At 60.1% G+C, this 57093-nt stretch carries 50 protein-coding genes, 2 tRNA genes and 1 riboswitch (2 of these 53 cut by a window edge); of the genes, 28 read left to right on the top strand and 24 right to left on the bottom strand.

Features of this window, described 5'->3' with window-relative positions:
- The 3 genes from DUT91_RS04360 to DUT91_RS04350 all read right to left on the bottom strand — a co-directional run.
- Positions 1-589, bottom strand: partial view of a hypothetical protein gene (locus tag DUT91_RS04360; protein ID WP_114439626.1) — the 5' portion only. Its footprint begins 383 nt before the window's first position; only the first 589 of its 972 coding nucleotides appear in the window; the start codon lies at positions 587-589; its stop codon lies off the left edge, out of view.
- Positions 590-732: 143 nt separating this feature from the next.
- Positions 733-2682: a long-chain fatty acid--CoA ligase gene (locus tag DUT91_RS04355; RefSeq protein ID WP_114439162.1), complete on the bottom strand. Its 1950-nt coding sequence runs from the start codon at positions 2680-2682 to the stop codon at positions 733-735.
- Positions 2683-2879: 197 nt separating this feature from the next.
- Entirely contained in the window at positions 2880-3482 is a 603-nt protein-coding gene (locus DUT91_RS04350) for a DUF924 family protein (RefSeq protein WP_114439161.1), read from the bottom strand.
- A 272-nt stretch (positions 3483-3754) separates the two neighbouring features.
- On the opposite strand from DUT91_RS04350, the gene DUT91_RS04345 reads away from it, so the two are divergent.
- On the top strand, positions 3755-5023 hold the full coding sequence (locus tag DUT91_RS04345; protein ID WP_114439160.1) for an NAD(P)/FAD-dependent oxidoreductase: 1269 nt from the start codon (positions 3755-3757) through the stop codon (positions 5021-5023).
- Here DUT91_RS04345 and DUT91_RS26505 read toward each other — a convergent pair.
- The 3 genes from DUT91_RS26505 to DUT91_RS04330 all read right to left on the bottom strand — a co-directional run bounded on the left by DUT91_RS26505 (position 5020) and on the right by DUT91_RS04330 (position 6858).
- The gene (locus tag DUT91_RS26505) at positions 5020-5181 is read right to left on the bottom strand and encodes a VOC family protein (RefSeq protein WP_245419547.1); all 162 of its coding nucleotides are present in this window, start codon (positions 5179-5181) and stop codon (positions 5020-5022) included. The genes DUT91_RS04345 and DUT91_RS26505 overlap by 4 nt on opposite strands.
- Positions 5182-5524: 343 nt before the next feature.
- A complete protein-coding gene (locus tag DUT91_RS04335) occupies positions 5525-6085 on the bottom strand; it encodes a DUF1579 domain-containing protein (protein WP_114439625.1) in 561 nt (186 codons plus the stop codon).
- A 29-nt stretch (positions 6086-6114) separates the two neighbouring features.
- Positions 6115-6858, bottom strand: a complete 744-nt coding sequence (locus tag DUT91_RS04330; RefSeq protein ID WP_114439159.1) for a DUF899 domain-containing protein — start codon at positions 6856-6858, stop codon at positions 6115-6117.
- Positions 6859-6950: 92 nt separating this feature from the next.
- Between DUT91_RS04330 and DUT91_RS04325 the strand changes: the two genes are divergently transcribed.
- Positions 6951-7397: a MarR family winged helix-turn-helix transcriptional regulator gene (locus tag DUT91_RS04325; protein ID WP_114439158.1), complete on the top strand. Its 447-nt coding sequence runs from the start codon at positions 6951-6953 to the stop codon at positions 7395-7397.
- 504 nt (positions 7398-7901) lie between these two features.
- Complete coding sequence (locus DUT91_RS04315) at positions 7902-8543, top strand: DUF1345 domain-containing protein (protein WP_114439624.1); 642 nt, start codon at positions 7902-7904, stop codon at positions 8541-8543.
- 103 nt (positions 8544-8646) lie between these two features.
- On the opposite strand, the gene DUT91_RS04310 is transcribed toward DUT91_RS04315, so the two are convergent.
- The 7 genes from DUT91_RS04310 to DUT91_RS04280 all read right to left on the bottom strand — a co-directional run bounded on the left by DUT91_RS04310 (position 8647) and on the right by DUT91_RS04280 (position 13546).
- A complete protein-coding gene (locus DUT91_RS04310; protein WP_114439156.1) occupies positions 8647-9240 on the bottom strand; it encodes an acyloxyacyl hydrolase in 594 nt (197 codons plus the stop codon).
- A 185-nt stretch (positions 9241-9425) separates the two neighbouring features.
- A complete protein-coding gene (locus DUT91_RS04305) occupies positions 9426-10595 on the bottom strand; it encodes an acetyl-CoA acetyltransferase (protein WP_114439155.1) in 1170 nt (389 codons plus the stop codon).
- Between the two features lie 158 nt (positions 10596-10753).
- A complete protein-coding gene (locus tag DUT91_RS04300) occupies positions 10754-11053 on the bottom strand; it encodes a hypothetical protein (protein ID WP_114439154.1) in 300 nt (99 codons plus the stop codon).
- Positions 11054-11699: 646 nt separating this feature from the next.
- On the bottom strand, positions 11700-11936 hold the full coding sequence (locus DUT91_RS04295; protein WP_114439153.1) for a hypothetical protein: 237 nt from the start codon (positions 11934-11936) through the stop codon (positions 11700-11702).
- On the bottom strand, positions 11933-12157 hold the full coding sequence (locus DUT91_RS04290; RefSeq protein ID WP_114439152.1) for an alkylphosphonate utilization protein: 225 nt from the start codon (positions 12155-12157) through the stop codon (positions 11933-11935). The genes DUT91_RS04295 and DUT91_RS04290 overlap by 4 nt, the downstream gene beginning before the upstream one ends.
- A 177-nt stretch (positions 12158-12334) precedes the next feature.
- Positions 12335-12410 (bottom strand) — tRNA-Thr (locus DUT91_RS04285).
- Positions 12411-12583: 173 nt separating this feature from the next.
- The gene (locus tag DUT91_RS04280; RefSeq protein ID WP_114439151.1) at positions 12584-13546 is read right to left on the bottom strand and encodes an NAD(P)H-dependent flavin oxidoreductase; all 963 of its coding nucleotides are present in this window, start codon (positions 13544-13546) and stop codon (positions 12584-12586) included.
- A gap of 334 nt (positions 13547-13880) precedes the next feature.
- Here DUT91_RS04280 and DUT91_RS04275 point away from each other — a divergent pair, with 334 nt between their 5' ends.
- On the top strand, positions 13881-14924 hold the full coding sequence (locus DUT91_RS04275) for a hypothetical protein (RefSeq protein WP_114439150.1): 1044 nt from the start codon (positions 13881-13883) through the stop codon (positions 14922-14924).
- Positions 14925-14943: 19 nt separating this feature from the next.
- Here the strand turns inward: DUT91_RS04275 and DUT91_RS04270 are convergent, their stop codons facing one another.
- Complete coding sequence (locus tag DUT91_RS04270; RefSeq protein ID WP_114439149.1) at positions 14944-16584, bottom strand: cisplatin damage response ATP-dependent DNA ligase; 1641 nt, start codon at positions 16582-16584, stop codon at positions 14944-14946.
- 62 nt (positions 16585-16646) lie between these two features.
- Positions 16647-17657, bottom strand: coding sequence for a ligase-associated DNA damage response exonuclease (locus DUT91_RS04265; RefSeq protein ID WP_114439623.1), 1011 nt, complete (start codon positions 17655-17657; stop codon positions 16647-16649).
- Positions 17658-17780: 123 nt separating this feature from the next.
- Here DUT91_RS04265 and DUT91_RS04260 point away from each other — a divergent pair, with 123 nt between their 5' ends.
- From DUT91_RS04260 to pdeM, 3 genes are all read left to right on the top strand, one after another.
- Positions 17781-18707 (top strand): class I SAM-dependent DNA methyltransferase, encoded by a 927-nt coding sequence (locus DUT91_RS04260; protein WP_114439148.1) that lies wholly within the window; start codon positions 17781-17783, stop codon positions 18705-18707.
- 103 nt (positions 18708-18810) lie between these two features.
- On the top strand, positions 18811-21339 hold the full coding sequence (locus DUT91_RS04255) for a ligase-associated DNA damage response DEXH box helicase (protein WP_114439147.1): 2529 nt from the start codon (positions 18811-18813) through the stop codon (positions 21337-21339).
- A gap of 8 nt (positions 21340-21347) precedes the next feature.
- Positions 21348-22064 carry a ligase-associated DNA damage response endonuclease PdeM gene (gene pdeM / locus DUT91_RS04250; RefSeq protein ID WP_114439622.1) on the top strand — a complete coding sequence of 239 codons (717 nt, stop codon included), beginning with the start codon at positions 21348-21350 and terminating at the stop codon, positions 22062-22064.
- On the opposite strand, the gene DUT91_RS04245 is transcribed toward pdeM, so the two are convergent.
- From DUT91_RS04245 to DUT91_RS04235, 3 genes are all read right to left on the bottom strand, one after another.
- On the bottom strand, positions 22061-22909 hold the full coding sequence (locus DUT91_RS04245) for a TIGR02186 family protein (RefSeq protein WP_114439146.1): 849 nt from the start codon (positions 22907-22909) through the stop codon (positions 22061-22063). The two genes, pdeM and DUT91_RS04245, sit on opposite strands and share 4 nt — an antisense overlap.
- A 5-nt stretch (positions 22910-22914) precedes the next feature.
- On the bottom strand, positions 22915-23796 hold the full coding sequence (locus tag DUT91_RS04240) for a sulfite exporter TauE/SafE family protein (RefSeq protein WP_200834912.1): 882 nt from the start codon (positions 23794-23796) through the stop codon (positions 22915-22917).
- A gap of 228 nt (positions 23797-24024) precedes the next feature.
- Entirely contained in the window at positions 24025-27465 is a 3441-nt protein-coding gene (locus DUT91_RS04235; protein ID WP_114439145.1) for a peptidoglycan-binding protein, read from the bottom strand.
- A 473-nt stretch (positions 27466-27938) separates the two neighbouring features.
- On the opposite strand from DUT91_RS04235, the gene DUT91_RS04230 reads away from it, so the two are divergent.
- From DUT91_RS04230 to DUT91_RS04200, 7 genes are all read left to right on the top strand, one after another.
- A complete protein-coding gene (locus tag DUT91_RS04230) occupies positions 27939-28400 on the top strand; it encodes a MerR family transcriptional regulator (protein ID WP_425373745.1) in 462 nt (153 codons plus the stop codon).
- 395 nt (positions 28401-28795) lie between these two features.
- The gene (locus DUT91_RS04225) at positions 28796-30592 is read left to right on the top strand and encodes an acyl-CoA dehydrogenase C-terminal domain-containing protein (RefSeq protein ID WP_114439144.1); all 1797 of its coding nucleotides are present in this window, start codon (positions 28796-28798) and stop codon (positions 30590-30592) included.
- Between the two features lie 65 nt (positions 30593-30657).
- Positions 30658-31833, top strand: a complete 1176-nt coding sequence (locus DUT91_RS04220) for an acyl-CoA dehydrogenase family protein (protein ID WP_114439143.1) — start codon at positions 30658-30660, stop codon at positions 31831-31833.
- A gap of 24 nt (positions 31834-31857) precedes the next feature.
- Positions 31858-33066, top strand: a complete 1209-nt coding sequence (locus DUT91_RS04215) for an acetyl-CoA C-acetyltransferase (RefSeq protein ID WP_114439142.1) — start codon at positions 31858-31860, stop codon at positions 33064-33066.
- A 14-nt stretch (positions 33067-33080) separates the two neighbouring features.
- A complete protein-coding gene (locus DUT91_RS04210) occupies positions 33081-35300 on the top strand; it encodes an FAD-dependent oxidoreductase (protein ID WP_114439141.1) in 2220 nt (739 codons plus the stop codon).
- Positions 35301-35452: 152 nt separating this feature from the next.
- The gene (locus DUT91_RS04205) at positions 35453-36109 is read left to right on the top strand and encodes a LexA family transcriptional regulator (protein ID WP_114439140.1); all 657 of its coding nucleotides are present in this window, start codon (positions 35453-35455) and stop codon (positions 36107-36109) included.
- A gap of 2 nt (positions 36110-36111) precedes the next feature.
- On the top strand, positions 36112-36918 hold the full coding sequence (locus DUT91_RS04200; RefSeq protein ID WP_114439139.1) for a thermonuclease family protein: 807 nt from the start codon (positions 36112-36114) through the stop codon (positions 36916-36918).
- Positions 36919-36922: 4 nt separating this feature from the next.
- Here DUT91_RS04200 and DUT91_RS04195 read toward each other — a convergent pair whose 3' ends face one another.
- Entirely contained in the window at positions 36923-38578 is a 1656-nt protein-coding gene (locus DUT91_RS04195; RefSeq protein WP_114439138.1) for a lysine--tRNA ligase, read from the bottom strand.
- Between the two features lie 185 nt (positions 38579-38763).
- Between DUT91_RS04195 and DUT91_RS04190 the strand changes: the two genes are divergently transcribed.
- A complete protein-coding gene (locus tag DUT91_RS04190) occupies positions 38764-39180 on the top strand; it encodes a tellurite resistance TerB family protein (protein WP_114439137.1) in 417 nt (138 codons plus the stop codon).
- A 2-nt stretch (positions 39181-39182) separates the two neighbouring features.
- On the opposite strand, the gene DUT91_RS04185 is transcribed toward DUT91_RS04190, so the two are convergent.
- Positions 39183-40037: a transporter substrate-binding domain-containing protein gene (locus tag DUT91_RS04185; RefSeq protein WP_114439136.1), complete on the bottom strand. Its 855-nt coding sequence runs from the start codon at positions 40035-40037 to the stop codon at positions 39183-39185.
- 378 nt (positions 40038-40415) lie between these two features.
- Here DUT91_RS04185 and DUT91_RS04180 point away from each other — a divergent pair, with 378 nt between their 5' ends.
- Entirely contained in the window at positions 40416-42440 is a 2025-nt protein-coding gene (locus DUT91_RS04180; RefSeq protein ID WP_114439135.1) for a glycosyltransferase family 2 protein, read from the top strand.
- On the opposite strand, the gene ppk2 is transcribed toward DUT91_RS04180, so the two are convergent.
- The gene (gene ppk2 / locus DUT91_RS04175; RefSeq protein ID WP_114439134.1) at positions 42348-43283 is read right to left on the bottom strand and encodes a polyphosphate kinase 2; all 936 of its coding nucleotides are present in this window, start codon (positions 43281-43283) and stop codon (positions 42348-42350) included. The two genes, DUT91_RS04180 and ppk2, sit on opposite strands and share 93 nt — an antisense overlap.
- Positions 43284-43408: 125 nt before the next feature.
- Here ppk2 and DUT91_RS04170 point away from each other — a divergent pair, with 125 nt between their 5' ends.
- The gene (locus tag DUT91_RS04170; RefSeq protein ID WP_114439133.1) at positions 43409-44704 is read left to right on the top strand and encodes an ATP-binding protein; all 1296 of its coding nucleotides are present in this window, start codon (positions 43409-43411) and stop codon (positions 44702-44704) included.
- A 165-nt stretch (positions 44705-44869) separates the two neighbouring features.
- Here DUT91_RS04170 and DUT91_RS04165 read toward each other — a convergent pair whose 3' ends face one another.
- Positions 44870-45406, bottom strand: coding sequence for a GcrA family cell cycle regulator (locus DUT91_RS04165; RefSeq protein ID WP_114439132.1), 537 nt, complete (start codon positions 45404-45406; stop codon positions 44870-44872).
- Between the two features lie 445 nt (positions 45407-45851).
- Between DUT91_RS04165 and DUT91_RS04160 the strand changes: the two genes are divergently transcribed.
- From DUT91_RS04160 to DUT91_RS04140, 5 genes are all read left to right on the top strand, one after another.
- A complete protein-coding gene (locus DUT91_RS04160) occupies positions 45852-47057 on the top strand; it encodes an aspartate aminotransferase family protein (RefSeq protein ID WP_114439619.1) in 1206 nt (401 codons plus the stop codon).
- Between the two features lie 5 nt (positions 47058-47062).
- Positions 47063-48001, top strand: a complete 939-nt coding sequence (gene argF, locus DUT91_RS04155; RefSeq protein ID WP_114439131.1) for an ornithine carbamoyltransferase — start codon at positions 47063-47065, stop codon at positions 47999-48001.
- Complete coding sequence (locus DUT91_RS04150) at positions 47994-49031, top strand: Hsp33 family molecular chaperone (RefSeq protein WP_425373744.1); 1038 nt, start codon at positions 47994-47996, stop codon at positions 49029-49031. Before argF ends, DUT91_RS04150 begins: the two co-directional genes overlap by 8 nt.
- Positions 49032-49071: 40 nt before the next feature.
- Positions 49072-49860: a PhzF family phenazine biosynthesis protein gene (locus DUT91_RS04145; protein WP_245419542.1), complete on the top strand. Its 789-nt coding sequence runs from the start codon at positions 49072-49074 to the stop codon at positions 49858-49860.
- A 137-nt stretch (positions 49861-49997) separates the two neighbouring features.
- Positions 49998-50936 carry a DMT family transporter gene (locus DUT91_RS04140; RefSeq protein ID WP_245419540.1) on the top strand — a complete coding sequence of 313 codons (939 nt, stop codon included), beginning with the start codon at positions 49998-50000 and terminating at the stop codon, positions 50934-50936.
- 45 nt (positions 50937-50981) lie between these two features.
- Here DUT91_RS04140 and apaG read toward each other — a convergent pair whose 3' ends face one another.
- Complete coding sequence (gene apaG, locus DUT91_RS04135) at positions 50982-51374, bottom strand: Co2+/Mg2+ efflux protein ApaG (RefSeq protein ID WP_114439129.1); 393 nt, start codon at positions 51372-51374, stop codon at positions 50982-50984.
- A 107-nt stretch (positions 51375-51481) separates the two neighbouring features.
- Positions 51482-52675: an O-succinylhomoserine sulfhydrylase gene (locus DUT91_RS04130; RefSeq protein WP_114439128.1), complete on the bottom strand. Its 1194-nt coding sequence runs from the start codon at positions 52673-52675 to the stop codon at positions 51482-51484.
- 81 nt (positions 52676-52756) lie between these two features.
- Positions 52757-52836, bottom strand: a riboswitch (SAM riboswitch).
- Positions 52837-52966: 130 nt separating this feature from the next.
- Between DUT91_RS04130 and DUT91_RS04125 the strand changes: the two genes are divergently transcribed.
- The 6 genes from DUT91_RS04125 to DUT91_RS04100 all read left to right on the top strand — a co-directional run.
- Positions 52967-54058, top strand: coding sequence for a 2'-deoxycytidine 5'-triphosphate deaminase (locus DUT91_RS04125; RefSeq protein WP_114439127.1), 1092 nt, complete (start codon positions 52967-52969; stop codon positions 54056-54058).
- A 79-nt stretch (positions 54059-54137) separates the two neighbouring features.
- A tRNA-Gly gene (locus tag DUT91_RS04120) sits at positions 54138-54211 on the top strand.
- 23 nt (positions 54212-54234) lie between these two features.
- Positions 54235-55233 carry a GlxA family transcriptional regulator gene (locus tag DUT91_RS04115; RefSeq protein WP_114439126.1) on the top strand — a complete coding sequence of 333 codons (999 nt, stop codon included), beginning with the start codon at positions 54235-54237 and terminating at the stop codon, positions 55231-55233.
- 67 nt (positions 55234-55300) lie between these two features.
- Positions 55301-55567 carry a DUF6460 domain-containing protein gene (locus DUT91_RS04110; protein WP_114439125.1) on the top strand — a complete coding sequence of 89 codons (267 nt, stop codon included), beginning with the start codon at positions 55301-55303 and terminating at the stop codon, positions 55565-55567.
- Between the two features lie 34 nt (positions 55568-55601).
- Entirely contained in the window at positions 55602-56093 is a 492-nt protein-coding gene (locus DUT91_RS04105; protein ID WP_200834898.1) for a CAP domain-containing protein, read from the top strand.
- A gap of 104 nt (positions 56094-56197) precedes the next feature.
- Positions 56198-57093, top strand: partial view of an MATE family efflux transporter gene (locus tag DUT91_RS04100; protein ID WP_114439124.1) — the 5' portion only. The gene runs 451 nt beyond the window's last position; 896 of the gene's 1347 nt are visible here — the first part of the coding sequence; the start codon lies at positions 56198-56200; the stop codon falls past the right edge of the window.

Genomic DNA, 57093 nt, shown 5'->3' with positions numbered 1-57093 from the left:
ACAGCCAGCGAATGGCGGCGGGGAGCGATGCGCGGATCGTTTCTTCCTCTGACACCGCCCGCAGCCGCCGGAACCCGGTGCGCATGGTGTAAGCCTCGCCATAATCGAGGGTTTCGGCCCGCCAGGCGGTTATGAAGTCGGCAAGCGGCAGCAAGGCGAAGGGATAGCCTTGCGGGTCGTGCATCCGCACATATGCGTCATCGACGCCAAGCACGACGACATAATGATCCGCGCCTATAGCGCCTTTCATGCCGGGTTGGTGCCGCAGGTGCCCCATTTCCACCGGCCCGATCCAGACGGGGCCATCGGCGAGGGCGAATTTGAGCCGCGCCAGCGCGTCCTCCTCGCTCCCGCCCTTGCTGACGGTAGAGGTCCAGCCCATGGCATCGAGCGCTGCATCGAACCCGGCCTCGGGCGTCCATCCGTAGGGATCGAAGAAAGGCAGCGTCCCGCCCACGATCTGCATCCCGAACGGGCTGCTTGTTGCAAACTCGATGACTTGGGGCGAGGGGGCATCCGCCCCGCACATCATCGCGAACGAATTAGCGTAGCAGTAGGGACCTGAGCCGATATAGGGAAAATGCCGCATGGCTGCCTCCAGAAGCGAGTTGAGAGGCATGAATAGAAGGGCATTTTCCGAAAAATTGTCAACGGGTTCGTTGGCAGGACAGAAGGGGGCGCTGTCCCGCCAGCGTTGCTATTCCAGCGGCAAAGACGTGAGAGATCGCCTTCCTAACCCCGCAACTCTCGCCTTAAAATCTTTCCCACATTCGTCTTCGGCAATTCATCGCGGAACTCCACGATGCGTGGGCGCTTGTAGTTCGTCAGCCGTTCGGCGCAAAAAGCCTTGACCGCGTCCTCGGTCAGATCGGGATCGCGGCGGACGACGAACAGCTTAACCACTTCGCCCGAATGCTCGTTCGCTACGCCGATGGCCGCCGCCTCGACGATCCCCGGATGTTCCGCCGCCACTTCCTCGATCTCGTTGGGATAGACGTTGAAGCCGGAGACGAGGATCATGTCCTTCTTGCGATCGACGATCTTGGTAAGCCCGCGTTCGTCCGTGAAACCCATGTCGCCGGTGCGGAAAAAACCGTCGCTGTAGATGGCCGATTTCGTCTCGTCCGGACGGTTCCAGTAGCCGTGCATCACCTGCGGCCCGCGAATGCAGATTTCACCGACTTCGCCGAGCGGAAGATCGCGGCCGTCATCGTCGCGAATGGCGATATCGGTCGATGGAAGCGGCAGGCCGATCGTCCCGCTATATTCGGTCGCATCCAGACTGTTGGCCGTCGCCACCGGCGATGTCTCGGAAAGCCCGTAGCCTTCCGTGATATGGCAGCCGGTCAACGCCTGCCAGCGTTCGGCAACGGGGCGCTGCACCGCCATCCCCCCGCCGAGCGTCAGGATCATTGGCTTGAAATCGAGCTTGCGGAAATCCTCATTGTTCAGAAGTGCGTTGAACAGAGTGTTGAGGCCGGGCAGGATGTGGATCGGATATTTCCGCAATTCCTTTACAAAAGCCGGAATGTCTCGCGGGTTGGGGATCAGGACATTGCGCGCGCCTTGCTCGATACCCATCATCGCGTTCACCGTCAGCGCAAAGATGTGATAGAGCGGCAGCGCGCAAATGAAGTTCACTTCTTTCGGTTTGCCCTTGATCCGGTAGGCGACGTCGACCCACACGCGCATCTGCTCGACATTCGCGAGGATGTTGCTGTGAAGCAGCGTCGCGCCTTTCGAAATGCCCGTCGTGCCGCCGGTATATTGCAGGAAGGCGACATCGGACGGGGCCACCTCAACAGGTGAAAAGCCCTTCGCGGCCCCTTGGGCGAGCGCCCTCTTGAACGGGACATGGTCCGGCAGGCTCCAGGCCGGAACCATCTTCTTGACCTTGCGCACGACGAAATTGACCACATGGCCCTTGAGGCCCAACATGTCGCCCATGGACGTGACGACGATGTGCTTCACCGCAGTTCTGGGCAGGACCTTTTCCAGCGTGGTGACGAAATTCTCCAGGATGATGATGGCCTTCGCGCCTGCATCATTCAATTGATGCTCGAGTTCGCGCGGCGTATAAAGCGGGTTGACGTTGACGACGATCAGTCCCGCCCGCAAAACGGCTGCGATAGCCACCGGATATTGCAGGACGTTCGGCATCATCACCGCCACACGGTCGCCCTTGACGAGCCCGCGTGACTGCAGCCAGCCGGCGAGCGCTGCCGACTGCTTCTCCAGTTCCGCATAGGTCAGCGTCTTGCCCATGCTGGTGAAGGATGGCCTGTCGGAATATTTGCGGCAGGACGAGACGATGAGATCGCCGATCGAAGAATAGGACGACGTCGCGATCTCGGCTGGAACGCCGGGGGCATAGGATTTAATCCAGACGCGCTCAGGCCCTGCAGGGGAGGGCTTGGAAGCTGCTTTCGCTGCCGGTGTCTTCGTGGCAGCCTTCTTGACGGTGGGGGCAGGGGCTTTCGCCGTCGCCGGCTTTGCCGCCTTTGCCTTTGTTGAACTGGCCTTTGCTGGGGCGGCCTTTGCCGGACTTGCCTTGGCCGGACTTGCCTTTGCCGGACTTGTCTTTGCCGGACTGGCCTTGGTTGCCGGTCTGGTCTTTTGCTTTGTCGGACTCTCGGCGGCTTGCGTCGCGGGCTTGTCTGCGGATGTTGTTTTCTTGGCCAATTCTGCCTCCCATATCTCGTTCCCGCTGCACCGTTCGGTGCGCGGACGCCCCGGTTGTCAGCGCTGTTTCAAGACCGATAACGCGATCAGCCTTGCTCCTCCATCTTTATCTATGGCGAGTTCGCTCCCTCACGCAAGAGTTACATTGACGTAAGCGTAAAAATCCACGGCTGATAGTCGATGAAGGCTGAATGATTTCAGCTTCCAGTTACAGTCTCCGTCGGTAATGACTGCCCAAAACCTTTATGGGTAAGGAGGAAGGCTTCTTCCTCTGCCGTATTCATGCGGTTCAAAATGTCGTTGCGATGGGGAAAACGCCCAAACCGGGCGATGATATCCCGATGCTCGGCGGCATATTTCAGCCCTTCCTCATCGCCCAGTTCGGTGAACAGTGCGACAGAGCGCTCCTGATCGGCCGGATCCTCGCTGTGCTCGAACGGCAGATAGAGAAAACTACGCTTCTCCTGGGGCAGTTGATTGTGAAGTTCGCGGTCGATCGCGTGCCGGGCAACGGCGAGCGCCAGCGGATCCGTGGCAAAGGCGCGTGCCGTGCCCCGGAACATGTTGCGCGGAAACTGGTCGAGCGCGATGATGGCGGCAAGCGCCGTCTCCGCATCTTCCCCAAGAGCGTCGGGCTTTTCCGCAGCTTTGCGGGCAATCGCCTCGTGGAGATCGAGAAACCGGGCGCGGATATCGCCGTCGAGTTCGGGCGTGCTTTCGAACCATTGCTTCGGCCCGATCTCGCCGAACCAGAAATCCAGTATGTCAGCTCTCCAGTTTTGCTCGGGTTTTGCATCCATGGTTCGTCACCTCTTTCAGTTTGTGCGGGCACCGGCGAAGAAGATGGCGTCGGCACTTACCCGTTACGCAGCCTAATATCGGAATTTCGTCCGAACGATGCAATCAGCGTCCCTACCGATTGGCGCCGACAACTGACAAGGTCGAAGGCCTTATCCGTTCTGAAGTGCAAACCAGTTGATTAAGTTTGCACTTTACGAATAGCCGCTGGCAATGATCTTCGATTGATCTACATTGATATTCAAGAAAATGGCGCAAAGAACAGGAGCATTCCTTGGCTGAGCATCATGTCGTGGTTGTCGGTGCGGGTTTCGGAGGTCTCGAAACCGTTCGCGGTTTGGCGGGGGCTCCGGTCCGCATCACCATCATCGACCAGCGCAATCACCACCTGTTTCAGCCGCTCCTTTATCAGGTCGCAACCGCAATCCTGGCGACGTCGGAAATCGCCTGGCCGGTACGCTATCTCTTCCGCGACCGCCCGGAGGTGAAAACGCTCCTGGCGACGGTTCAGGGGGTGGACACTGCAAAGCGCGAGGTCCTGCTCAGCGACGGCCACAGCGTGCCCTATGACACGTTGGTCATCGCGACAGGCGCCCGGCACGCCTATTTCGGCCATGACGAATGGGAGCGCTTCGCCCCCGGCCTGAAAACCCTCGAGGACGCCACCACGATCCGCCGCCGCATGCTGACGGCCTTCGAACTGGCCGAGAACGAAATGGATCCGGCGCGGCGGCAGGCGCTTTTGACATTCGTCATCATCGGCGGCGGTCCCACGGGGGTGGAGCTTGCCGGCGCCATTGCCGAACTCGCCCATGTCACCCTGGCCAAGGATTTTCGCAGCATCGATCCGCATCTGACGCGCGTCGTACTGATCGAGGCGGGACCGCGCATCCTGGCGGGCTTTACCGATGATCTCTCCGACTACGCCCGCAAGGCGCTCGAACGGCTCGGCGTCGAGGTCAGGACAGGAGAGCCGGTGACGGAATGCGCCGCCGGGCATGTGGTCTTCGGCAAGGAGACGCTCGCGACGGGAACCATTCTGTGGGCCGCAGGGGTGCAGGCTTCGCCTGCGGCGCAGTGGCTCGGGGCTGAGGCCGACCGCGCCGGCAGGGTGCAGGTTGAGCCTGATCTCACCGTTCGAGGCCATCCCGAGATATTCGTTATTGGCGATACCGCCGCTGTCCTCGCGCCGGATGGCAAACCGGTTCCGGGTATAGCGCCCGCCGCCAAGCAGCAGGGTGGCCATGTCGCTGCGACCCTCAAGGCGCGGCTTTCCGGCAAGGCCGCGCCCGGGGCGTTCCGCTACAAGCATTCCGGCAGCCTCGCGACGATCGGCAAGCGCGCCGCGGTCGTCGATTTTGGCTGGATCAAGCTGCGCGGCTGGCTGGCGTGGTGGATATGGGGCCTCGCCCATATCTTTTTCCTGATCGGCACGCGCAACCGTATCGCGGTCGCCCTGAGTTGGCTATGGATCTACATGTCCGGTCATCGCAGCGCGCGTCTTATCACGCAGGGAAAAGATCGGGAGAAGATCGGCTCTTAATCGACGTGTGACGCAAGCGACCAGTTGACGCCGAATGAATCGCGCAACGACCCGTATTTGTCACCCCAGAACTGGACTTCCAGCGGCATGACGATTTCCGCTCCGGCATCGGTGGCGCGCTTCCACCAACTATCCACGTCGTCGACCTGCAAATGCATGGTGAAGCTTCGGGAAGGTTCGTGGCCATAGCCCATTTCGGGAAAGCAATCGCAGACAATGATCCGCCATTAATCTTGAGATGGCAGTGCATGAGTTTCTTGCCGTCCTCCGCCGGTACGCGGAACAATTCCTCGGCACCGAACGCCCGCTGATAAAACGCCGAAGCATCACTCGCGCCTTCAACATTGAGATGGGGTGTGACGCCGACGAGCGGTATGCGGGGGGATCGAGAGTTCGGCCATGGGAAGGTCCTTTTGAACGCGCGCAACATTGATGGTTTTGTAGACGCTCCATCGCTTGCCCGAGCGAAGCCGTCCGGACAAGCGAAGAACTCGAAGAAGTTCAGAGCGATGCAGCCGCTTTCGCAGGTTCTGCGGACTGCCCGGCACTCGTGCCTTTCCTGCGGTAATGGACCCGCATCATTTCGCGCCATTCTCCATCGTCGCCCAGCACCTTGGCCGTGAAGAGGCGATAATCCGGATCCTTTATGGTAATGATGTCGCGATATCTCGCCGTTTTGCCTTCGGCGGCGAAATCGGGGCCTTCCGCCTCCAGTGTCAGGACGGTTCCTGTCTCGTCGAGCCAGCCGTCATAGACCCAGAGATAGGTCATCATCGAGCCGATCCATGTGCCGACATAGCGCTTCTTCTGTGGATCGTAGCCGATCGTCAGGATCGTGGTGACGGGACCGATTTCAGGCATCTCGCCCTTTCCTTCGCCGATGACCCAGATCCCGTGAAGCGAGCGGACGCTTTCGGTCCATGTAGCCTGGCTGGGGGACTCCGCACCTGTATTCTGGGAGCCTGATCCCTCAGGACCTTGTGAATTGGCGTCCATTTCGCAAACCCACTCGCCAACGAGTTGCTGCAGCCAGTGATGTTCCTTCTGCGGTTCTGCTTTCATGGTTTCCTCCTTTGGATGGTAAATGTCGGTCAGGCGCAACAGGCGCGCAGATCAGGCGCTTTCTCATATTCGTCGTGGCGACGCACCCAGTCCATGGTGGCCGTTTCGTTGCGGCCCTTGGGCGCGAGATCGAGGATCATGAACGTCCCGATCAGTTCCTCGCCGCCGCGCGCATAGGTGGAATAGGTATGGAAGACATTGCCCGCCTCGTCCTTGTAGAAGGCGCTCATCCCGGGCAGTTCACCAAATGCCTTCTCCGCATCGATCTCGGTGAAATTGTAGAAAACCTTGCCTTTCGCCAGATCTTCCGGCGTGAAGGAGACGTGGTAGTCATAGTTGAAGTCGTTGTCGTAGGACGAAACCCAGTTGAACCGCCAGCCCATGCGCTTTCTGTAGGCCAGGATTTCGGGGAGAGGCGCGCGAGAAATGGCGGTGAATGTGACATCGTGATTTTCCAGGTGGGCAAGCGCGCCGTCGATATGGTCGGCCTGGAAGGAGCAGCCGACGCAGCCTGCTTCCCAGCCGGGTCCCAGCATGAAGTGATTGACGATCAATTGGCTGCGGCCGTCGAACAGTTCGCCAAGCGTCTTCTTGCCCGTCGGGGTGTCGAAGACATAGTCCTTCTCGACCTTGACCCAAGGCAGCGCCAGCCGTTCGGCATTGAGCTTGTCGCGCAGCCGCGTCATTTCCTTTTCGCCGGCGAGAAGCGCCTTGCGGGCCTTCAGCCACTCTTCACGGGATACGACAGGCGGAGATACGAAAGGGTGGTGCATGGGGGCCTCCTCTTGGGTTTCATCGGCTGGGATACGGGCGCGGCCGTGCGATTTTCCTTGACATAATAGGTTGATATCAACATTATTGCCGCATGTCAAATCAGATTGAAATTCCCTTCGAAACGACCCTTCTCGTCCGCGATAGTTGTCTTTGCCTCCATGTGCAGCGTGCGGCGCGCGCCCTTGCGAGACGCTTTGACGATGCGCTTCGCCCCGTTGGGCTGACAAGCGGTCAATTCTCGCTGCTGATGTCGCTCAACCGGCCGAACCCGCCGACCATAGGCTCGGTTTCGGCATTGCTTGCCATGGACCGGACGACGCTTACCGCCAATCTCAAGCCGCTTGAGCGGCGTGGCCTTATCGAGATCAAACCCGATGAAAATGACAGGCGCAGCCGTCGTATGGCGCTTACCCCTGCGGGAAAAGCGCTGCTGGCTTCGGCCGTTCCAATCTGGAATGTGACGCATGCGCACACGGAACAGCTTCTCGCCGGGGCCGATCCCGACCGTTTGCGCGCCGATCTTCTGGCCTTATCTTGACGCGTCCCGCATATCCCCTCTCGGACATCCGGGCAGAGCCGTTTTACGTCTGTGAATTTTGCGGCAAATGCAGTTTGCGACGGCAGCGGGAATAACCGCCCTTTGCCAATCTCAATATATCCGAAATGCGCGTTCGGTCATTCGAAGGCTTAGGCATTTCCGCCTGGATTCTCTGCAGTATATGCGATGGTACAGGGCGCGGTTTTCTGGTTGAACCAGTCACTACCTCATTCATTGATACCTCCCTCAAACGGGTGATGCCGTCATCCAGCTAAACTGCTGGGTGAAATATCACATTGTCTGAATGGACGGATTTTAGCGCATTCCCCCGAAGAGGACAACTAAAGTCTAATGCCCGCGATAAAAATCCGAGCTCGGCTTCATAGTGTCCATACCAGGCAGACGTACATATAGGTTAATTTTTTCGGCGATAAACTATTCATGAACAATATGCAGGCTACTTTCATGCAAAGGTCGGCTGCCGATTTGATAGACGAGTATAATATGAATAGTCGACATAATTCGTTCTATATTGCCGCCATCGTTGGTGTAGTAGCGCTGGCGCTTGGTCTGGCTTTCATTCCGCGCGTCGCCTATGTCGTCGCGGTGGATATGTTCTTTGTGGTCTATCTGGTATTGACTGCATCGAAGATGTTGAACCTGACGCCGGATGTGTTGCGCAACAACATAGCGCGGGCCGATGAACCGGTCTGGATCATATTTGCCGTAACCTTCGGTGCTGTTGCGGTTGCCGTGGGCTCGTTGTTTGTCCTGATCAATTCGGCGCATCGATTTCAGCCGCTCGATCTGACGCTGACGCTTGCGGCGGTACCGCTTGGCTGGTTGGCGATCCATATGATGGCCGCCGTCCATTACGCGCATCTTTATTGGAAACCGGGATTGGCCGCGGACGGGAACGCGCCTGAACACGCAGGTGGCCTTGCCTTCCAGGGCGGCAAGGAGCCCGGAGGGTTCGAATTCGTTTATTTTGCCTATGTGATCGGCATGGCGACAGAAACGTCTGACACCGCAATCGTGACGACAGCCATGCGCAAGATCAACCTGATGCACGGCATCGTTTCATATTTCTTCAACACGATACTTGTTGCTGCCGCCGTCAACGTCGCCGTTTCACTCGGTCAATGAGCCTGCTGCCTAATTCCTAAAATCGGGATCGATTTAAGATAAAATAATGCAGTATTTCAAAGCTTAGGGCGTCCTTTGCGCGTCCAATTGGACGCGTGGGACTCTAGAAGCGATATCCCAAGCGGATCCCTGTCGCTTCCGCCCCATTGTTCTCCTCGCAAAGATTGGCATTGGAGAAGTGGTCGGCATAGAGTTGTGCCGTCCAATTGTCGCTCAGATCATAACCAAGACCGGCGCCGACATGGAAAAGCACGCGGCATCCCAGCGCCTTGTAGGTGGTGGGGTTATGAAGATCGTTCGCCGTCGTGACCGCCCCGCCCAGGCTGGTGGTGAAATAGAGCTTCTCCGTCAACTGGAAATCCCAATTGAGGCCCGTATAGAAGAAATGGATCGGATCGTCGGCAATAGCCGCGTCGAAGCCGATATAGGGGCGGGGCGAGCCGATGCCGTCCAGGAATTCAGGCGATCTGAACAGGAACTCGCCATTGATGACCGCTCCGTTGAAATCGTCGGTCGAAAACAGCCCGCGGTCGTAGGCGAGGACGCCGAAGCGGATTTCCTGTCTGTCGGAATATTTGCCGACCTGCCCGAAACGGCTGGCGTCTATCAGGTCACCCGCGAGAGCGGAAGAAAGGAGAGAAGAGGACAATAGTGCCGGAATCGATATGAGCGCGCGCGAAAGGTGTCTCGTAAACATATATCTACCCACTAAGATGAGATACGAGGCATGCCGAGGATTTGCGGTTAGGCGAATCGCTTTTGCACAACTCTATGTTTTGAAAATCCGTTAAGCGAGCAAAAAATTAAAACCATATCGGGCGGTTTACGGCGCCAGATAGAGCCGACTTCATTCTGTTCGCGACAGGGTCGATCCAAACCAGTTCATCTCACGCGCTCCAGAATGGACACATAGTTGGCGACCGCCGCCCCGCCCATGTTGAATATGCCGGCGAGATCGGCATCCCTGACCTGCATGTCGCCTGCCTCGCCCATCAGTTGCATCGCCGCCATGATGTGCATCGAAACGCCGGTGGCGCCGATCGGATGCCCCTTGGATTTCAGTCCGCCGGAAGGATTGACCGGCAGCTTGCCATCCTTGCTCGTTATCCCCTCGCGGACGATACGATAGCCTTCGCCTGGTCTGGCAAGGCCCATCGCCTCATACTCGATCAGTTCCGCGATGGTGAAGCAGTCATGCGTCTCGACAAAGGAGAGATCGTCGAGGCCGGCATTCGCATCCGAAAGCGCTCCGGCCCAGGCGCGGCGCGCGCCTTCGAAGGCCAGCATGTCCCGACGGCTCAGTGCCAGCATGTCGTTTGCCTGCCTGCGGGCGCGAAAGCCGATGGCGCGTGCGAGCGATGCCGCGGTCTCCTCATCCGCGAGCACGAGCGCTGCTGCGCCATCGGATACCAAAGAGCAATCGGTGCGCCGCAATGGCGCCGCTACATAGGGGTTCTTTTCCGAAACGGTGTTGCAGAATTCGAAGCCGAAATCCTTGCGCATATGCGCATAGGGATTGGCCACGCCGTTGGCGTGGTTCTTCGCCGCGATCATGGCGAGTTCTTCCGAGCGGTCGCCATAGTGCTGGAAATAGGCTTGCGTGATACGGCCGAACAGGCCGGCGAAACCGCCTTCCACGTCCGCTTCTTCCCTGCGGTAGCTCGCGCCGAGCAGGATGTCGCCCACCTCAGCCGTCGGGGTCGCCGTCATCTTCTCCGCGCCGATAACGAGCGCGATGCGCCCGCGCCCCGCTTCGATGAAATCCATCGCGCTATAGATGGCGGCGGAGCCGGTGGCGCAGGCATTCTCCAGCCGCACGGCGGGCGCGTGAGCAAGCGCCTCATTGTTCATCGCCACGAGCGCGCCTTGAAAATCCTGCTTGGAAAAACCATTGTTCATGACGCCGACAAAAATGCCGTCGACATCTTCAGGCGCAATATCAGCATGTGCAAGCGCCGGCGCGGCAACCGCTGCCATCAGTTGTTCGGTATTTTCGAGTTCGGACTTGCCGAAGGGCGAATGAGCCCATCCCACGATCTGCGCCTTTGTCATCCGAGCCGGCCTCCTTGCTTGATGTTTCGCCGAGGATAACCGATTTTGGGCAGTCTTCGATAGAGAGCCGAAGGAACGCACAAACCGCCTTGCGTCTCGCCAAGCGGGATTAACGCAGCGGATACTGCCACGCAGGTCAGGTTTTTACGAATGAGGACCTATTTTACCAGGGCAGGTGGATTGCTCGGGATTTCGGCTTCCGTCTCCTGCTGGACGTGCTGGAGAGCGCCGAGAAGATACATCGCATCCGGCAATGATATATGAAACGTCTGCGGCTTGGATTTCTGATCGCCTAGGCATAGCTGCACCATCGGCTCCTGGGGCGCAAGCCCATAGACAAAGCGGAAGCCGAGCAGATGTTTCTTCTCTTCATTGGGCAGATCCGCTGGCCCGCCATTCCCGTTGACCGGGAAAATGGTATCGATGACCTTGGTCCAACGGTTGTTATTCTCAGGCATTCAAACCTCCAAAAATCCGGAACAGCGGCGTCTGGCTGATTGCGACGGATACCGATGCCGCCGGGATGACCAGGGTCGCATAAGAAACACAACAAGTGCCCGGCAAGTATATGAGTCCCGCCGGACGTCGCGCCGGAGTTCAGTCCGGCCAGGAAGCAATCATGGATGAGTCACACGCGCCGCGCTACTCCAATAAGTTGCCACCGCGACAGCCATGATAAAGCGGCGTTTCTACCGCTCAGCGCGGTCTCTGATCCGTCCTGCGAATGCTATAAGGTGTTGAATCTGCTTGGTCAGTACGACCAGGGTGCCGCTTCAAGGCACCATGATCTTGTTTAGGCTGTCCTGCGAACCACGCTCGATGCCTCTTGGCATCCATCCAGCCGCATTGGTGCTCAGGCAGACAGGAAGAGGCCCGGCGCTGGGTAGAATGGGGGGGCGTTCGCGCCGGGCCTCCAGCTGGGCACTCAGGTCCAGCCGCATCCGCATACTGTACGAGTCGCACCGATTGATCGATCCCAATAAAGAGGATAAATTTTTTGCCACATGAGTGAGCAATTTATTGGGTGATTTCAACGAAATCGCGGTACGCGCTGTATCGGCATGTCAATTTGGACGTGGCTGCCACATGCTGGCTGTTGCGTCCCTATTCCGGTTTGGTGCGCTTCTTCACTTTAGCGACCTTCGCGGTGGGTTCGGCCAGCGATTTTTCGCGATCTGCCGCTTCCTTTGCCAATCGCGCTTCCTTGAGCCGTGCCGTTTTGGCCTCACGCCGTGACGTCTCGGTGTCCAGGATATTGCGGGCGGCATTGTCCGTCGTCGCGCTCTTGCTTTCGGAACGCGTTGGTTTGAACAGATTATCCCTGGTGATCTTCTTGCTCATGCTTTTTTCAGGAACTCGGTTTTCAGCACCAGCCCCTTGACCTCCTTGGTGTTGCATTCGATCTCACCGGGAACGCTGGTGAGATGGATGTTCTTGACCAGCGTGCCGCGCTTGAGGGTCTGTGATGTGCCCTTCACCTTCAGATCCTTGATGAGGGTGACAGAGTCCCCGTCATTGAGCCGGCTACCATTGCTGTCTTTAACGATGATGTCGTCAGGCAATTCGATTCCTCGTGCACTATGCGGCCGGGCGATCGGGCCTGTCGATGATATGCTAAATTCGCCTTTTTCCAGCGAGAAGGCAAGGGAGGGGACTATATTGCGGTCGTTCCCGAGGGGGCGGGATTTTCAGGATCTCTATGCGAAGTCAATGGCGGAAGAGCCAGGCCATTGGGAAAATGGTGCCGCTTAGGTGACTCGAACACCTGACCCCATCATTACGAATGATGTGCTCTACCAACTGAGCTAAAGCGGCAAGGGATGTGTCCCCGCTTTCGTCCATAGACAAAGTACCGGCCGGAAAAGCTTCCCGACCGATTGGGCGCGTGATACCGAAATCGGCCTTGAAAAGCAAGTGTGCAAATCAAGAGATTTGCTGAATCGGCCAAGAGCAGAGCCCATCCGCCCCGGGCGTGCGAAACGGCCGGCTCACCTGCTGCACAGATCAGCCTTTGCCCGGCGGTATTCCGTGTCGAGCCGGGTGACAAGGTCGCCTGCCGGCATGATTTCCCTGACCGAGGCGATGCCTTGTCCGCAGCCCCAGATGTCTTTCCAGGCCTTGGCGCCGCCGACGGCGCTGGCGAAATCCATTTTGGAGGGGTCAGCTTCGGGCAGATGGTCCGGATCCATGCCCGCGGCGGCGATGGAGGGCTTCAGGTAATTGCCGTGGATTCCGGTAAAGTAATTGGAATAAACGATGTCGGAAGCCGCCGATTCGACAATCATTTGCTTGTATTCGTCAGGCGCGCGCGCCTCTCGCGTGGCGATGAAGGGGGAGCCGATATAGGCGAGATCCGCGCCCATTGCCTGGGCGGCCAGAATTGAGCGCCCATTGGCGATCGCTCCCGATAGCAGCAGCGGCCCGTTGAACCATTCCCGGATTTCCTGGACGAGCGCGAAGGGCGACAGCGTCCCCGCATGTCCGCCCGCGCCGGCAGCGACAGCGATCAGCCCGTCGGCCCCCTTGCGGATAGCGGAATTGGCATGGCGGTTGTTGATGACGTCATGCAGCACGATGCCGCCATAGGAGTGGATCGCGGCATTGACCTCGGGAACCGCGCCGAGCGAGGAAATGACGATCGGCACTTTGTATTTCACGCATAGCCCGAGATCGTGCTCCAGCCGCTTGTTCGAACGGTGGACAATCTGGTTGACGGCAAAAGGTGCAGCCGGACGTTCCGGGTGCTTCACGTCATGAGCGCTGAGCGTCTCGGTGATTTCCGCCAGCCATTCGTCCAACTGGGCTTCGGGTCTTGCATTGAGCGCCGGAAAAGAGCCGACGATGCCCGCCTTGCATTGCGCGAGCACAAGTGCGGGATGGGAGATGATGAACAGCGGTGCGCCGACGACGGGAATGCGCAGATTGCGTTTCAAAATTTCGGGTAATGGCATATATTCCTCCCATTGCGCATGTTTGCCGAGGGTATGCAGTATTTTGACGTTTCCGTAAACGGAAGTTTATCAGAGGCATTCCGCCGGGCAAGGGAAACCTCAGGTGAAAGCCGTCGGACGCGTTCGAGGCGCTACGGGTTGTTAAGGGTAAATGCTTGATTAACAGATTAAATCCGCTAAGGCTGGTACATATGGGCGGGAAATGTGTCTCGTATATCGCCGTTTTTCTTCATATTCGGCAGGCGGAACGAGTTGGCGTCTGGAGCATGATGCGAAAAAGCGTGAAGCGGTTTCTGGCGAAACCATGCTCTGATTAAAGAGGAAAGATCGAGATTTGGAAGGCATAGAACGCGCGATACGCAATGCATTCGCCAAGGGCGATGCGGCCAATCCCGCCACGCGCCAGCGGATCTACGAATCTGCCTGGAGCGCGCATGAGCATGCGCTTTCGGCCAATGCCGCCTTGAGCGAGCCGCAGAAAACGCAGCGGCGCGATCGCCTGAAAGCAACAATCTCGCGTATCGAAGCGGAGTTCCGCCCCGCGCAGCCCCTGGCAATGACGCAGCCGCGGGTCGAGCCCGGCTTTGGTGATCTTTCGGCAGGATCACGCCAGAATGGCCAATCGGCAGCCGCTCCCCTGGCAGGTTCTCCCACAATCGAAGGGCCGGCGCTTGACCGGGATGATGTGCGTCCTTCGGCCAGGAAGCAGCGCGGTGCCGATCTCGGATATGAGGGCGGTGCGGCGAGGCGCGATGGCAGGAAGGCGAAATCCCGTTCGCCTTTTCTTTCCTATGTCCTGCCGGCTCTGGTTCTTCTGGGCGTCGGCATCGTCGGCTGGTCGTTCTACAACAGCTTGACCGATGTCAGGCGGCCGCAATCGAGCACCACCGCGCTGGCCAATGGTGCACCGCTCAAGGAAGGCGAGGAGGCCGGACAGGCAAACTGGATAACCGTTTTCACGCCCTCCGAGCCGACGCGTATGTCGGTGCGCGGCCGTGCGACGGCGGAAATTGCAGGCACGGGGTCGATGAGCTTCGCCCGCGTGAAATCCGGCGGTCCAGATGACCAGATCGTTTTCGACGTGGGGCAAGGTATTCTGGAGGAGATCGCCGGCAAAAAGGTAACATTCGATATCGTCGCCAGCAGCGATGACGGCAAGCCGACGCAGATGTCGGTCAGCTGCGATTTCGGCGCGATGGGCGATTGCGGGCGCAAGCGCTACGATGTCTCCGATGCCAACAGCGATTTCCTGTTTGATGTGGTGCTTCCGGAAGGAAAGCGGCCCGATGCGGCGGGCACGATCACCATCAACAGCGACATCTCAGGCGCGGGCAAGATCGTCGATATCCACGCGATCCGAGTGACCGTCGCTCAGTAGGGGCAACCCCGGGCAGGTTTCACCTCTCCCGCTCCAGAAGCTTCTGCAATGTTTCCAGCCGGTCCGCCTCGCGCGGCGGCTTGTCCCAGCGCAGCCGTGAGAACCGGGGAAACCGCATTGCCACGCCGGATTTATGCCGGGTCGAGCGGTTGAGCCCCTCGAACGCTACCTCAACCACCAGCCCATGATCCGGTTCCGCCCGCACCCCGCGCACCGGGCCGAAGCGCTCCGTCGTGTTCTCGCGGACGAAGCGGTCGAGTAATATCAGCTCTTCGTCGGTAAAGCCGAAATAGGCCTTGCCGACGGGCACGAGGGTGGGGTTGTCCTCCGGTCCGGTCCACACCGCGAAGGTAAAATCCGAATAATAGCTCGATCGCTTGCCATGTCCCCGCTGGGCGTAGATCACCACCGCGTCGATGGTGAAGGGATCGCGCTTCCATTTGAACCAGGGTCCTTTGGGGCGTCCCGGCAGATAGGGACTGTCATGGCGCTTCAGCATCACGCCCTCGATGATCGGATGCGGCGGCGCGGCGCGGAATGCAGCCAACTCTTCGAAGCTGTTGAATGCAATGAGGGGTGAAAGGTCGAAGCGCTGCGGGTCGAGTCCGGCAATGAAGGCTTCGAGCCGCATCCGCCGTTCGCGGAGGGGCAGGGGACGCAAATCCTCTCCGTCGGCCTGGCTGCCCTCCTGCAACAGGTCATAGGCCCGCACGAAGGCGGGGTAATCCTCCAACTGCTTGGCGCTCACCGTCTTGCGGTTCAGCCGCTGCTGCAGATCGCCGAAAGTGCCGGCGGTGATGCCGTTCTCGCCGAGGCGTCCGACCAGAAGCTCGCCATCGATGGCCCCTTCGAAGTCCATGGCCTCCATAATATCGGGAAAGGCATGGGAGATATCGTCGCCCGTGCGCGAATAGATGCGCCGCACGCCAGCCTCCGCCACAGCCTGCACGCGTATGCCGTCCCATTTCCACTCCGCCGCATAATCTGCGGCATCGAGCTTGGTAAAATCCGCCTCATCGAGCGCCGTCGCCAGCATGACGGGGCGGAAGGGGGCGGCCGCGAGGTTGGCGGGCCTTGGCCCCCGCCCTTCAAGCCAGGCGAATAAATTTTCATAAGGCGGGACAAGCCCATGCCAGAGTTCTTCGATCTGCGTCACATCGACCTGTCCGAAATCGGCGAGCGCCTGCTTGGCCAACCGCGCGGAAACGCCGATGCGCAGGCCTCCGGTAACGAGCTTCAGGAGCGCGTACCGTCCCGAGGCGTCGAGATCGTCAAGCCATCTAGCGACGAGGAGCGGCCCCTCGCGCCGCGAGGCCTGCGATAGTGCTTCGACGATGTCGGAAAGCATGGGCGGGCGGTTCACCCGTCTTTGTTCGGGCCCCCGTTTTGGCATTGGCCAGATCAGCGATATGGTTTCGGCGAGATCGCCGACATAATCGTAGGAATAAGCGAAGAGCTCGGGATCGACCCGCTCATTAATCAGCGCGCGCAACATGGCGGGCTTGACGCTCGCAAGGTCGAGATCGCGCGTGATGGCGGCCAGCGCAAACCCGCGCTCCGGATCGGCGGTTGAGCGAAAATAATCGGCAAGCAGCCTGATCTTGCCGTTGCGCTGCGGCGTTAGCACCAGCCGGTCGAGCAGTTCGGCAAACGCTTCCATCAGAGCATGATCCCGAAAAGTTGCAGACTTTTCGGATAAGATCATGCGGCAAAGACAAAAAGCTAGTCCCCCTCGTCCTCATAGCCGACAAGATGCAGGGGACGCGCCGGAATACCGGCAAGCGTGCACCAGCGTACCAGGGCCTCCTCGCGCCCATGCGTCACCCATACTTCCCCCGGCGCGATCTCGCTGATCGTATCAGTCAGTTCGTCCCAGTCGCAATGATCGGAGATGATGAGCGGCAGCTCCACGCCGCGCTGCTTCGCCCTTTGTCGGATGCGCATCCAGCCCGAGGCGAAACAGGCGAGCGGATCGGGAAAGCGCCGCGCCCAGCGGTCCACGAAGGCCGAGGGCGGCCCGATGACGATAGCGCCGGAAAAATCACGGGCGTCGCCCTCTTCAAGTGTAGCGGGCTGCAACTCGCCAAGGTCAATGCCTTGTGACTGGTAATAGCCGCAGAGCTTCTGCAACGCGCCGTGGATATAGATCGGCCTGTCATATCCCGCTTGCCGGATGAGGCTGATCACGCGCTGCGCCTTGCCCAGCGCATAAGCGCCGACGAGATGGCAGCGCTCCGGAAACTGCGCCACTGACTTGAGGAGCAGGGCGATTTCATGGGTAGCATCGGGATGGCGGAAGATAGGCAGGGCGAAGGTCGCTTCGGTGATGAAAACATCGCAGGCGACAGGTTCGAAACCCGCGCATGTCGGGTCGGCCTGCCGCTTGTAATCGCCTGACGCGACGATCCGCATGCCGTTTTGCTCCACGGCGATCTGCGCCGAACCCAGTACATGCCCCGCTGGGTGGAAGCCGACCTTGACGCCGTTGATGGCAACCGTCTCGCCGAAACGGATGGCCTGCGTTGATCCCGCAAAATCCTCGCCATAGCGCAGCCGCATGATGTCGAGCGTTTCCTGCGTGGCGAGTACATGCCCGTGGCCCGCGCGGGCATGGTCGGCATGGCCATGGGTGATGAGGGCGCGAGCGACAGGTCGCACCGGATCGATGTGGAAATCGCCGGGCGGGCAGCACAAACCTTGCGGCGTGGGGCGGAGAAGTTCTTCCGGGCGCATGGAGGTAAGATAGAGAGCGAAAGCGGCAGCGGAAAGGGCTCGCCGTGGAACTTCCGAAAATCCTTGCAAAATACGGGACGGAGGATCATACCCCGCGCATTCAACCCGAAAATCTGGTTTTTGATGACGCGCGCAATCCTTTCCTCCGGCGATCTGATTGCTGACCGCCGTGCCCACTATGCCGAAATGATGTTCGAGGCGGGCGACCATGCTAGCGCCGCCGATGTCATGCGGCAGGCGCTCGAAATCGTGCCGGGCTGGGCGCCGGGGCTTTTTCGCCTGGGCGAGATGGAGGAGAAGGCGGGCCATCTTGATGCCGCTGCCGATGCCTGGCGCAATGTGCTCAAGGCCGATGCGGAAGACCGTTTCGGCGCGAGCCTGAAGCTCGCAAGCCTTGGCGTGACGGCGCAACCCGATGCGCCGCCTTCCGCCTATGTCGAAACCCTGTTCGACGCCTATGCGCCGACCTTCGAGACGGCGCTTGTCGAAAAGCTCGATTATCGCGTTCCCGAACTTTTAGCCGAAGCCATCGTCAGGGCCGGCGGCAGCCGCCACTATCGTCATGCCATCGATCTGGGCTGCGGCACCGGCCTGATGGGCGAGCGGCTGCGCGCCTCGGTGAGCTTCCTCCAGGGCATCGATCTCTCTGAGGCCATGCTGCGCAAGGCCGAGGAAAAGCGCATCTACGACCGCCTCGAAAAGGGCGACGTCAACGAGCTGGAAAAGCCGGAAATCCCCGCCGATCTTGTGGTTGCGGCGGATGTGTTCGTCTATGTCGGCAATCTCGACCGTGCTTTCGCCAATATTGCGGAAGCGCTGGAGCCGGGCGGCCTCTTCGCCTTTTCCGTCGAGACGCATGAAACGGACGGCCCGTCGGAGGAGGAACTACTGCTCCAACCCTCTCTGCGCTTCACCCATTCCGCCGCCTATGTCATCGGTCTTTTAACGCGCCATGGCTTCACGCCGTTGGAAATGAACAAAGCCACGATCCGCCACGACCGCGGCGAGCCGCTTACCGGTATCGTCGTTGTCGCGCGCAGAACGGGATGAAAGGTGTGAAGGGGAACGCTGGCGGGCTTCGCGATTCCGGCAAACCAGAACAAAAGTGAACAAACTTCTTGGCCGTGAGACGGAAGCGCATTAGTTTCCCCGCGTGACCCTGAACGCGAAGCCCGAACCCACCGAGATAGAATTCACCCTGCCGGATCCGTTTCTGGAGTGGTTCCGCGCGAAGGGATGGCAGCCGCGTCCGCATCAGCTGGAGCTTCTGGCTGAGGCCGAGCGCGGCCGCTCGATGCTTTTGATCGCGCCCACCGGCGCGGGCAAGACGCTTGCCGGTTTCCTGCCCTCGCTGGTCGATCTCACGCGCCCGACAAAACGCGGCCGCAACAGGCCGGGTGCGGCCCGCAGCGGTATCCGCACGCTCTATATTTCGCCCTTGAAGGCGCTTGCCGTCGATATCCACCGCAATCTCGGCATCCCCGTCGAGGAGATGCAACTCCCCATCACCATAGAAACCCGCACCGGCGACACGCCGGCGCATAAGCGCCAGCGCCAGAAGCTGGTGCCGCCGGATATCCTGCTGACGACGCCGGAACAGCTTGCCCTGCTGCTCGCGTCCAAGGATGCGGAGCGCTTCTTTTCGGACCTGCGCTATGTCGTGCTTGACGAGCTTCATTCGCTGGTCATTTCCAAGCGCGGCCATCTCCTGTCGCTGGGGCTGTCGCGTCTGAGGCAGTTGAAGCCCGACATCCAGACCATCGGCCTGTCTGCGACAGTGGCGCAGCCCGACGAACTACGTCGCTGGTTGGTCGGTCAGGATGAAACGCGGCCAATGGCGGGCCTGATCACGGTCGAGGGCGGGGCCAAGCCGGAGATTTCCATTCTTCGGTCAGCCGAGCGCATCCCCTGGGCCGGTCATTCCGCGCGCTATGCGCTACCCGATATCTATGAGGCAATCCGCCGCCACCGCACCACGCTTCTCTTCGTCAACACGCGCAGCCAGGCGGAAATGCTGTTTCAGGAGCTCTGGCGCATCAACGAGGATACGCTGCCTATCGCGCTTCATCATGGCTCGCTCGATGCCAGCCAGCGCCGCCGGGTCGAACAGGCGATGGCGGACAATAGCCTGCGCGCCGTGGTCGCCACCTCGACGCTCGATCTCGGCATCGACTGGGGCGATGTCGATCTAGTGATCCATGTCGGCGCGCCGAAAGGGGCAAGCCGGCTCGCCCAGCGCATAGGTCGCGCCAACCACCGCATGGACGAGCCGAGCCGCGCCATCCTTGTCCCGGCCAACCGCTTCGAGGTGATGGAGTGCCAGGCCGCGCTCGATGCAAATTATCTGGGTGCGCAGGACACGCCGCCGCTCATCGACGGTGCGCTCGATGTGCTGGCCCAGCATATGCTGGGCATGGCCTGCGCCGCGCCGTTCAATGCCGATCAGCTCTATCGGGAAATCCGCACCGCCGCCCCTTATGCCGACCTGCCGCGCGAGACCTTCGATCATATCCTCGAATTCGTGGCGACAGGCGGCTATGCGCTGAAAAGCTATGAGCGCTTCGCCAAGATCCGCAAGACCGCCGACGGCACATGGCGCGTCAGCCATCCACGCATCGCGCAGCAATACCGGCTCAACATAGGCACGATCGTCGAAGCGCCGGAACTGAACGTCCGGCTGACGAGAAGCGGGCGCGGAAAAGCCTATGGCGGCCGTATCCTTGGTAAGATCGAGGAATATTTCCTCGAAACCATGGCGCCGGGCGATACGTTCCTCTTCGCCGGCAAGGTGCTGCGCTTCGAGGGCATCCGCGAAAATGAATGCATCGCCTCCGACGCCGCCGGACAGGATGCCAAGATTCCGGTCTATGCCGGCGGCAAGTTTCCGCTTTCCACCTATCTCGCCGGCGAGGTCCGCGCCATGCTGGCCGACCCCGCACGCTGGAGCGCATTACCGGATCAGGTCGGCGAATGGCTCGAGGTCCAACGGCAGAAATCAGTGCTGCCCAAGGCGGGCGAACTTCTGGTCGAGACCTTCCCGCGTGGCAGCCGTTATTACATGGTGGCCTATCCCTTCGAGGGCCGGCTTGCCCATCAGACGCTCGGCATGCTGCTGACGCGGCGGCTGGAGCGGGCAAAGGCGCGGCCACTCGGCTTCGTCGCCACGGATTATTCCATCGGCGTCTGGGCCTTGCGCGATTTGGGCGCCATGTTCCGCAGCGGCGAACTGCCGCTTGGGCAACTGTTCGATGAGGATATGCTGGGCGACGATCTGGAGGCTTGGCTTGATGAAAGCTATCTCCTCAAGCGTACCTTCCGCAATTGCGCTGTCATCTCGGGGTTGATCGAGCGGCGTCATCCTGGACAGGAAAAGACCGGCCGGCAGGTGACGGTTTCGACCGACTTGATCTATGATGTGCTGCGCACCCACGAGCCGGGCCATATCCTTTTGCAGGCGACGCGCGCCGATGCCGCGACCGGTCTTCTCGACATTCGCCGCCTTAGCGATATGCTCTCGCGGATCAAGGGCCGAATCGTGCACGAACGTCTGGAGCAGATATCGCCTCTGGCGCTGCCGGTGATGCTGGAGATCGGCAAGGAATCTGTGGCGGGCGAAGCCAATGACGTGCTCCTGGCCGAAGCCGCCGACGAGCTGATCCGTGAAATAATGGAAGTGAGATGACCATAGCGATGCACGCGGGAGAACACCGGCTGGGGGCGAATCTCGGCGCGGCTAATGCAGTTATCGCGGGCGTCGAGGCCGTTTGCGATCCGGCGGGTGCGCTCTACCTCCCGCAGATGCGGCTGCTTGTCGTCTCCGACCTGCATCTGGAAAAGGGCTCGTCCTTCGCCCGGCGCGGCATGATGCTGCCCCCCTACGACACCGCCGCGACGCTCGAACTGCTTGCAGCCGTCATCGCGCGCCATAATCCGGCGCTGATTGTGAGCCTTGGCGATAGCTTCCATGACGGACATGCCTCCGCCCGCTTGCCCGCGCCCTATGTATCACGCCTTCATGAGCTGATGTCCGGGCGTGAATGGGTATGGATCACCGGAAACCACGATCCGGAAAGGCCGGTTGGCTTGCCCGGCGATGTTGCGGACGAATTGGCAATTGGACCCCTTATCTTCCGCCATGAGCCGCAGTCGGGCAGTGCCCCGGGTGAAATTGCAGGCCATTTGCACCCGGCGGCCAAGATTGTCCGTCGCGGGCGCTCCGTGCGCCGGCCCTGTTTCGCCAGCGACGGCGAAAGGCTGATCATGCCCGCCTTCGGCGCCTATACCGGCGCGCTCAACGTGCTCGATCGGGCTTTCCGAGGCCTTTTTGCCGAGGATCGGCTCCTGGCCTTCATGCTTGGCGCCAATCGTGTCTATCCCGTAGGCCGCTCGGTTCTCTTTCCCGGCTAATCCTTGCGGAACAGGAGCCTGCCGAACCAGCCGGTCAGGACGGCGAGAAAAACGGCGAACAGGCCGTAGAGGAAACTCTGGTTTTGCGCCGCCTCGTAGATACGATATTCGAGGCCGGCCTTGACGATATGCAGCGTAGCATCCGCTTCGCGGACGAAAGTTCCGTTGCGGAACAACAGCGCCCGTGCCCTGTGGCGTCCCACCGGCACGTTGGTCGGCAGTGACAGCGTCGCGCGGAACAATGTCGGCGAGATGAAGGCTACGTCGCCGATACGTTGGCTGTAGAGCCCTTGGCGCGTCTTGATTTCCCGCAACTCCCGGCTGAATTTCTGGACATCCCCGTTGGGATTGTCGTTGGACTTCGGTGCCAAATGGAAATTATCGACACCGATCGAAAGCTGGCGGTAGACTTTCGGTTCCGCAATATCCTGGAGATTGCGGGTAGAGGCCAGCGAATAGGAAAGCGGTACGTCGAGAAAGGTTTGGGATTCCGCATTGACCCAGACGCCGAGATAGCGCGCCTTCCGGCGCACCACGAGATCGCGCTCTGGTCCCTGGAGCACGACAATGATGTCATAGCGCCCCTGCCGCCTGATCAGCGGATCGGCATTGTCGAGCGCGCCGAAAATGGTGAGGTCCGTTCCCCGGAAATTCGATGTGATGGCGATGGTTTCGGTGGAAAGGCCGATCTCGATCGATTCCGCAGGGGCAATCGAGGGCTCACCCGTCTGTTCCGGCTGCGTCCTTTGCGACAAGGCGGGTGATGCAGCGCCAATCAGGCCTGCAGTGAGGATGGCGTAGAAAAGCGGGGCGGAGATGCGTCCGGGGAGGCGGCGTGGGGTCATGACTGTCACCCATCCGCTATGGCGATCGAAAAAAGACTGTCGGGCCTGATGAACAGGCCGAAGGCGAGACGAAGCGCGACGGCGAGCACGAGAAGCGCCAGGAGCAGCCGGAGCTGTTCGCCGCGCAGCTTCTGGCCGGCCCGCGCGCCATATTGCGCGCCGATCACGCCGCCGGTCATCAAGAGCATGGCAAGTACGATATCAACCGAATGGTTGGTCATCGCCTGCATGACCGTTGCGAAGGCCGTGACAAAGGTGACCTGGAACAGCGACGTGCCTATGACGACATTGGTTGGCACGCGCAGCAGATAGATCAGCGCCGGCACCATGATGAAGCCGCCGCCAACGCCCATGATCGCGGCGAGAATGCCGATGAAAAAGCCGATGCCAAGCACTGGGATGACGCTGACATATATCTTCGAGGCGCGAAAACGCATCTTCAGCGGCAGGCGGTGGATCCAATTGTGCTGGCCCGGGCGTTTGAGGTTGACCGCCTGACCACGGCGCACCCGCTGCAGCGCACGCCAGCTCTCGATCAGCATCAATATGCCAACCGTGCCGAGCAGCAGCACATAGAGCAACGAAACGATCAGGTCGAGCTGACCGAGTTCGCGCAGAACGGAGAAAAGATAAATGCCGATCAGCGATCCCATGAGGCCGCCCGCCACCAGCAGGAGGCCGAGCTTCATGTCGAGCGTGCGCCGCTTGAAGTGCGCGAGCGCGCCGGAAACCGATGAGGCGATCACCTGATTGACGCCCGTCGCGACGGCGACCGCCGGCGGGATATTGTAGAAGATCAAAAGGGGCGTGATCAGAAAGCCGCCGCTGACGCCGAACATGCCCGAGAGAAAGCCGACCGCCGCCCCCATGCCGAGGATGACCAGCATGTTGACCGATAGTTCCGCGATGGGGAGATAGATACCCAATTCCGATCCCGGTGAAGCAAGCGAAACGCGATCCGCCGGAGCTCCGGCAGCACTGAAAACCATAAGGTTCTTGCGCCCTCGCAGACGCGAAGTCAAACCCGGATTGCGGCCAGGATTAAGGAAATGGTTATGCGTAGAATGACGCCCGAAAGATGGCGGTTCCGTGCGGCCCGCCCTCTTGGTTTTGTCCTATGGTTTTGCTGCCATGGAAATCTGTTCGTTCTGCTTGAGAAGCGCTTCCACCAATGGCTGGTCGACCTCACCGGTGGGCTTCATGCCATGGGCCTTCTGGAAGGCGGCGATGGCATCACGGGTCTTGGCGCCCATCATGCCGTCCGCCGAGCCGGCGTCGTAGCCGCTCTTCGTGAGGATGAGCTGGATGTTGCGCACGGCTTTCTTCATATCGACAGAACTGGTGGTTGTGAGCTTTTCTGCCTGCCATGCGTCGGGCACATCGACAGAATTCGCTGCCTCGTCGAGCTGCTTCGCCTTCCACAGCTCCACCGCCGATTTGGCGCGCTCGAGTTGCTCCGGCTTCAGGACCTTGGCCACCGCCTCGCGCTTCTGTTCCGCATCCTTGTCGCCCGCCTTGGCGGCAAGCGCGAACCATTTGTAGCTCTCCTCGAGGTTCTGCGGCATGCCGAGACCCTTGGCGGCAAGGATGCCGAGATTGAACTGGCTGTCCTTCACGCCGAGTTCCGCCGCCTTGCCGAACCACCGCGCGGCGGAATCATTGTCCGGGGCACCGTCCGGCCCCATGGCGAAGAGCACGGCGAGATTGTGCATGGCGCTTGCGTTGCCCTGCTGGGCGGCAAGCTGGTACCAGGTCTTGGCCTTCGCCGTGTCGCGCGGCATGCCGAGGCCCTTCTCGTTGAAATTGCCGAGGCGGTATTCCGCCGGGGCAAAGCCCATCGCAGCCGATAGTTCGTACCATTGCGCCGCCTTGGCGTAATCGCTTTGCACGCCGCGTCCGTCCGTATAACGGTTGCCGATCTCGAAAAGCGCCTTCGGATCGCCCTTGGCCGCAGCCTCGCGTAGCGCCGTCGGACCCGCCTCATCAGGGATGGCGGGAATGGCGGGCGGCGTCTTGTCCTCAGCCGCCTTTGCCGGCGCGTTCGCATCCGTCTGCGGGCCTGATGGCTGCGTGGACGCAGCATTATCCGCAGGCGCCGGAGCCTCGACCCTGCTTTCAGGCGAAATCGCATCCGGAGCGGCCGGCGCAGCAATAGGCTGTTCGGCGGGCGGCGTGGCGGTCTGCATGTCCGCTTTGGGAGCCTGCACGGGCTGCGATGGGTCGGCATCGACCTGGGGTACGGCGGCTGTGCTGTTGGTATCGATCCCTGGCGCCGCGAGGGGCGCGTCGCTCATATCGGAAGTCTTGCCGAAAACGTTCTCGCCATCCTCCTGGGAAAGGAAGGCCGTGCCGATCTGCAGGCCAGCCATGGCGATCATGATCGCGCCGATCGCCATCAGGATCGGCTTGCGCTGGCGGTGGATCATGCCTCCGAGAGCCGAGCGTTTCTTTGCGCCCGGCTTTTCCACGGTTTTTTTCAGGCGCTCGGATTCGGCGGCGGCAGCCTGTGCGGCCCGGCGCGCGGCGACGATGAAATCAGCCTTGCCGACGTCGCTCGCCGGCTCGTTGCCACGCTCCCGGCGCTCGTCGCGCACCCGCTTCATGATCGTATTGAGATCGGGCAGCCCGGAACCGGGTTCGAGCGGCTGATTGGCGAGTTGCGGGTCCATGACCTCAAGCGGCTCGGCCATCTTGGACGAGGATGCAAAGCTCGGATCCGCCTTGGATACCCGCGGGGGAGTTTCCGTCGCGCTTTCACCCTTGCCCCGTCCTTTGACGGCCTTTGCCAGGCCGCCGAACATCGAGGATTTCTTCCTCTCGCGCTCGTCGGGTGTTCCAGGGGAAGTCCGCCCGTCGCTCTTGATGGCGGCAAGCGCGGCTTCGGCGGCTGCCGCTGCCGGTGAGCGCGGTGAAGCTTGCGCCATATCCCGCCCGGCTTCGAAATCCAGGGAAGGAGCCGTGGCGATGACACTCTTGCCTGCGGCCTTGCCCGGCTTCGAGACTTCCTGTTCCAGCTTTCCAAGTCTGTCGACGATCTTCATCAACGTATCGTGGATGGTCTCGAACGTTCTGGCGCTGCGTTCGTCGGATCCGCGGGCCAGCCTCTCGAGCGATTTCAAATCGTGGGCCAGCTGATGCGCTATCGCTGCATCGCCGGCTGAACCATTCTTCATCACATGCCGGATCGCGTCTTCCGCCGCCTGCCGCGCCGCGTCGAGCATGGTCTCGCGGTTGGATTTCAGCGATTTCTCGATGGAATCGAGCCGCGGCTTGATGTCTTCGAGGTCCGGTGCCCGGGGCGCCGGCTGGGACAGATGACGGGCGATCTCCGCGACCTGCACCTCGAGATTGCGGAAAATTTCGTGTCCGGGAAAGCCTGAATGGGCGCTCGCCTGCGCTGCGTTGACCGAAAGCTGCTGGGAGAGATCCTCGATCCGGCCTTCGAGATTTTCGATCAGCCGCACGTCATAGACGCTGCTTGCGGCATAATGGTCATCGAGACGCTGCGCCAGTTCCTCGAAACGGCGGTCGATTTCGCGGATGAAGATCGGATCGGGCATCGCAGCCCGCTGTTCCGCGTCTTCCAGCTTGCGCGCGATGAAGCTCAACCGGTCTTCCAGATCGTGGTAATCGGTGCCCGAACTATTTCGCGTCGTCTTTTCCACATGATCGGCGAGCGCATTCATCTGCTCGACGAGACGCTCGATGGTGCGATCGGGCAGGGCGCTGCGCTCGGCCAGCGCGTCGACTCTTTGCGACAGTTCCGTCATGCGCCGTAAGAGCGTATCGGAGACATCGTCCTGCGGAGCGGCTTCAATTTGGCCGGCGAGGCTCGTAAGTCGCGCCTCGATGCGCTCCAGCCGCTTCACGTCTTCCTGGTCAGGCCTGCGCGCGACACTGGAGGACAGAATCGCCCGGCTGATTTCATCCAGCCGCTTGTCCACCTGCTTCATGAATTGTGGAGGAGTCGAAATCTGGCGCTGCTCGAACGCGTCAAAGCGCTCATCGAATGAGTCCCAGCGATGGCTGAGACGGCGAACCGATTCCTCGCGCGCCAGCGTCTGCACCGTGCGTTTCAGCTCTTCGAGTTCCCGGCGCAATTCCTGCGCGGTTCCGCTGTCGGTGCGCTCCGAAAGGATGCGTACGCTTTCGGATATACGCGCGAGCTCTTCTCCCAAATGTGCGGAATACCCTTCCTGGAGAGCAGACTGGCGCAGCCGCTCCATGTCGCGGTTGATCAATTCAAATTCCCGACGCATGGTCGAGGACATTTCTTGGCGCAGTTCGCCGCGAAGCTGCTTCAGTTCCTCGGCAATGGTCGAGAGCCCGGCGCCATTATCCCTGCCATTTTCGCGTTCGGACCTGTATATTGAACCGTAATCGGCAACGGCTTCATCGCTGAAGGGAACGGGCGTGCGCGATATCCGGGGCGCGCCGAGGCCCTGCAGCCTGTTCTCCAGTTCTTCAAGCGTTTTGTTCAGGTCATCCAGTGGCGAAGCCATCCGGCGCACGCGCTGCGCGTTGAGGTCTTCGAGAGGGGAACGCTGGTTCTTCATCAAACTGCCCGCTTTGCAAACTTTCAATGCCCCTGTTGGGAGCGTGCCGGAACCTGCCTGCCGGATGGTCCGCCGGGCCGCGCGATTCTTCCGCGACCAAGCCGGACTTCCGTGAAAAACTAAAGAATCTTCAACACGGATCACCGACCCAAGCACCATTGTCAAAACGTGGTAAACAACTCGTTAACCCTGATTGCGAGGGCGCAGAAATATTCTCCCGCCTCCAAATAAATTGGGAGGCGCGCTTGCATTCCAGAATTGATTTCGGTATGCGGCATAAGGGCGTAAATGCTGAAGTTGCCGGGAGCTATTCCCCTGCCGGCAAACGATAATTTACGTTTCGATGATGGCATCGATGTTGAAAAATGACAGCTTTGGCTGGCGCTGTGCTCTCCTATGTCTGCAAATCTCTCTCAAGGGGCTTGGGAGGGGGAAGCAGGATCCTTCCGGAGATCAAAACTGGAAACGAAGATATGAACGACCACAAAGCGGTGGGCGGTCCTGCCATAATGCTGTTCACGGACGAGCAGCATGGAATAGCGGAGGATAAGACCTACCGTATCGGCGATCTGGCCAACGAATTCGGCGTTTCGCTGCGGACTTTGCGTTTTTACGAGGACAAGGGCCTGCTCAATCCGCGTCGCGCCGGAACAACCAGGCTCTACACGCGCAGCGACCGCACCCGGCTCCGTCTCGTCCTGTTCGGGCGCAAGGTCGGCTTCACCTTGCGCGAATTGAAGCATTTGATCGACCTATACGAGCCGGAAGGCGCCAATATGCGTCAGATGCGGGCCGTTCTTGATAAATCCACGCGTCAGCTTACGCGCCTCGAACAACAGCGCGCCACCCTTGATGAGTCGATTGCCGATTTGCGCGAGGTGATCGAATATGTCCTCGGCAAAATGGGCGTTACGCCTCAAGCGGCTTTTTCCTGATATTTCGCGGCGCCTTCTTCCGCTGATGGAGAAGACCCAGGCCAATGCGTGGCTGTAAGGCCATATGCGTTAGCCCTTGCTGTACCCGCTTCGCTTCGAAGTGGTTTACTCCCTATGCTATGCCAGCGCGTCCTGATCCAGGTCTCACCAGATTTTCGTCTGCACGTCTCCCGTCGCCCGTAGAGAGCTGCGCATGACCTCACGGTATCAAAATTCCACATCACGTAATTTTGACGTTTACGCAAACGTCAAAATTGGCTAGTGTCCTACCCAGAGGATGGCCTTCCGGGTTTGCAGAGCCATGGCTGAACCCGGCTCCGGCGATTGCATTTCGCAGCCAGTGAAGTCTGGCGTCGCATGAATGCGATGACAAAATGTTCTGATGGAGGAAATTGATGCCGAGCTACCGCGCGCCTGTCGATGACACGCTTTTCATTCTCAACGATGTCCTGGGCTACGAGCGCTACGACAACCTTCCCGGCTTTGCCGATGCTTCCCCCGACATCGTCGAGGCCATTTTGCAAGAAGGCGGCAAGCTGGCGGAAAACACGCTGTTCCCGCTCAATCAGGTTGGCGACCACGAGGGCTGCGTGCGCCATGAGGATGGCTCGGTAACGACGCCGAAGGGCTTCAAGCAAGGCTATGATCTCTACCGCGAAGGCGGGTGGCTCGGCCTCGCCGTTCCCGCCGAATATGGCGGGCAGGGGCTGCCCTATGTGCTGCATGTGGCGGCGGGCGAATACATGTCGTCGGCCAACATGGCGCTGATGATGTATCCGGGCCTGACGCAGGGCGCCATCGCGGCGATCCTCACCCACGGAACGGATGAGCAGAAGCAGGCCTATCTGCCCAAGATGGTCGAGGGCGTCTGGACAGGCACCATGAACCTGACCGAGCCGCATTGCGGCACCGATCTCGGCCTCCTGCGCACCAAGGCCGTGCCGAATGGCGACGGCTCCTACAAGATATCCGGGCAGAAGATTTTCATTTCCGCCGGCGAGCACGATCTCTCGGAAAACATCATCCATCTGGTCCTCGCCCGTATCGAAGGCGCGCCCGAGGGAACCAAGGGCATATCGCTTTTCATCGTGCCGAAATTCGAGCTCGACGAAAACGGCAATCCCGGCAAGCGCAATGGCGTCTCCTGCGGCTCCATCGAAGAAAAGATGGGCATCCACGGCAATTCCACCTGCGTCATGAATTATGACGAAGCGACCGGCTACTTGATCGGCGGCGAGAACAAGGGCCTGCGCGCCATGTTCACCATGATGAACGAGGCTCGCCTCGGCGTCGCGCTGCAGGGGTTGTCAATTGCCGAGACCGCCTACCAGAACGCAGCACACTATGCCCGCGAGCGCCTGCAGGGCCGCGCGCTTGATGGCGCGAAGGAGCCGGAGAAGAAGGCCGATCCCATCATCGTCCACCCCGATATCCGCCGGGTGCTGATGACGATCCGCTCCTTCACCGAAGCCGGCCGCGCGCTCATCCTATGGACCGCGCTCAAATCCGACATCGCCCACCGCTCGCCCGACGAGAAGGAACGTCAGACCGCCGATGATCTCATCGGCCTGATGACGCCGGTTCTCAAGGGCGTTCTGACCGACAAGGGCTTCGACCACGCGGTCATGGCGCAGCAGGTCTTCGGCGGCCATGGTTATATCGAGGAACATGGCATGAGCCAGTATGTGCGCGACGCGCGCATCGCCATGATCTACGAGGGCGCGAACGGCATCCAGGCGCTCGACCTGGTGGGCCGCAAGCTCGGCCTCAATGGCGGCCGTGCCGTGATGAGCTTCTTCAAGGAAGTCGGCGATTTCTGCGAGGAAAACCGTTCCAACGAAAAGCTTTCCGTCTATACAAAGCATCTGAAGAAAGGCCTCAACGATCTCCAGGCCGCCACCATGTGGCTGATGCAGAATGCGATGGCCAAGCCCGACAACGCCGGTGCTGCCTCGAACGACTACATGCATCTCTTCGGTCTGGTCGCGCTGGGGTATATGTGGGCGCAGATGGCGAAGGCGGCTGAGGCAAAGCTCGAAGCGGGGACCAGCGACAACGCGTCGTTCTTCGAAACGAAGCTCGTGACCGCACGTTTTTTCATGGAACGCATCATGCCCGAGACGGCGGCGCATCTGGCCCGTATCCAGACCGGTGCTGACACTTTGATGGCGCTGCCCGCCGAAGCGTTCTAGGCTGCTTGATGAATCCCGTGGACCGGCTTGCTGGTCCATGTCAACGCTATTGGGGAGGTTTGTTGATGGCGACGCGCGCCGAGGACGTGCTGGGTGTCCCGAAACCCGTCTGGAAGACGGACGATGTGGTGATGCTGCAGGATATGGCCGCCAAGTTCCTGGAGGCCGAAGTCCTGCCGCATTACGAGCGGTTCGAGAAGCAGCAGATATTCGACCGTGCCGTATGGCGGAAGGCAGGCGAAAACGGCTTGCTCTGCGCCTCAATGCCGGAGGAATATGGCGGCGCCGGCGGCACCTATGCCCATGAAAGCGCGATCCTCGAAGCGATCAGCCATGTCGGCGTCGACGGCTTCGGCATCGCGCTCCATAATTCCATCGTCGCGCCCTATATCCTTCACTACGGCTCCGAGGAACAGAAGCGCAGATGGTTGCCGAAAATGGCGACCGGCGAACTGATCGGCGCCATCGCCATGACCGAACCCGGCGCCGGCTCCGATCTCCAGGGCGTCAAGACCAGCGCGAAGAAGGATGGCAACCACTATGTCATCAATGGCTCCAAGACATTCATCACCAATGGCCAGCTCGCCAATCTGATTATCGTGGTCACCAAGACCAATCCGGCGCAGGGCGCCAAGGGCACGTCGCTGATGGTCGTCGAGACCGACGAGGTGGATGGCTTCGAGCGCGGGCGAAATCTCGACAAGATCGGCCTGAAATCGAACGATACATCGGAACTCTTTTTCAAGGACGTCCGCGTTCCGACCTCCAATCTTCTGGGAACGGAGGAGGGGCAGGGCTTCGTCCAACTGATGCAGCAATTGCCGCAGGAGCGCCTGCAGATCGGCGGAACCGCCATTGCCATGGCCGAACGCGCCCTTGCGCTGACGATCGATTATGTCCGCGAGCGCAAGGCATTCGGCAAGCCGGTCATCGATTTCCAGAACACCCAGTTCAAGCTTGCCGAGATGAAGACCGAGGCTACCATTGGCCGGGTTTTCTACGATCACTGCGTCGAACGCCATGTCACTGGCGGCGGGCTCGACCCGGCGACCGCCTCGATGGCCAAGTACTGGCTGAGCGATCTCCAGGGTAAAATCGTCGACGAATGCCTGCAATTGCATGGCGGCTATGGCTATATGAATGAATATCCGATTGCCCGCATGTACCGTGACGCCCGCGTCCAGCGCATCTATGGCGGCACGAATGAAATCATGAAGCTTTTGATTGCCCGCAGCCTTTAGAGCCGCGGTGAAAGGGAGAAACAGATGGCCGAAGCCTATATTTACGATCATGTCCGCACCCCGCGTGGGCGCGGCAAGAAGGACGGCAGCCTGCATGAAGTGCCCGCCGTGCGCCTGGGCGCCAAGGTGCTGGAAGCGTTGCGCGACCGCAACGGCCTCGATACCTCGCAGGTCGATGACATCATCTATGGCTGCGTCGATCCGGTGGGCGAGGCGGGCGCGGTGATCCCGCGGTCCTCCGCTTTCGAGGCAGGCTATGATTTCAGGGCGCCGGGAATGCAGATATCGCGTTTCTGCGCCTCGGGCCTCGACGCCGTCAATTTTGGTGCCGCCAAAATCGCGCAGGGCGCGGACGATATCGTTATCGCCGGTGGCGTCGAGAGCATGTCGCGGGTCGGCATGGGCATGTCGGGCGGTGCCTGGTACATGGACCCGTCCGTGGGACTGCCCGGCTATTTCATGCCGCAGGGCGTTTCCGCCGACCTGATCGCCACCAAATACGGTTTTAGCCGCGACGATGTCGATGCCTATGCGGTGGAAAGCCAGAAGCGCGCGGCGAATGCCTGGGAAAAGGGCTATTTCAAGAACTCGGTCATTCCGGTCAAGGACCAGAACGGCCTCACTATTCTCGATCGGGACGAGACGATCCGGGCGGGAACCGACATGCAGGCACTGGCCTCGCTCAACCCGTCCTTCGTCATGCCGGGCGAGATGGGCGGCTTCGATGCCGTCGGCATCCAGGCCCATCCTGAAGTCGAGACCGTCAACCACGTTCATCACGCCGGCAATTCATCCGGCATCGTCGATGGCGCGGCGGGCGTGCTGCTCGGCTCGAAGAAGGCGGGAAAGACGCTTGGGCTGAAGCCCCGCGCGCGCATCCGCTCCTTCTCCAATATCGGCTCGGACCCCGCGCTGATGCTGACCGGTCCGGTCGATGTGACCGAAAAACTCCTGAAGCGCTCGAAGATGAAGCTTGGGGATATCGATCTTTTCGAATTGAACGAGGCCTTCGCCGCCGTTGTCCTGCGCTACATGCAGGCGTTCGACATTCCGCACGACAAGATCAACGTCAATGGCGGTGCCATCGCCATGGGTCATCCGCTTGGCGCTACAGGCGCGATGATCCTCGGCACTGTGCTCGATGAGCTGGAGCGCCGCGATCTCAATACCGCGCTCGTCACGCTGTGCATCGGCGCAGGCATGGGCACCGCCACCATCATCGAACGCGTCTGATCGGGGAGAGCAAGATGACTTACAAGAACTTCAAATTCGACGTCGACGCGGACGGCATCGCACTCGTTACCTGGGACATGCCAGATAAGTCGATGAACGTCTTCACCGAAGAAGTGATGGACGAACTCGACGCCATTATCGATCGGGTGGCGGGCGACGCCGCCATCAAGGGCGCGGTCATCACCTCCGGCAAGGATACGTTCTCCGGCGGCGCGGACCTGACCATGCTGAAGCGCATGTTCCAGCTTTTCCAGGAGGAAAAGGCGAAGGACCCGCAGAAGGCGGTCGAGCTTCTTTTCCAGAATACCGGCCGCATGGGCGGGCTTTTCCGCAAGCTCGAAACGTCGGGCAAGCCCTGGGTTTCGGCCATCAACGGAACCTGCATGGGCGGCGCGTTCGAGATGTCGCTCGCCTGCCATGGCCGCGTTGCCTCTGATGCGCCCGGCGTCAAGATGGCGCTGCCTGAGGTCAAGGTCGGTATCTTCCCCGGTGCCGGTGGCACCCAGCGCGTGCCGCGTCTCACCAACCAGCAGGACGCCCTCCAGATGATGACCACGGGCCAGAGCCTGACGCCGCAGCGCGCCAAGGCGATGGGCCTTATTACCGAAATCGCGCCGGCCAAGAAGCTGGTCGAGACCGCTAAAAAAATGATCAAGAACGGGCTGAAACCCGTGCAGCCCTGGGACGAGAAGGGCTTCAAGCTGCCCGGCGCGCCGATCTATTCGGCGGCGGGCGCCAATCTCTGGCCTGCCGCAACCGCCATCCTGCGCCGTGAGACCTATGATAATTATCCTGCTGCCGCCGCGATCCTCAAATGTGTCTATGAAGGCCTGCTCGTGCCTTTCGACACCGGGTTGAAGATCGAGCAACGCTATTTCACGGAAATTCTCCAGACCACCGAAGCGGGCATGATGATCCGCTCGTTGTTCGTCTCCCTGCAGGAGCTGAATAAGGGTGCGCGCCGCCCGGCAGATGTCAAGCCGACGAAGTTCACCAAGATCGGCGTCATCGGCGCCGGCTTCATGGGCGCGGGCATCGCCTATGTCACCGCCAAGGCAGGCATTCCCGTCGTGCTGATCGACCGTGATGTCGAGGCGGCGGAAAAGGGCAAGGCCCATTCCGCCGATCTCATCGCCAAGGAGATGCAGAAGGGCAGGGCCACCGAGGAAGACAAGCAGAAGCTTCTCGCGCTTATTACGCCTTCAGCCGATTGCGCCGATCTTGAAGGCGCGGATCTGGTGATCGAGGCGGTGTTCGAAGATCGCGAGATCAAGCGCCAGGCCACAGAGAAGGCGGAAGCGGTGCTGAAAGCATCGGCCATCTTCGCCTCGAACACGTCGACGCTGCCGATCACCGGGCTCGCCAAGGTGTCTCAGCGCCCGAAAAACTTCGTTGGCATCCATTTCTTCTCGCCAGTCGACAGGATGATGCTGGTCGAGGTCATCTTGGGCAAGAAGACCTCGGACAAGGCGCTGGCCGTGGCGCTCGATTATGTCCGCGCCATCAAGAAGACGCCGATCGTCGTCAACGACACGCGCGGCTTCTACGTCAATCGCTGCGTGCTGCGCTACATGTCGGAAGCCTACAACATGCTGATCGAAGGCGTGCCGCCGGCGATGATCGAAAATGCCGCGCGCATGGCCGGAATGCCGGTCGGGCCTCTGGCGCTCAACGATGAGACAGCAATCGACCTCTCGCAGAAGATCCTGAAGGCGGCGCTTGCCGATCTGGGGCCCAAGGCAGTCGATCCGCGCCATGTTGAGCTTGTCGATATGCTTGTCGATAAATATGACCGCAAGGGCCGCAAGAACGGCAAGGGCTTCTTCGATTATCCGCCGAAGCCCGCCAAGAAACATCTGTGGCCGGAGCTGAAGACGCTCTATCCGCAGCAGAACCCGGACAAGGTGGATGTCGAGGAACTGAAGGAACGCTTCCTGTTCGTCATCGCGCTGGAGGCTGCGCGCGTCATGGAAGAGGGCATTGTCACCGATCCGCGGGAGGCCGATGTCGGCTCCATCCTCGCCTTCGGCTTTGCGCCGTATACCGGCGGCACGCTCTCCTATATCGACGGTATGGGAGCAAAGAAATTCGTCAAGAAGGCCAGGGAGTTGCAGAAGAAGTACGGAGCCCAGTTCAAGGCGCCGAAACTGCTTCTCGACATGGCGGAAAGCGGCGAAACCTTCTACCAGCGCTTTGACCCCTATCGAAATGAGGGGCAGCAGAAGGCAGCCTGACCGCGAGACTATGCAAAGAAAAGCGGGCTCAGGCCCGCTTTTATTCCTATAATTGATTAAGCCCGTCCGGCGGGCACCGGTGGCACATTTCTTGGACTTGCTCTAAACGAGAAAAAGAGGTATTTTTTCCTGTCCCTTTCAGGAAGTCCGACATGTTCTCTCATGACCGCGTATGGGCCGCTATCGACGCGCTGGCCGAGCGATATTCGCTGACGGCCTCCGGTCTTGCCCGCCGCGCCGGCCTCGATCCCACCACGTTCAACAAATCGAAGCGTTATGCCGCTGACGGGCGCGCGCGCTGGCCCTCGACGGAATCGCTCGCCAAGGTGATGGATGCGACCGGCGCGTCGATCGACGAATTCATGGCGCTGGTGCGTGGCGAGATGGAGCCCTCTTCGAAATCAGATGCCTCAGCTACCCCCTCACGCTCGATCCCGCTTCTGGGGCTGGCGCAGGCTGGCGTTGGCGGCTTCTTCGACGATGGCGGCTTTCCCGTCGGCCAGGGCTGGGATGTCGTGGAGTTTCCCTCCGCTCCCACCGATGCGACGTATGCGCTGGAGGTTTCGGGCGATTCCATGTTGCCGCTGTACCGCGATGGTGACACACTGATCGTCGCTCCCGGCGCATCCATTCGCCGTGGCGACCGCGTGGTTCTGAAGACGAGGGAGGGCGAAGTCATGGCCAAGATATTGCATCGTCAGACATTGCGCACGGTCGAGCTTCTCTCGATGAATCCCGAGCACCCCAACCGCAGTTTCGATATCTCGGAAGTCGAGTGGATTGCCCGCATCATCTGGGCAAGCCAGTAGCGATGGCGGGGCAAAACCTGGCGCCACTCGTGTTGGCTGCGTTTGTCGCCTGCGTTCTTGTTTCCGTTTTTGTCGCTCCGAGCTATGGCCTCCTGGACCATAGCGGCGGAACGGAAACCTCACAGGCAATCCTCACGGAAAATTTCGAGCTTCCCGAAGATGGGGAAGCGGTGCAGCCGACCGAAGAAATATCGGGCAGTATCGCGGAGAAAGAGCAGCCCGCTGCCCGACCGGCTGCGCCGGGCTTCGCGCTTCCCCAGGATTACGCCGATGAACCGCTGGAGCGGATCGACCCGCGCCCGCCCTTGAGCGAGTTGAGCCTCGCGCTGCCACCGCGACCGCAGGCAGCCGCAGCCGATCCCGGAGAAATCCGCTATCGGCTTCTGCACCGCCCGCTGGCCACGGCCGCCGGACGCATCGAGGCCGATGGCCATGTGGTCGAAGTGCAGGGGATCGTCATCCCGTCACCCGATGAAACCTGCACCGATCCCGCAGGTGTGAACTGGCCTTGCGGAATGCAGGCCCGCACCGCCTTCCGCGCATGGCTGCGCTCAAGGGCTGTCATGTGCCGCCTGCCCGCGACGCCGTCGAGCGCTGTAAGCGCGACAGACTGCACACTCGGCGGGGAGGATGTCGCGGCATGGCTGGTGGGCAATGGCTGGGCAAGAGCCAAGGCGGACGGCCCTTATGCCGAGCGCGCCCGCAAGGCCGAGGAAAGGCAGGTCGGCATTTTCGGCCGGAGGCCGGACAGCGCTCTGCCGGCCTTCAGCGTGTCAATGCCGCCCTCACCGGAACCGCTGCCCCGGTAAGATTTCAGGCCAGTTCGCCCGCCAGCGCTTTCCCGATGAGTGATCTGGTCTCGCCGATGCCATAAAGCGCGACGAAGGAGCCGAAGCGCGGGCCCCGTTCCTGCCCAATCAGCACCTCATAGAGCATCTGGAAGAAGGAGACCGAAACCCCAGGCCCGCCTTCCGGGCTTTTCTTGGAATGATCCTGATAACGTTCGATCCCGCGTGCCACATCCAGGATGGCGTTCTGGATGGCATTGCCGTCGCTGCCTGCAGGCAGTTCGCCAAGCTTGGCATTGAGCGCTTCGAGCGCTGCGCGCTCCACCTCGTCAGGTGCACGGAATTTCTTGGTGGGCTTCACGAAGTCGTTGAAGTAGCGGATCGCATAGCCGACCAGCGCGTCGAGTTCGGGGTTGTTTTGCGGCGTAACACCTGGCGCATGGCGCGAGATGAAGCCCCACAGCACCCCCGGGCTTTCGGCGTTCGATGCGCTGACCAGATTGAGCAGCAGAGCGAACGGCACCGGCAATTCCACCTCGGGAGGCGCGCCATAATGGATGTGCCAGACGGGATTGTTCAGCCGGTCCTTCCATTCCTGCCTGGGATAGGCGGCGAGATATGTGAAATACTCGTCCACGGCCTTTGGGATCACGTCGAAATAGAGCTTCTTCGCGGTCTTCGGCTTCTGGAAATTGTAGAGCGCCAGGCTTTCGGTCGGGGCATAGGCCAGCCAGTCGTCGATGGAGATGCCGTTGCCCTTGGACTTGGAGATCTTCTGGCCAAGCTGGTCGAGGAAAAGCTCGTAGACGAAATGCTCCGGCGCACGTCCGCCGAGAATTTCGCAGATACGGTCATAGATCACCGCATTGGTCTGGTGATCCTTGCCGAACATTTCGAAATCGATGCCGAGCGCCGCCCAGCGCATGCCGAAATCCGGCTTCCACTGCAGCTTCACATGGCCGCCGGTAACGGGGAGGGTGGTCTCGGTGCCGTCCTCGTCATCGAACGTGACCGTGCCCGCCTTGGCGTCCACCTTTTTCATCGGCACGTAGAGCACGCGGCCCGACTTTGGCGAAATCGGCAGGAAGGGGCTATAGGTCGCCTGGCGTTCTTCGCCCAGCGTCGGCAGCATCACCTTCATGATGTCGTCATAGCGCTCGGCGGCGCGCAGCAGCACGTCGTCGAACTTGCCGGACTTGTAATATTCCGTGGCGCTCGCGAACTCATATTCGAAGCCGAAGGTGTCGAGGAAGCGGCAGAGCATCACATTATTATGCTCGGCAAAGCTCTTGTAGTCGCCGCCAAACGGATTGGGCACGGCGGTAAGCGGCATGTGCAGATAGGGCTCGAGCGCCGCCTTGTCGGGCACGCTGTCCGGAATCTTGCGCATCCCGTCCATATCGTCGGAAAAGCAGATAAGCCGCGTCTTTACCTTGTCTCCGGTCAGCACGCGAAAGGCATTGCGCACCATCGAGGTGCGCGCCACTTCGCCGAAAGTGCCGATATGCGGCAGGCCCGATGGCCCGTAGCCCGTCTCAAAAAGCACGGTTTCGGGAAGGCCCGTCTTTTCATAGCGCTTGAGGATTTTCCGGGCCTCCTCGAACGGCCACGCTTTCGCCTCGGCAGCCGCCGCGATCAGATCAGGCGTCAGCACGATGTCGGGAAGGCGATGCTTGGTCATTTTGAGGTCCTGGTGTCGAAATCCTGCGCTCATGCGCACTCTGAATGGTAAATTAGCGTTCTAGGCTAATTTACTTGCTCTATGGTTATGGCCGTTCTGCGTCAATGTCCGCACCGGAATTTCCTTGCGCCGATGCCTTGGTCTTCCTAGGTTCACGGTGATTTGCAAATACACGAGGAAAAGACATGTTGAAGATTTCGCCGCAGGACGCACTTGTTTACATCATGGTCACGACCTCGGCGGCGGACACCAGGATGACCGATGCGGAGCTCGCTTCCATTGGCAACATCGTCACCCGGCTTCCGGTATTCCGCTCCTTCGACAGCATCAAGCTTCCCGATCTCGCGGCCCGTTGCTATGCGCTCCTGGAGGATGAGGACGGCCTCGACCGCATTCTAGACATCGCCCATGAGGCGTTGCCCGAGCGGCTATACGATACTGCCTATGCACTGGCAGTCGAAGTTGCGGCCGCCGACCTGCATGTGGAGCAGGAGGAATTGCTGTTCCTGCAGATGCTGCGCGATCGCTGGAACCTCGACGAACTGACGGTCGCCGCCATCGAGCGTAGCGCCCGGGTGCGGTTCCGCAAGCTGACCGCTTGATATCAGTAGAAGCTGACCGGGAAATATTTGAGGTAAAGCTCCGCCAGGACGCCCTTTTCCTCCAGGGCTTTCAGCGCGTGATCGAATGCCGTTGAGAGTTGTACATTGCCGGTCGATGCGGCGATTGTCATGCCCTCTCCGAGAAATTGGGGACCGAGATAGGGGCCGCCTGAAAAAGCGCAGCAACCTTCCGACGCCTTCCCGTCGAGCCAGAAGGAAAGCGTCATGCCGTCCCCGAAAACCGCATCGAGTTTTCCGGCTTTCAGATCGCTGAGGAGTTGATCCCTCAGCGTATAGCCGACGATGCCGGTCTGCGGGAAATAGCGGCGCAACATGGTCTCATGCGTCGTTCCTGCTATGACGCCGACGCGCTTGCCCCGAAGGTTTCGGTCGAGTGGTTCGTTCAGCACGGCTGTACGCTGCGTGACAAAGCGCGCAGGCAGACGGAGATAGGGCCTTGAAAAGGCGAACTCCGCGCGGTTTTCCGCTGTCGGCTCCAGTCCGGCGATGATCGCCTCGCCTTCGCCCGCCTCCAGCCTGCCTCGCAATTCGTTCCACGGAATAGCCTCGATCTGGCAGATGTCGATGATCGCCAGTTCAGTGCAGATGGCGCGCGCCAGGTCGATGTTGTAGCCGGCGAGCCTGCCGCCGCTGTCGACGAAATTGAAGGGTGGAAAATCCACGCTTGTCAGGAAACGCAGCCTGCGCAGCTTGGAGAGGTCTGGTTTGGCAATGCGCTCGTGCGGATCCCAGAATGCTGGAACATCCGGTTGTTTCGCCGCCGCAGGCGAGGCTGAGACACCAAGCGCGAGGCAGGCCGACAAAATCAGAGAGGAAGCAGATACTGGGAATCTCATGGGACCTGTTTGCATTCGAACCAGAGCATCGGCCCAAACCGGAATCGGCTGATGCACCGATTGATGGTGTACAGCGACTTTTATGCTCTTGAAAGGACACGCTGCGCTTGAATGTGTTCAGAGCCTTCTATCAATAAACCGGTCTCAGCGCCAATTCTGTGTAGCAATCATATTCGCCGCTGCGCATGAGTTTAAACTAAAGTTGCACTCACTAATATTAGAATATTATGAAGCTGTAACAAATAAAAAACAATTGTATTTTGCAGACACATAGATTTAATGCGGAAGTCATTTTCGAAAGGGGCAGAAAATGTCGTGTGGGGTTAGCGTTATTTTGAGTTATACGGAAGTTCTTTCCGGAATCGCATTGAAATAAGCATGTCAACAATTCAGGGCTTTGAAGAGCTCCGGACCGTGGAAACGAGCCGGCAGCCGAAGGAATATCGCGCCGAAATTCTGGTTTGTTCGGCCATCGCTGCAAGACTTTGCCTCAAGGGGGCAAGGCGAAATGCAATTCTTCAGGCTTTTACGGAAGCAACGAGGAACAATACGTCTTTTACCGACGAGGTAATGATCTCCGCCAAGGTTGGGCAGGACCAGCTCTATAAGGCGATCGCCGATGAGTTGGGGCTGAAGTTCGAGGACCGCATCGTCTCTTCGCGCATTCTTTTGCGGGAAGAAGATGTGCCGCAAAATCTGCGCGCCATCCGCCACGCTCTGGTGGCGCATGGCGATGGGCGCACCGTGCTTTTTATTGCGCCGACCATCAGCGATCTGATTGTTCTCAAGCGATGTCTTTCGCAATCGCCTGCTTTGGCTCTGCGGCTGCGCATATGCCCGCCTTCAATGCTGGCGGAGATGATGCGTCTGCGGCAGGAGAGGGGACTGGCGCAAAGGGTGCAGGAGATGACGCCACCGCATTTCTCGGCAGCCCGCGTTTTACATAGCTGGCAGGCATTCATGCTGGCGGAAACGGTATTTCTCCTGTTCGGGTCCTTTCTGTTCCACCCATCGCAAACGGCGGCCATTCTGCATATCAGCCTGACATTGCTCTTTTTAAGCTGTGGGATAATACGCCTGCTTGCCTCTTTGACAGCACGGACGCCGCGCTTGCTGCCGACGAGGGGCGCACCACCGAAGGACATGCCGGTTTATACGATCCTCGTGCCGCTCTATAAAGAGGCCGAAATCGTCGAGCAATTGCTTGATGCGCTGTCGCGGCTCCGATGGCCTGCATCCAAGCTTGATATCAAGCTCGTCTGCGAAGCCGACGATGCCGCGACGATCGCGGCGATCGAAATTCATGCGCTGCCGCCCTGCTTTGAGATCATCAAGGTTCCGCGCACAGGTCCGCGCACCAAGCCGAAGGCGTTGAACTATGCGCTGCAGTTTGCGCGCGGCGAGTTTCTCGTCGTTTATGATGCCGAGGACAGGCCGCATCCGGACCAGCTTGTGGAAGCCTGGGATGCGTTTTGCGTCGGCGGCGAAAATCTCGCCTGCCTGCAGGCGCCTTTGTTGATTTCGAACGTCGGTTCCAACTGGTTGGCCCGGATGTTCGCCTTTGAATATGCCGTGCTGTTTCGTGGGCTTCTGCCTTGGCTTGCGGGCAAGGACCTGGTCATGCCGCTTGGCGGGACCTCCAACCATCTGCGCCGCAAATGCCTGGAGATCGTCGGCGGCTGGGACGGCCACAATGTAACGGAGGATGCGGATCTCGGCATCAGGCTTGCGCGTTTCGGCTATCGCATTGGCGTGATAACGCGCGGCACATGGGAAGACGCGCCCGAGGATTACGGCGAATGGAAGAAGCAGCGCACGCGCTGGCTGAAAGGCTGGATGCAGACCTGGCTCGTCCATATGCGCGATCCGCTCCGCACATGCCGCGAGCTTGGCGCGGCCCGGTCCGCCATAAGCCTGATCTATATGACGGGCCTCATCCTGTCCGCGCTCATCTATCCCTTCATGATACTGACGTTTCTCCTGCTGTTCATGGTATTCATTGGCGGGCAGAGCTCCTTCTGGTCGCTCTACCTGCTTTGTATCGACAGCATGAATATCCTGCTTGCCTATTTCAGCTATTACGTCCTTGGATTGAAGACGCTTACTCGCGACGAGCGAAAGGCTGGCCGATATTTCTGCTGGATACCGGTGTACTGGCTGCTGATGTCGATTTCCGCATGGCGAGCGGTATGGCAATTGTTTCAGGCGCCGCATCTCTGGGAGAAAACGCCGCATCGTCCAACAGCCGGCTTCGCCCGCCGGCAGCCCGACGGCGCCCAGCCGCAAGCCATGCAGACCAGCGGCGACAACTCAGGTGCCGGGGGTCAGAAACGCCGGTCCGGAGCCGATAATGCGGTCGTCTTCGCCGCCGATCGCCTTAAGGTCGCGGCCCTTATAGGGTAGTGACAGCAGCAACCGCCTGATGACGGCGAGCCTCGCCCGCCGTTTGTCATTCGCGCGCACCACCGTCCATGGCGCGTGGGCCGTATGCGTTCGGTGCATCATCTTGTCGCGCGCTTCAGTGTAATCATCCCATCGGGCGATGCCGGCTACGTCGATCGGCGAGAACTTCCAGTTCTTGAGCGGGCTATGGCGGCGATCATGGAAACGCTCCAGCTGTGCTTCCTGGCCGATATTGAGCCAGAACTTGAAGAAATGAATGCCGTCCGTGACGATCATCTTCTCGAAATCGGGCGTCTCGGAAAGAAACGCCTCGGTCTGCGCGGGAGTGCAGAACCCCATCACCGGCTCGACGCCGGCGCGGTTATACCAGGAGCGGTCGAAGGTGACGAATTCGCCCGCGCCCGGGAAATGCGCGACATAGCGCTGAAAATACCATTGCCCGCGTTCGCTATCGGTCGGCTTGGGAAGCGCCACATAATGCGCGGTGCGCGGGTTCATATATTGCCGCAGCCTCTGGATCGCGCCGCCCTTGCCTGCGGTATCGCGTCCCTCGAAAAGGACGAGAACCCTCTCGCCGGTGTCCTGCATCCAGTATTGCAGCTTTACCAGCTCGATCTGCAACTTCTCCAATGTGTCTTGATACTCATCCTTCGGCATCTGCTGGTCATAGGGATAGGAGCCCGAAATCAGCGCATTGTCCTTTATCCATTTCGGAAGCTTTTCCGAATCGATATCGAAGACGCGCCGCTTGCCCCCGATCGTCAGCGCGATGCCGCGCTCCCCGGTTTCGGGTTTAGTGGCTTTGTCATTGTTTTTGTGTTTTGTCTTCAAAGTGTCATTCAAGGCGGCGCCCTTTCATGTAATGCGAAACATGGTACGAGGGCATTGATCTGGCGTCCAGAGGCGCATCGCGCTCTCCAGGCCAGTTTGTCCGAGCCGACCGCGGCAGGCATGTGGAACAGGACAGAATGAGCGAGATCGATAACGGCACGCAGAAATCACGAGGTCTGGCAGGGCAGATCGTAGGGCGTATTATCCGCGCGCGCTATATCCTCGCCATAGCGGTTCTGGCGTTGGCCCTGGTTCTTGTGTCGGGCGTCTCCTTTCCGGTCCTGCTGTTCCTCGGCATCGTCCTCCTCCTGGCGGTTGCCGCGTTTACGCCGGTGCAGGGACCGCAGGAAAAGCAATCCAGTCGCAGCGAAGGAATGGAAGGCGGCCTTTCGCGCATCTCGGGCGAGCGCCTTGCCGAGCAACTTCCCGATCCGATGATCCTGTTCGACGCCGGCGGCATGGTGCTTTACGCCAACAAGGCGGCGCGGGAGGCATTCCAGCCGCTGACCGAGGATACCGTGCTCTATCTCAGGTTCCGCGCGCCTGAAATGCACGGGCTGATCCAGGGCGTTATCGCCGACGGCCAGCCGCGCGCCATAGATTATTTCGAACGCTTGCCGCTTGACCGCTGGTACAAGGCCATGGCCATGGCGCTCGATGCGGGCGCCGGCAAGCAGGCATCTTTCGTTCTCCTCTTTCGCGATCAGACGGAGATGCGCCGGATCGACCGGATGAGGTCGGACTTCATCGCCAATGCCAGCCATGAACTGCGCACGCCGCTCGCCTCATTGCGCGGCTTCATCGAAACCCTGCAGGGACCCGCCCGCAATGACGAGGCCGCACGCGACCGTTTCCTTCAGATCATGCAGAAGCAGGCGGAGCGCATGGCGCGACTGATCGATGACCTGCTCTCGCTATCGCGTCTCGAAATGAAGGCGCATATCGCGGTGACCCAAAGCGTCGATCTCGCCAATGTCCTCAACCATGTCGTCGACACGCTTACGCCTCTTGCCAACGGGCTGGAGGTGACGATCGAGCGACAGATCCCCGCCGGTTCCGTCAAGGTTATGGGCGACCGAGACGAACTGATCCAGGTATTTCAAAATCTCCTGGAAAACGCCTGCAAATACGGACAGTCCGGCAAGCGCGTCATCGTGCGTCTGGAGGAAGACGGCAATTCCGCTGGCCGGGATGTCGTGGCCTCCATCCAGGATTTCGGGCCGGGCATCCCCTCCGAACACCTGCCGCGCCTCACCGAGCGTTTTTACCGGGTCGATGTGGAAACCAGTCGTGCGCAGAAGGGAACCGGCCTCGGTCTCGCCATTGTCAAGCACATCCTGACCCGCCACAGGGGGAGGCTCGTCATCCGGTCGCAGGTCGGCGAGGGCTCGACCTTCGTCGTACGCTTCAACGCGCCTGAAGGCCGAAGCTGAGATAAATTTTACAGCGCTGAGTGCTCAAGATATCCGGGAGCGGTGTTCAAGTTCAGGATTTCCGGAACCCATTGCTCTCACCTGTAACGGGGGTTCAGCAATTCCACCCCTCTGCACTGGGCCATGCAGGAGCAAATGTGCGAATTCGCCTTCAAGCCGCCTCGCTCAACGGGCGCGGCGGCGCTCCGATGCCGGCTGGAAAGCCAGTTTCGAGTGATAGGTGCAATAGGGGCCTGAATCGCCGGATTCATTGCCGCAGAAGTGGAAATCCTCGTTCAAAGGGTCGCCGACCGGCCACTTGCAGGTCCGCTCGCTCAACTGCAGAAGCGAAAGGCGACGCGAGATCGGCACCACGACGTCGGCTGCGGGCTTGAGGACCGTACGGGCCACAGCTTCCACGGCATATTCCGCCTGCAAGGCCGTCGCGCCGACGCTCTTGGTGACGCTGGTGCGAACCATCGTCTGGCTTGCGCCGGAAGACTGCACATTGCCGCGCATCGTGCTGGCAGCGGTGGTATTGACCTTCTTGCTGCGCGCCTGTGTCGTAGACGTTTTGCCGCGGCCGGAAAGCTTCAGCCGATGCACCTTGCCGATAACCGCATTGCGGCTGACGCCACCAAGCTGTGCTGCTATCTGGCTAGCGCTAAGACCCTCGCTCCACAATTTCTTAAGCAGTTCTACGCGCTCGTCTGTCCAGTTCATTGTCCTGGGCTCCAATCTCTATTTCTAATCCGGAATCCATCGCCCTGTCCGGATTGCCCCAGACAAAACTACTATATCTATCCGGATGACTAGGTCCGCCGCACGAAATCTAGTTTTTGCTAGGGGGAAACTACATGAAGGCGTGACTCCATGACAAGAGTCAGGCGGCCACACTGATTTGGTTTTTTCGGTTTTCCCCAACTTGGGTGTTGGCAGCAGGTCTTTTATCGGCTTCCCCGGTGAGGAGCATAGCGCGACACGGAAAACGACCCACCCGCTTCACCCCCGGGCTTCAATTGACATTTAAGCATTCACGCACGATATTGAAGACCTTGAGCCGCCCCGAGGGCGGCTTTTTGATTTATCCGCGCGGATCATGCATGGAAAAAGCGCGATCCGCTTTCACCAACGAGGCTATGGAGGCCCGACTGGCATGACCTCTGGCATGACGCAAGCGAACGCGCAACCGCTCTACGACACCTACAATCGTGCCGGATTGCGCTTCGAGCGAGGCGAGGGCGTCTGGCTGATCACGGAAAAGGGCGACCGTTATCTCGATTTTGCAGCGGGTATCGCCGTCAATTCGCTGGGCCATGCACACCCCCATCTGGTGAAAGCTCTGACGTCCCAGGCTGAAAAGCTCTGGCATGTCTCCAATGTCTATGAAATTCCGGGGCAGGAAAAGCTTGGCCAGCGGCTGGTCAATGCCACTTTCGCCGACAAGGTGTTTTTCACCAATTCCGGCGCCGAGGCGCTCGAATGCGCGATCAAGACCACCCGTCGCTATCACTACGTCAATGGTCATCCGGAGCGCTACCGCATCATCACTTTCGAGGGCGCCTTCCACGGTCGCACATTGGCGACAATCGCGGCAGGTGGGCAGGCGAAATATCTCGAAGGTTTTGGCCCCAAGGTCGACGGCTTCGACCAGATACCGTTCGGTGACGAAAAAGCGCTGAAGGCGGCGATCACGCCGGAGACGGCAGGCATTCTGATTGAGCCGGTGCAGGGCGAGGGCGGCTTGCGCCCGGTGACGGAGGAAAGCCTCCGGTCGCTGCGCAAGATCTGCGACGAGCACGGCCTGTTGCTGCTCCTCGACGAGGTGCAGTGCGGCGTCGGCCGGACCGGCAAGCTCTTCGCCCATGAATGGGCAGGCGTCACGCCCGATATCATGGCCGTTGCCAAAGGCATCGGCGGCGGTTTCCCCATGGGCGCCTGCCTTGCCACGGCCGAGGCGGCCAAGGGCATGACGGCTGGCGTTCACGGCACGACCTATGGCGGCAATCCGCTGGCCATGGCGGTTGGCAATGCGGTTCTCGACGTGGTTCTGGCCGACGGGTTCATCGAGCATGTGCGCGACATTGCGCGCCTGTTCAAGCAGGGGCTCGCCTCTATTGCCGATCGTTATCCCGATGTGGTGTCGGAGCAGCGCGGAAGCGGGCTGCTGATGGGGCTCAAATGCGTGGTCCCCAACACGGCGTTCATCGAGGCGCTGCGCGAGGAAAATCTGTTGAGCGTCGGCGCGGGCGACAATGTGGTGCGCCTCCTGCCTCCGCTGACCATCACGGAAGATGAAGCACGCGAAGGCCTTGCCCGCATCGAGGCCGCCTGCGAGCGGCTTTCCGTGGTCAACAAGAAGAAATCGGCGTAACAGACATGGCAATCAAGCAAGATCTCAGGCATTTTACTGATCTTTCAGCCGTTTCCGCAGAGGAATTGCGGCTCATTCTCGATGATGCGCGCCTTCGTAAGGAGCGCCTCAAGGCGGGAGGAACCGAAAAGCCCTTTGCCGGCAAAGTCATGGCGATGATCTTCGACAAGCCGTCGACGCGCACGCGCGTTTCCTTCGATGTCGCCATGCGCCAACTCGGCGGCGAGACGATCATGCTGACCGGATCGGAGATGCAACTGGGCCGCAGCGAGACCATCGCCGATACCGCGAAAGTGCTGTCGCGCTATGTCGATGTCATCATGATCCGCACCACCACCCATGATCGCATGATCGAGCTGGCGGAAAACGCCACCGTTCCTGTCATCAACGGGCTTACCGACGACACGCATCCTTGCCAGATCATGGCCGACGTGATGACCTATGAGGAACATCGCGGCCCGGTGAAGGGGCGCACCTTCGCCTGGACCGGCGATGGCAACAATGTGCTGCATTCGCTGATCGAGGCGTCGGCGCGGTTCGATTTCAACCTCAATATCGCGACGCCTGAAGGCAGCGAGCCGCGCGGCAACTATCTTGGCTGGGCGAAGGAGCATGGCGGGCGCGTCATGTCGACCGCGGATCCGGTCAAGGCCGTAGCGGGTGCCGATTGCATCGTCACCGACACCTGGGTTTCCATGGGGCAGGAGGACCGCGCGCGTGGTCACAATGTTTTCATGCCCTATCAGGTCAATCAGCGCCTGATGAACCATGCCAAGCCCGATGCGTTGTTCATGCATTGCCTTCCCGCCCACCGTGGCGAAGAAGTCACCGACGATGTGATCGACGGCCCGAATTCGGTCGTCTTCGACGAGGCGGAAAACCGTCTTCATGCACAAAAAGCCATTCTGGCCTGGTGCCTGGAAGGAGCAGACGCGCGTGGTTGAAATCTCAGGCAGTGGAGGGGACACGGGTAAGGGTAGGCTTGGCGATTTCCATTTCGCCGGCGACAATGCCGTCGTGCCGTTTCAGGTCGAGGCGCTCGACGCGCGCGGCCGTGCCGTACAACTAGGCTCCGTCCTCAACGCCATTCTCGAACGTCATGATTACCCCGAAGAGGTGGCGCGACTTCTGGCCGAGGCCATCGTGCTGACGGTGCTGCTCGGCACGTCGCTGAAATTCGAGGGCAAGTTCATCTTCCAGACGCAGTCCGATGGCCCGGTCGATATGCTGGTTGTCGATTTTCGCACACCGAAATCCGTGCGGGCCTATGCGCGCTATGACGAGGAAAGACTGGCCGAGGCCGTCGCCGCGGGCAAGGACGGACCGGAAGAACTTCTGGGGCGCGGCACGCTGGCCCTGACCATCGACCAGGGCACCTATATGCAGCGCTATCAGGGCATCGTCGCCCTTGACGGCTCCAGCCTGGAGGATATCGCCCGCACCTATTTTCGCCAGTCGGAGCAGATTCCGACCGATTTGCGCCTTTCCGTCGCCAAGCTTGTCGAGCGTGGCGCGGACGGCAAGCCGGTCGAGCAATGGCGCGCCGGCGGGCTGATGGTGCAGTTCCTGCCGGAATCCGAAATGCGCATGCGCCAGAGGGATCTCCCAGGCGGCGATGCTCCCGATAATGAGAATGGCGAAGAAGACGAGGACGACGATACCGGCTACGAGGATGATGACTGGCTGGAGGTCAAGTCGCTGGTCGGCACCATCGAAAGCTCCGAACTGACAGACCCTCAGGTGGGTACGGAACGGCTGCTTTATCGGCTTTTCCACGAGCGCGGTGTGCGCGTCTTCCAGTCGGTGCCGGTCATCGACGATTGCTCCTGTTCGCGCGAAAAGATCCACGATGTCCTCTCGGGCTTCACCGCGGAGGAAATCGACGACAGTATCGAGGACGGCAAGATAGGCGTAACCTGCGAATTCTGCTCGACGCTATACGTGTTCGATCCCCAGGAGTTCGAGAAAAAGTAATTCCGGGAAGAAATAACGGGTGGCGGGAGTGGGGAATAGAATGTCAACGCTCACGATGTATCAGGTGGATGCATTCGCCGACCGGGCATTTGCAGGCAATCCCGCTGCAGTGCTGATCCTCGACGACTGGCTGCCGGAAGGCGTTATGCAGGCGATAGCCAGCGAGAATAATCTGGCTGAAACCGCTTTCGCCCGCCCGAATGGAAGCAGTTGGGATCTTCGCTGGTTCACGCCGGTTCATGAAGTCGACTTCTGTGGCCACGCCACCCTGGCAACGGCACATGTATTGGCGACGCAATGGAATATCGACCGGGAGATGCACTTCCAGACGCGGGTCGGTGACCTGCTTGTTCGCCCTGGCGATGGCGGATATTGTCTCGATCTGCCGAGCTTTCCGCCAGAGCCTTTGCAGGAGCTTCCAGCAGCCATCGCCGGATGCTTCGGGGGCCGGCAAGTGACATGTTTCCGGAATTTTGAGAACATCTTTGTGGAACTGGCGGATGAGAAGGCCGTCCGTGCCTTCATTCCCGACCTGCCGGCGATCTCCCATATCGATCCCATGGGGCTGGCGATCACCGGGAAGGGTGAATCTCATGATTTCGTGTCGCGCTATTTCGCGCCCGGCGCCGGGATACCCGAGGACCCCGTGACGGGATCGATTCACGCGACGCTCGTCCCCTATTGGTCGAAAAAACTGGGCCAAAATCGCCTCTCGGCGTTTCAAGCCTCGGCACGAGGCGGGCATCTGGCATGCCGGCTGGTCGGCGACCGGGTGCTGATCACCGGCCGAGCCGTCACCTTCATGAAGGCGGAAATCTACCTGCCTTAGCGATCGTACCCACCTGGAGCCTGTCGGTTCGTCGTCTGGGCCAATCCGGGAAGGCGGATCGCTGGTCAAGAGCAAGAAACCGATTGCTCTTTCTCCGTGTGTTTGACAAAGGTCGAGGTTCCGGATGGGAGCCTGCTATGACCGTTGTTCCTCCAGCCAATCGGCCGATGACTGCCTTCGAATGGGGCTTGCTCCTCCTTCTTTCCTTTTTGTGGGGCGGCTCGTTCTTCTTCGTCGGGGTGGCGGTGAAGGAATTGCCGCCATTGACCATCGTGGTCCTGCGCGTCGCCCTGGCTGCTTTGATGCTTCACATCGTCATCCGCATGATGGGAATCCATCTGCCCAGAACCCGTGAAGCCTGGTTTGCCTTCTTCAGCATGGGACTTCTCAACAATGCCATCCCATTTGGCCTCATCGTATGGGGGCAGACCCAGATCGCCAGCGGCGTTGCCTCCATCCTCAATGCCACCACACCGCTCTTCACAGTCGTCGTGGCCCATTATCTGACCGCTGACGAGAAGATGAGCGGCGGCCGGCTTTTCGGCGTAATGGCTGGATTTTCCGGGGTTGCCTTCATGATCGGCGGCACCGCGATGAATGCCTTGGGGCTCGGTGTTCTGGCGCAAATCGGAATATTGGTAGCGGCGCTTTCCTATGCCTTTGCCAGCGTTTTCGGCCGTCGTTTCCACACGATGGGAATCGCTCCCCTTGCCACAGCCACGGGACAGGTAACGGCATCGAGCCTCATGCTTCTCCCGTTGATGCTCATCTTTGACCGGCCATGGACGCTGTCATGGCCTTCCGCGAATGTGGTTGCCGCGATGATAGGACTGGCTCTTCTGTCGACCGCGCTCGCTTACATCCTCTACTTCCGCATTCTCGCAACTGCCGGCGCAACCAATCTTGCGCTTGTCACCTTCCTGATCCCGGTGAGCGCGATCCTGTTGGGTGTTCTGATGCTTGGCGAAAAGTTGGAAAGCCGGCACGTCGTGGGGATGGGGCTGATCGCCATAGGTCTCGCAGCCGTGGACGGCCGTATTTGGCGTATGTTGAAGCCCAAAAGCGCCCCGGCCTGATTTTCGTACACACGGTTTCGGTCTCGCCGGTGTGGAGACCTCCGGTCAGTTCAGCGTTCGGCGCTGGTCCGGCAGGTCGAGTGAGAAGGCAGGGATTTCAATTTCGAAGGCTTTGCCGCCGGAACCCTGCATCTGGTAGCGTCCGGCCATGACGCCTGATGGCGTGGTCAAAGGGCAGCCCGAGGAATATTGGTAGGAATCGCCCGGCTCGAGAATGGGCTGTTCGCCGACCACGCCGGGGCCGCGCACCTCCTCGACATGTCCGTTCTGGTCGGTAATCTGCCAATAGCGCGACTGCAATTGCACCGTTTCTTCCGAATTGTTGGCCACCGTGACCCGGTAACCCCAGACATAGCGGTTTTCCTCCGGGTCGGACTGGTCCTCCAGATAGAACGGTTCGACGACGACTTCGATCTGTCGCGTGACTGCGCGATACATGAAACCTCTGTTGCTCCCAGCCTATCGTCCTCGCATCATGCGAAATATCGCGGAGCCGCGCGATTTCGTCAACTGGCGGAAATGCCACGTGGCCCCGGTAGCCTGCTTCAGCCCGCCGCCTTCAGTGCATGATCGATATCCTCAATGAGGTCGTCGATATCCTCGAGGCCGACGGAAAGCCGCAGCAGGCCATCCGTGATACCCCCTTCAGCGCGCGCCTCCTTGCTCAAATTCTTGTGCGTTGTGGTCGCGGGATGGGTGATAAGGCTCTTGGCATCGCCCAGATTGTTGGAAATCAGGATGACTTCGAGCGCATTCTCGAAGGCAAAAGCCGCCTTCTTGCCGCCCTTCAGGTCGAACGCAATCAGCGTCGAGCCGCCGCTCATCTGCTTTGCGATGATATCCGCCTGCGGATGGTCGGCCCGCCCGGGATAGATGACGCGCGCGACTTGTTTGTGCTCTGCCAGGAAGTCGGCCAGCTTGCCGGCACTGTCGGTCTGCTGGCGCACGCGTATGGGCAGGGTTTCAAGACCCTTCAGCAGGGTCCATGCATTGAACGGGCTCAGGCCCGGCCCGGTGTGGCGGAAATATTCGTGCAGGTTCTTGTCGATCCATTCCTTGTCGGAAAGGATCACGCCGCCGAGACAGCGGCCCTGGCCGTCAATGTGCTTGGTCGCGGAATAGACCACGACATGGGCGCCAAGTTCGAGTGGCTTCTGGAAGAGCGGCGTGGCGAAGACATTGTCGACGATGAGCTTGGCGCCGACCGAATTGGCGATCTTGGCCACCTCCGCGATATCGACCACTTCAAGCGTCGGGTTCGTCGGGCTTTCCAGGAAAAGCACCGTCGTGTTGGGTCGGATCGACTGTTCCCAATTCTCGATCTTCGAGCCGTCGATCAGCGTGAAGTCGACGCCGTATTTCGGCAACAACGTCTCGATGACATAGCGGCAGGAGCCGAACAGCGCGCGGGCGGCAAGCACGTGATCGCCCGCCTTGACCTGGCACAATATGGCGGCGGCGACCGCCGCCATGCCGGAAGCGAGCGCCCGCGCGTCCTCCGCGCCTTCGAGCGCGCACATGCGCTTTTCAAACATGTCCGTGGTCGGGTTGGCATAGCGCGAATAGATGAAACCGGGTTCCTCGCCCTTGAAACGGGCTTCGGCCGCTTCCGCCGTGTCATAGACAAAGCCCTGGGTGAGGAAGATCGCCTCGGATGTCTCGCCGAATGGCGAGCGGAGCGTGCCGCCATGGACGAGCTGCGTTGCGGGGCGGAATTTGCGTGTCGTCTTCTCAGTCATCTGTCCAACCTCGGAGCCTGACCAGCTGATCCACGATCAGTCGGCCAATAAAAAACCGGCCTTGCGAATAAGCAAAAGGCCGGTCTGGGGACCGCGGCCTTATTTAGCGAATTCTTTAACGTGGCTGCAAGCCGGCCGGCCAAATCACCACGGGATAAAAATGCTTTAGTCCTGTTGATGCCTTGCGTCAATCGCCGAGCACGGTAAACGTCTGAGCATGATCCCGAAAAGTTGCAGGCTTTTCGATAAGATCATGCGGCTAAAACAATGGCCAGATTCTTGAGGTTAGGCATGATCAGACGTGACGCGGGAATATTAGCCGACGCGGATATAGCGGCATTGTTCGAGAGTGGTGCGCTTGCGGCATCGAAGGCGCTCGACCCGGACCAGATTCAGCCGGCGAGCCTCGATCTGCGGCTGGGGCAGAAGGCCTATCGCGTGCGCGCCTCCTTCATGCCCGGCCCCGGCACGCCCGTCATCGACAAGCTCGAGCGGCTGAAGCTGCACGAGATCGATTTGACGGCGGGTGCCGTCCTGGAAACCGGCTGCGTCTATATCGTGCCGCTATTGGAAAGTCTGGCGCTGCCCGCCGATCTTTCCGCCTCCGCCAATCCGAAAAGCTCGACCGGTCGGCTCGATATCTTCACCCGCGTCATCGTCGATGGCGCGCAGGAATTCGACAAGGTGCCCGCCGGCTATAACGGGCCGCTCTATCTTGAAGTCAGCCCCCGGACATTCCCCATCGTCGCGCGTACCGGCTCGCGCCTGTCGCAGATACGCTTCCGCAAGGGCCGCGCCCAGCTTAGCGAAGCCGAACTGCTCGCGCTCCACATGGCCGAAACGCTGGTGGCGTCCGAGACGCCGAATGTCTCCGGCGGCGGTATCGCGCTGTCCATAGACCTGACAGGCAGCAAGGACGGGCTGGTCGGCTATCGCGGCAAGCATCACACCGCTGTCGTCGATGTCGACAAGCGCGCCGCCCACGATCTCCTCGATTTCTGGGAGCCGATCCATGATCGCGGCAGCGGCGAACTGGTGCTCGATCCGGACGAGTTCTATATTCTCGTCTCGCGAGAGGCTGTTCATGTGCCGCCCCTTTATGCGGCCGAGATGACCCCGTTTGATCCGCTCGTTGGCGAATTCCGCGTCCACTATGCCGGCTTCTTCGACCCCGGCTTCGGCCACACTGCGGCGGGCGGCACCGGAAGCCGCGCCGTTCTGGAGGTGCGCAGCCACGAGGTGCCGTTCATCCTGGAGCACGGCCAGATCGTCGGACGGCTCGTCTATGAACACATGCTGACGCGTCCGGGTGCGCTCTATGGCGCCGATCTCGGCTCGCATTACCAGGCGCAGGGGCTGAAGCTCTCGAAACATTTCCGTTGACGGTGCGCGGAGCACAGTTCTTCCGCTTGACAAGGGTAGCCGGCGGAGCAATCTAGGATATGCTTGGCGCGAGGCGCAAGCGGGTATGATGTAATGGTAGCCTGTCAGCTTCCCAAGCTGAACGCGAGGGTTCGATTCCCTCTACCCGCTCCAATTGCCGCTGAAGCAGGATCGGCATGAAACAAGATCGCGGACCAGCCGACACGGTGGAGATGGGCGCAGCCAACAGGCGGTTGAGCGTTGGCATTATCGTTCTGCCTGGTTTCACCCTTTCGGCGCTAAGCCTGTTTCTCGATCCTTTCCGGCTTGCAGCCGATGACCGCGACAAGAGCCGCCAGATTCGATGCGCCTGGAAGATCTGCACGCTCACAGGCGATCCCGTGGTTTCGAGCTCGGGCATGGCGGTCGAGCCGACGGCTCCGCTCGGCGCGCTCGACGAATGCGATTATCTTGCCGTCGTGGGTGGCGTTCTGCCGCATTATCGTCCTGGCCAGAATACCCTCATCGAACTGCTCAGGCGTGCCGACAAGCGCGGCAGGACGGTCATCGGCCTGTGTACAGCGGCCTTCATCGTCGCCGAGGCCGGACTTCTTGTCGACCGCAATTGCTGCGTCAACTGGTTCCATAAAGACGATTTCATGGAATTGTTCGACGGCTTCCTGGCCGATACGACCAGCCTGTTCCACCGCAGCGGCAGGCATTTCACCTGCGCGGGAGGACTGGGCGCCGCATCGCTCGCGCTTTCCATCATCCGGGCGGAAATATCCGAGGAACTGGCGCGCAAGAGCGCTTCGATTTTGATGTTCCCCTATGAGTTGCTCACATCGGAGCAGCCGGCGCTCAGCTTCAATGGTGTCCGCTCGCCATTGATCCGCAAGGCGATCCGCGTCTTTGAGGAAACGCTGGAGGATCCCCTGCCGATGGCCGAGGTCGCCCGACGGATCGGCATCTCCGCGCGCCAGATGGAGCGGGCATTCCGCCATGCCGTCGGCAAGACCGCTTTTCAGGTGCGCGAGGAATTGCGGGTCAAACGGGCGAAGGAGCTGCTTGCGACGACGGATATTTCGCTGCTCGATACGGCGATCGCCAGCGGCTTTACAGATACGCGCAGCATGAACCGGTCCTTTCTCAGGCAGAAACAGAACCCGCCCAAGACCTATCGCAACCGGGATTGATGTCTTTTCCGCCTTGCATGGGCGCCTTTCAACGCATATCTCTGCCTTTCCGGATCAGGAGATATGCATGTCTGATAAAATCAACCGTTTTCTCGGCGATACGCCGGCCCGCGTGATCGTGAAGCTTGTTCTCGTCTCGCTGGTCGTTGGCGTGGTCATGCATGCATTCGACTGGTCCCCATATGATATATTGTGGGGCGTCCACGATTTCTTCCTGCAGCTCTGGAATATGGGCTTCTCTGCAATCGAGCGCTTTGCCGGTTATCTGCTGCTCGGTGCGGCTATCGTCATTCCCGCCTTTATTTTGCTCAGAATCGTAAGCTACCGACGCTGATATTCAGTTTTGAGCATGACGGTCTGGAAGCGCGATGACGGGGCAGGGTTTTGATTTCGATATAAGCCGGCGGAAATTGCTGATGTTGGCAGGCGCAGCGATAGTGTTTGCCGCCGCTCCGTCGTTGTTGCTGGCCGATCAAGCCGAGGCCGCCGAAGATCCGACGGCGCTCTTCAACGCCATCCGCAAAAGGCATGGTCTGCCGCCGGTCGATACCGACCCGAAGCTCGAGCAGGCGGCGCTCTACCAGGCGAAGCGTATGGCGAGCAACGGCAAGATCGGCCATAGCGTCGGCTGGGGCAATGGCTTCGTTTCGCGGCTTCGCCAGGCAGGCATTCGTGGCGCTGCCGCCGAAAACGTCGCGGCGGGCCAGCGCAGCACGGCGGAAGTCTTCGACGCCTGGATGAAATCGCCGGGCCATCGCAAGAACATGCTCGATCCCGAGTTCCGCCATTATGGCCTCGCCTGGGCGACGCCTGAGAACAAGCCGCGCTACATCTATTGGGCGATGGTGCTGGGTCTCTAGAGTGGCGTTTGTCAGCAGGCCTCGGGTCTATCGGCGAAACCGCTTGGCGCTCGCAAGCGTTGATGGCATAGGTCCTGTCATCAGAACTTGCGAGCATCCCCTCCATGCATGGTCCTCAGGAACGTAACGCAGCATCCTCGCGTCCCTTCGATGTGACGCACCGCATGATCCTGGCCATCGCAATTCCCATGACCCTGGCCGCGGTCACGACGCCGCTGCTCGGCGTCGTCGATACGGCCGTCATCGGCCAGTTCGGCAAGGCGGAACTGCTGGGCGGCCTTGCCATCGGCGCTCTGGTTTTCGATTTCCTGTTTTCGACATTCAACTTCCTGCGTTCCGGCACCACCGGTCTCGTCGCCCAGGCCATGGGACGGGGCGATCTGAGGGAAGAGCAGGCGATATTCTGGCGAGCCTTCATCATCGCGGTCGCAACCGGCATATTGATGATCCTCTGTCTGCCGCTGATCCTCAACGGAACGAACTGGTTCATGGATACCGAGCCCGCCATCAGCGAGGCAATGACCACCTATGTCACGATCCGGATGATTTCGGCGCCCATGGCGCTGGCCAACTACGCCATTCTCGGTCTGGTGCTGGGGCGGGGCGAGGGCATGCTCGGCCTCGTGCTGCAATTTCTCCTGAACGGCATCAACATCGCCATGTCGATCACGCTCGGCCTGTGGTTCGAATGGGGCGTGGCGGGCGTTGCGTGGGGCACCGTAACGGGCGAGACCATTGCGGCCGTGGTGGGCACGATCATCGTCGTCAGGAAATTTCGCGCCGCGCCGCTTCCCGACCGTGGCCGCATCCTCGATGCGGCGGGCATGACGCGCATGTTCACGCTCAATCGCGACATTATGATCCGCTCCTTCCTGCTCCTGATCGCATTCACTTTCTTCACGCGCGCCGGCGCGGATCTGGGGCCGGTGGTGCTTGCGGCCAATGCCGTGCTGATGAATTTCTTTCTGGTGGCCGGTTTCTTCCTCGATGGCATCGCCGC

Source organism: Paramesorhizobium salinisoli (genome assembly GCF_003335045.1).
GTDB lineage: Bacteria > Pseudomonadota > Alphaproteobacteria > Rhizobiales > Rhizobiaceae > Paramesorhizobium > Paramesorhizobium salinisoli.
The sequence above is the reverse complement of the archived record's forward strand: the minus strand, read 5'-3'. Positions and strand labels throughout refer to the sequence as shown.

What these genes read in the sequence shown, in the direction of transcription:
- DUT91_RS04170 (WP_114439133.1), top strand. Translation starts at nt 43,409, where the DNA reads ATGAGCGAGATCGATAACGGCACGCAGAAATCACGAGGTCTGGCAGGG.
- DUT91_RS04280 (WP_114439151.1), bottom strand. Translation starts at nt 13,546, where the DNA reads ATGCCATTACCCGAAATTTTGAAACGCAATCTGCGCATTCCCGTCGTC.
- DUT91_RS04125 (WP_114439127.1), top strand. Translation starts at nt 52,967, where the DNA reads ATGATCAGACGTGACGCGGGAATATTAGCCGACGCGGATATAGCGGCA.
- DUT91_RS04205 (WP_114439140.1), top strand. Translation starts at nt 35,453, where the DNA reads ATGTTCTCTCATGACCGCGTATGGGCCGCTATCGACGCGCTGGCCGAG.
- DUT91_RS04115 (WP_114439126.1), top strand. Translation starts at nt 54,235, where the DNA reads ATGAAACAAGATCGCGGACCAGCCGACACGGTGGAGATGGGCGCAGCC.
- DUT91_RS04195 (WP_114439138.1), bottom strand. Translation starts at nt 38,578, where the DNA reads ATGACCAAGCATCGCCTTCCCGACATCGTGCTGACGCCTGATCTGATC.
- DUT91_RS04270 (WP_114439149.1), bottom strand. Translation starts at nt 16,584, where the DNA reads ATGGAAGCGTTTGCCGAACTGCTCGACCGGCTGGTGCTAACGCCGCAG.
- DUT91_RS04145 (WP_245419542.1), top strand. Translation starts at nt 49,072, where the DNA reads ATGTCAACGCTCACGATGTATCAGGTGGATGCATTCGCCGACCGGGCA.
- DUT91_RS04165 (WP_114439132.1), bottom strand. Translation starts at nt 45,406, where the DNA reads ATGAACTGGACAGACGAGCGCGTAGAACTGCTTAAGAAATTGTGGAGC.
- argF (WP_114439131.1), top strand. Translation starts at nt 47,063, where the DNA reads ATGGCAATCAAGCAAGATCTCAGGCATTTTACTGATCTTTCAGCCGTT.
- DUT91_RS04350 (WP_114439161.1), bottom strand. Translation starts at nt 3,482, where the DNA reads ATGGATGCAAAACCCGAGCAAAACTGGAGAGCTGACATACTGGATTTC.
- DUT91_RS04265 (WP_114439623.1), bottom strand. Translation starts at nt 17,657, where the DNA reads ATGCGCCCGGAAGAACTTCTCCGCCCCACGCCGCAAGGTTTGTGCTGC.
- DUT91_RS04330 (WP_114439159.1), bottom strand. Translation starts at nt 6,858, where the DNA reads ATGCACCACCCTTTCGTATCTCCGCCTGTCGTATCCCGTGAAGAGTGG.
- DUT91_RS04335 (WP_114439625.1), bottom strand. Translation starts at nt 6,085, where the DNA reads ATGAAAGCAGAACCGCAGAAGGAACATCACTGGCTGCAGCAACTCGTT.
- DUT91_RS04225 (WP_114439144.1), top strand. Translation starts at nt 28,796, where the DNA reads ATGCCGAGCTACCGCGCGCCTGTCGATGACACGCTTTTCATTCTCAAC.
- DUT91_RS04295 (WP_114439153.1), bottom strand. Translation starts at nt 11,936, where the DNA reads ATGAGCAAGAAGATCACCAGGGATAATCTGTTCAAACCAACGCGTTCC.
- DUT91_RS04105 (WP_200834898.1), top strand. Translation starts at nt 55,602, where the DNA reads ATGACGGGGCAGGGTTTTGATTTCGATATAAGCCGGCGGAAATTGCTG.
- DUT91_RS04260 (WP_114439148.1), top strand. Translation starts at nt 17,781, where the DNA reads ATGACGCGCGCAATCCTTTCCTCCGGCGATCTGATTGCTGACCGCCGT.
- DUT91_RS04300 (WP_114439154.1), bottom strand. Translation starts at nt 11,053, where the DNA reads ATGCCTGAGAATAACAACCGTTGGACCAAGGTCATCGATACCATTTTC.
- DUT91_RS04245 (WP_114439146.1), bottom strand. Translation starts at nt 22,909, where the DNA reads ATGACCCCACGCCGCCTCCCCGGACGCATCTCCGCCCCGCTTTTCTAC.
- DUT91_RS04310 (WP_114439156.1), bottom strand. Translation starts at nt 9,240, where the DNA reads ATGTTTACGAGACACCTTTCGCGCGCGCTCATATCGATTCCGGCACTA.
- DUT91_RS04185 (WP_114439136.1), bottom strand. Translation starts at nt 40,037, where the DNA reads ATGAGATTCCCAGTATCTGCTTCCTCTCTGATTTTGTCGGCCTGCCTC.
- DUT91_RS04180 (WP_114439135.1), top strand. Translation starts at nt 40,416, where the DNA reads ATGTCAACAATTCAGGGCTTTGAAGAGCTCCGGACCGTGGAAACGAGC.
- pdeM (WP_114439622.1), top strand. Translation starts at nt 21,348, where the DNA reads ATGCACGCGGGAGAACACCGGCTGGGGGCGAATCTCGGCGCGGCTAAT.
- DUT91_RS04210 (WP_114439141.1), top strand. Translation starts at nt 33,081, where the DNA reads ATGACTTACAAGAACTTCAAATTCGACGTCGACGCGGACGGCATCGCA.
- DUT91_RS04325 (WP_114439158.1), top strand. Translation starts at nt 6,951, where the DNA reads ATGTCAAATCAGATTGAAATTCCCTTCGAAACGACCCTTCTCGTCCGC.
- DUT91_RS04240 (WP_200834912.1), bottom strand. Translation starts at nt 23,796, where the DNA reads ATGCTGGTCATCCTCGGCATGGGGGCGGCGGTCGGCTTTCTCTCGGGC.
- DUT91_RS04200 (WP_114439139.1), top strand. Translation starts at nt 36,112, where the DNA reads ATGGCGGGGCAAAACCTGGCGCCACTCGTGTTGGCTGCGTTTGTCGCC.
- DUT91_RS04110 (WP_114439125.1), top strand. Translation starts at nt 55,301, where the DNA reads ATGTCTGATAAAATCAACCGTTTTCTCGGCGATACGCCGGCCCGCGTG.
- DUT91_RS04315 (WP_114439624.1), top strand. Translation starts at nt 7,902, where the DNA reads ATGAATAGTCGACATAATTCGTTCTATATTGCCGCCATCGTTGGTGTA.
- DUT91_RS04140 (WP_245419540.1), top strand. Translation starts at nt 49,998, where the DNA reads ATGACCGTTGTTCCTCCAGCCAATCGGCCGATGACTGCCTTCGAATGG.
- DUT91_RS04305 (WP_114439155.1), bottom strand. Translation starts at nt 10,595, where the DNA reads ATGACAAAGGCGCAGATCGTGGGATGGGCTCATTCGCCCTTCGGCAAG.
- DUT91_RS04215 (WP_114439142.1), top strand. Translation starts at nt 31,858, where the DNA reads ATGGCCGAAGCCTATATTTACGATCATGTCCGCACCCCGCGTGGGCGC.
- DUT91_RS04160 (WP_114439619.1), top strand. Translation starts at nt 45,852, where the DNA reads ATGACGCAAGCGAACGCGCAACCGCTCTACGACACCTACAATCGTGCC.
- DUT91_RS04235 (WP_114439145.1), bottom strand. Translation starts at nt 27,465, where the DNA reads ATGAAGAACCAGCGTTCCCCTCTCGAAGACCTCAACGCGCAGCGCGTG.
- DUT91_RS04130 (WP_114439128.1), bottom strand. Translation starts at nt 52,675, where the DNA reads ATGACTGAGAAGACGACACGCAAATTCCGCCCCGCAACGCAGCTCGTC.
- DUT91_RS04230 (WP_425373745.1), top strand. Translation starts at nt 27,939, where the DNA reads ATGAACGACCACAAAGCGGTGGGCGGTCCTGCCATAATGCTGTTCACG.
- DUT91_RS26505 (WP_245419547.1), bottom strand. Translation starts at nt 5,181, where the DNA reads ATGCATTTGCAGGTCGACGACGTGGATAGTTGGTGGAAGCGCGCCACC.
- apaG (WP_114439129.1), bottom strand. Translation starts at nt 51,374, where the DNA reads ATGTATCGCGCAGTCACGCGACAGATCGAAGTCGTCGTCGAACCGTTC.
- DUT91_RS04220 (WP_114439143.1), top strand. Translation starts at nt 30,658, where the DNA reads ATGGCGACGCGCGCCGAGGACGTGCTGGGTGTCCCGAAACCCGTCTGG.
- DUT91_RS04190 (WP_114439137.1), top strand. Translation starts at nt 38,764, where the DNA reads ATGTTGAAGATTTCGCCGCAGGACGCACTTGTTTACATCATGGTCACG.